The sequence below is a fragment of the Tabrizicola oligotrophica genome (assembly GCF_011008935.1).
GTDB lineage: Bacteria > Pseudomonadota > Alphaproteobacteria > Rhodobacterales > Rhodobacteraceae > Tabrizicola_A > Tabrizicola_A oligotrophica.
Genome location: NZ_JAAIVJ010000001.1, coordinates 666,069 through 721,935 on the forward strand (window position 1 = coordinate 666,069; position 55,867 = coordinate 721,935).

General features: G+C 65.7%; 55 protein-coding genes and 1 pseudogene (2 of these 56 only partly in view). 27 read left to right on the top strand and 29 right to left on the bottom strand.

Features of this window, described 5'->3' with window-relative positions; translation table 11 throughout:
- The 17 genes from G4Z14_RS03210 to fabF all read right to left on the bottom strand — a co-directional run.
- Nucleotides 1-17, bottom strand: partial view of a DUF2163 domain-containing protein gene (locus G4Z14_RS03210; RefSeq protein ID WP_164623294.1) — the 5' portion only. It extends 871 nt beyond the left edge of the window; only the first 17 of its 888 coding nucleotides appear in the window; its start codon is at nt 15-17; the stop codon falls past the left edge of the window.
- The gene (locus tag G4Z14_RS03215) at nt 14-646 is read right to left on the bottom strand and encodes a DUF2460 domain-containing protein (RefSeq protein WP_164623295.1); all 633 of its coding nucleotides are present in this window, start codon (nt 644-646) and stop codon (nt 14-16) included. Before G4Z14_RS03215 ends, G4Z14_RS03210 begins: the two co-directional genes overlap by 4 nt.
- Nucleotides 647-658: 12 nt before the next feature.
- Complete coding sequence (locus G4Z14_RS03220) at nt 659-1,312, bottom strand: phage tail tape measure protein (protein WP_164623296.1); 654 nt, start codon at nt 1,310-1,312, stop codon at nt 659-661.
- Complete coding sequence (locus tag G4Z14_RS03225) at nt 1,299-1,508, bottom strand: rcc01693 family protein (protein ID WP_164623297.1); 210 nt, start codon at nt 1,506-1,508, stop codon at nt 1,299-1,301. Before G4Z14_RS03225 ends, G4Z14_RS03220 begins: the two co-directional genes overlap by 14 nt.
- Nucleotides 1,505-1,825, bottom strand: a complete 321-nt coding sequence (locus tag G4Z14_RS03230; protein WP_164623298.1) for a gene transfer agent family protein — start codon at nt 1,823-1,825, stop codon at nt 1,505-1,507. Before G4Z14_RS03230 ends, G4Z14_RS03225 begins: the two co-directional genes overlap by 4 nt.
- 11 nt (nt 1,826-1,836) lie before the next feature.
- Nucleotides 1,837-2,250: a phage major tail protein, TP901-1 family gene (locus G4Z14_RS03235; RefSeq protein WP_164623299.1), complete on the bottom strand. Its 414-nt coding sequence runs from the start codon at nt 2,248-2,250 to the stop codon at nt 1,837-1,839.
- 48 nt (nt 2,251-2,298) lie between these two features.
- Nucleotides 2,299-2,697 carry a DUF3168 domain-containing protein gene (locus tag G4Z14_RS03240; protein WP_164623300.1) on the bottom strand — a complete coding sequence of 133 codons (399 nt, stop codon included), beginning with the start codon at nt 2,695-2,697 and terminating at the stop codon, nt 2,299-2,301.
- Nucleotides 2,694-3,044, bottom strand: coding sequence for a head-tail adaptor protein (locus G4Z14_RS03245; RefSeq protein WP_164623301.1), 351 nt, complete (start codon nt 3,042-3,044; stop codon nt 2,694-2,696). Before G4Z14_RS03245 ends, G4Z14_RS03240 begins: the two co-directional genes overlap by 4 nt.
- Nucleotides 3,041-3,637: a head-tail connector protein gene (locus G4Z14_RS03250; protein ID WP_164623302.1), complete on the bottom strand. Its 597-nt coding sequence runs from the start codon at nt 3,635-3,637 to the stop codon at nt 3,041-3,043. Before G4Z14_RS03250 ends, G4Z14_RS03245 begins: the two co-directional genes overlap by 4 nt.
- A 143-nt stretch (nt 3,638-3,780) precedes the next feature.
- The gene (locus G4Z14_RS03255) at nt 3,781-5,001 is read right to left on the bottom strand and encodes a phage major capsid protein (RefSeq protein WP_164623303.1); all 1,221 of its coding nucleotides are present in this window, start codon (nt 4,999-5,001) and stop codon (nt 3,781-3,783) included.
- A 35-nt stretch (nt 5,002-5,036) separates the two neighbouring features.
- Nucleotides 5,037-5,591 (bottom strand): HK97 family phage prohead protease, encoded by a 555-nt coding sequence (locus G4Z14_RS03260; protein WP_164623304.1) that lies wholly within the window; start codon nt 5,589-5,591, stop codon nt 5,037-5,039.
- A 16-nt stretch (nt 5,592-5,607) separates the two neighbouring features.
- Nucleotides 5,608-5,850 carry a GTA head formation protein, RCAP_rcc01685 family gene (locus G4Z14_RS03265; protein ID WP_164623305.1) on the bottom strand — a complete coding sequence of 81 codons (243 nt, stop codon included), beginning with the start codon at nt 5,848-5,850 and terminating at the stop codon, nt 5,608-5,610.
- Nucleotides 5,847-7,070 (bottom strand): phage portal protein, encoded by a 1,224-nt coding sequence (locus G4Z14_RS03270; protein WP_164623306.1) that lies wholly within the window; start codon nt 7,068-7,070, stop codon nt 5,847-5,849. Before G4Z14_RS03270 ends, G4Z14_RS03265 begins: the two co-directional genes overlap by 4 nt.
- A 115-nt stretch (nt 7,071-7,185) precedes the next feature.
- Nucleotides 7,186-8,532, bottom strand: a complete 1,347-nt coding sequence (locus G4Z14_RS03275) for a DNA-packaging protein (RefSeq protein WP_164623307.1) — start codon at nt 8,530-8,532, stop codon at nt 7,186-7,188.
- Entirely contained in the window at nt 8,483-8,806 is a 324-nt protein-coding gene (locus G4Z14_RS03280) for a hypothetical protein (protein ID WP_164623308.1), read from the bottom strand. The genes G4Z14_RS03275 and G4Z14_RS03280 overlap by 50 nt, the downstream gene beginning before the upstream one ends.
- Before the next feature lie 195 nt (nt 8,807-9,001).
- Nucleotides 9,002-10,177, bottom strand: a complete 1,176-nt coding sequence (mltG, locus tag G4Z14_RS03285) for an endolytic transglycosylase MltG (RefSeq protein ID WP_164623309.1) — start codon at nt 10,175-10,177, stop codon at nt 9,002-9,004.
- A gap of 3 nt (nt 10,178-10,180) precedes the next feature.
- A complete protein-coding gene (fabF, locus tag G4Z14_RS03290; protein ID WP_164623310.1) occupies nt 10,181-11,440 on the bottom strand; it encodes a beta-ketoacyl-ACP synthase II in 1,260 nt (419 codons plus the stop codon).
- A 280-nt stretch (nt 11,441-11,720) separates the two neighbouring features.
- Between fabF and G4Z14_RS03295 the strand changes: the two genes are divergently transcribed.
- From G4Z14_RS03295 to G4Z14_RS03345, 11 genes are all read left to right on the top strand, one after another.
- A complete protein-coding gene (locus G4Z14_RS03295) occupies nt 11,721-12,332 on the top strand; it encodes a TetR/AcrR family transcriptional regulator (protein WP_164623311.1) in 612 nt (203 codons plus the stop codon).
- 6 nt (nt 12,333-12,338) lie between these two features.
- Entirely contained in the window at nt 12,339-13,451 is a 1,113-nt protein-coding gene (locus G4Z14_RS03300) for an efflux RND transporter periplasmic adaptor subunit (protein WP_164623312.1), read from the top strand.
- A 4-nt stretch (nt 13,452-13,455) separates the two neighbouring features.
- Nucleotides 13,456-16,752: an efflux RND transporter permease subunit gene (locus tag G4Z14_RS03305; protein ID WP_164623313.1), complete on the top strand. Its 3,297-nt coding sequence runs from the start codon at nt 13,456-13,458 to the stop codon at nt 16,750-16,752.
- A gap of 211 nt (nt 16,753-16,963) precedes the next feature.
- A complete protein-coding gene (locus G4Z14_RS03310; RefSeq protein WP_164623314.1) occupies nt 16,964-18,049 on the top strand; it encodes a LacI family DNA-binding transcriptional regulator in 1,086 nt (361 codons plus the stop codon).
- Nucleotides 18,046-19,296 carry an extracellular solute-binding protein gene (locus tag G4Z14_RS03315; RefSeq protein WP_164623315.1) on the top strand — a complete coding sequence of 417 codons (1,251 nt, stop codon included), beginning with the start codon at nt 18,046-18,048 and terminating at the stop codon, nt 19,294-19,296. The genes G4Z14_RS03310 and G4Z14_RS03315 overlap by 4 nt, the downstream gene beginning before the upstream one ends.
- Before the next feature lie 71 nt (nt 19,297-19,367).
- Nucleotides 19,368-20,441 carry a carbohydrate ABC transporter permease gene (locus G4Z14_RS03320; RefSeq protein ID WP_164623316.1) on the top strand — a complete coding sequence of 358 codons (1,074 nt, stop codon included), beginning with the start codon at nt 19,368-19,370 and terminating at the stop codon, nt 20,439-20,441.
- Nucleotides 20,441-21,319, top strand: coding sequence for a carbohydrate ABC transporter permease (locus G4Z14_RS03325; RefSeq protein WP_164623317.1), 879 nt, complete (start codon nt 20,441-20,443; stop codon nt 21,317-21,319). The genes G4Z14_RS03320 and G4Z14_RS03325 overlap by 1 nt, the downstream gene beginning before the upstream one ends.
- 11 nt (nt 21,320-21,330) lie before the next feature.
- Nucleotides 21,331-22,326, top strand: coding sequence for a glycoside hydrolase family protein (locus G4Z14_RS03330; protein ID WP_164623318.1), 996 nt, complete (start codon nt 21,331-21,333; stop codon nt 22,324-22,326).
- A gap of 3 nt (nt 22,327-22,329) precedes the next feature.
- On the top strand, nt 22,330-23,394 hold the full coding sequence (locus tag G4Z14_RS03335) for an ABC transporter ATP-binding protein (protein ID WP_164623319.1): 1,065 nt from the start codon (nt 22,330-22,332) through the stop codon (nt 23,392-23,394).
- A gap of 606 nt (nt 23,395-24,000) precedes the next feature.
- Nucleotides 24,001-24,888: a DMT family transporter gene (locus tag G4Z14_RS03340; RefSeq protein WP_164623320.1), complete on the top strand. Its 888-nt coding sequence runs from the start codon at nt 24,001-24,003 to the stop codon at nt 24,886-24,888.
- Nucleotides 24,881-25,768 carry a lysophospholipid acyltransferase family protein gene (locus G4Z14_RS03345; RefSeq protein WP_164623321.1) on the top strand — a complete coding sequence of 296 codons (888 nt, stop codon included), beginning with the start codon at nt 24,881-24,883 and terminating at the stop codon, nt 25,766-25,768. Before G4Z14_RS03340 ends, G4Z14_RS03345 begins: the two co-directional genes overlap by 8 nt.
- 16 nt (nt 25,769-25,784) lie before the next feature.
- Here G4Z14_RS03345 and G4Z14_RS03350 read toward each other — a convergent pair whose 3' ends face one another.
- Nucleotides 25,785-26,489, bottom strand: coding sequence for a DUF1223 domain-containing protein (locus G4Z14_RS03350; RefSeq protein WP_164623513.1), 705 nt, complete (start codon nt 26,487-26,489; stop codon nt 25,785-25,787).
- A 266-nt stretch (nt 26,490-26,755) separates the two neighbouring features.
- Here G4Z14_RS03350 and acnA point away from each other — a divergent pair, with 266 nt between their 5' ends.
- Together acnA and G4Z14_RS03360 are read left to right on the top strand one after the other, a co-directional pair.
- Nucleotides 26,756-29,521 (top strand): aconitate hydratase AcnA, encoded by a 2,766-nt coding sequence (gene acnA, locus G4Z14_RS03355; RefSeq protein WP_164623322.1) that lies wholly within the window; start codon nt 26,756-26,758, stop codon nt 29,519-29,521.
- A 117-nt stretch (nt 29,522-29,638) separates the two neighbouring features.
- Nucleotides 29,639-29,800: a hypothetical protein gene (locus G4Z14_RS03360; protein ID WP_164623323.1), complete on the top strand. Its 162-nt coding sequence runs from the start codon at nt 29,639-29,641 to the stop codon at nt 29,798-29,800.
- A 566-nt stretch (nt 29,801-30,366) separates the two neighbouring features.
- On the opposite strand, the gene G4Z14_RS03365 is transcribed toward G4Z14_RS03360, so the two are convergent.
- Nucleotides 30,367-30,894 carry a helix-turn-helix domain-containing protein gene (locus G4Z14_RS03365; RefSeq protein ID WP_164623324.1) on the bottom strand — a complete coding sequence of 176 codons (528 nt, stop codon included), beginning with the start codon at nt 30,892-30,894 and terminating at the stop codon, nt 30,367-30,369.
- Nucleotides 30,895-31,174: 280 nt separating this feature from the next.
- Between G4Z14_RS03365 and G4Z14_RS03370 the strand changes: the two genes are divergently transcribed.
- From G4Z14_RS03370 to G4Z14_RS03405, 7 genes and pseudogenes are all read left to right on the top strand, one after another.
- A complete protein-coding gene (locus G4Z14_RS03370; RefSeq protein ID WP_164623325.1) occupies nt 31,175-32,284 on the top strand; it encodes a transposase domain-containing protein in 1,110 nt (369 codons plus the stop codon).
- Nucleotides 32,285-32,318: 34 nt separating this feature from the next.
- A complete protein-coding gene (locus G4Z14_RS03375) occupies nt 32,319-32,897 on the top strand; it encodes a Mu-like prophage major head subunit gpT family protein (RefSeq protein WP_164623326.1) in 579 nt (192 codons plus the stop codon).
- 11 nt (nt 32,898-32,908) lie between these two features.
- The gene (locus G4Z14_RS03380) at nt 32,909-33,340 is read left to right on the top strand and encodes a hypothetical protein (RefSeq protein ID WP_164623327.1); all 432 of its coding nucleotides are present in this window, start codon (nt 32,909-32,911) and stop codon (nt 33,338-33,340) included.
- Nucleotides 33,340-34,308: pseudogene (locus G4Z14_RS03390) on the top strand (phage protease). Before G4Z14_RS03380 ends, G4Z14_RS03390 begins: the two are co-directional and overlap by 1 nt.
- Nucleotides 34,309-34,532: 224 nt before the next feature.
- The gene (locus G4Z14_RS03395) at nt 34,533-34,850 is read left to right on the top strand and encodes a helix-turn-helix domain-containing protein (RefSeq protein ID WP_164623329.1); all 318 of its coding nucleotides are present in this window, start codon (nt 34,533-34,535) and stop codon (nt 34,848-34,850) included.
- A gap of 6 nt (nt 34,851-34,856) precedes the next feature.
- A complete protein-coding gene (locus G4Z14_RS03400; protein ID WP_164623330.1) occupies nt 34,857-35,384 on the top strand; it encodes a phage virion morphogenesis protein in 528 nt (175 codons plus the stop codon).
- The gene (locus G4Z14_RS03405; RefSeq protein ID WP_164623331.1) at nt 35,381-35,791 is read left to right on the top strand and encodes a hypothetical protein; all 411 of its coding nucleotides are present in this window, start codon (nt 35,381-35,383) and stop codon (nt 35,789-35,791) included. The genes G4Z14_RS03400 and G4Z14_RS03405 overlap by 4 nt, the downstream gene beginning before the upstream one ends.
- 69 nt (nt 35,792-35,860) lie before the next feature.
- On the opposite strand, the gene G4Z14_RS03410 is transcribed toward G4Z14_RS03405, so the two are convergent.
- Nucleotides 35,861-36,307 (bottom strand): hypothetical protein, encoded by a 447-nt coding sequence (locus G4Z14_RS03410; protein ID WP_164623332.1) that lies wholly within the window; start codon nt 36,305-36,307, stop codon nt 35,861-35,863.
- An 89-nt stretch (nt 36,308-36,396) separates the two neighbouring features.
- On the opposite strand from G4Z14_RS03410, the gene moaA reads away from it, so the two are divergent.
- Complete coding sequence (gene moaA, locus G4Z14_RS03415; RefSeq protein WP_164623333.1) at nt 36,397-37,407, top strand: GTP 3',8-cyclase MoaA; 1,011 nt, start codon at nt 36,397-36,399, stop codon at nt 37,405-37,407.
- Nucleotides 37,408-37,434: 27 nt separating this feature from the next.
- Here moaA and G4Z14_RS03420 read toward each other — a convergent pair whose 3' ends face one another.
- The 5 genes from G4Z14_RS03420 to argE form a co-directional block, all read right to left on the bottom strand.
- Complete coding sequence (locus tag G4Z14_RS03420; RefSeq protein WP_164623334.1) at nt 37,435-38,601, bottom strand: M20 aminoacylase family protein; 1,167 nt, start codon at nt 38,599-38,601, stop codon at nt 37,435-37,437.
- 12 nt (nt 38,602-38,613) lie between these two features.
- Nucleotides 38,614-39,783 carry a M20 aminoacylase family protein gene (locus G4Z14_RS03425; RefSeq protein WP_164623335.1) on the bottom strand — a complete coding sequence of 390 codons (1,170 nt, stop codon included), beginning with the start codon at nt 39,781-39,783 and terminating at the stop codon, nt 38,614-38,616.
- Nucleotides 39,784-39,864: 81 nt separating this feature from the next.
- Nucleotides 39,865-41,106, bottom strand: a complete 1,242-nt coding sequence (locus G4Z14_RS03430) for an Hsp70 family protein (RefSeq protein WP_164623336.1) — start codon at nt 41,104-41,106, stop codon at nt 39,865-39,867.
- Nucleotides 41,107-41,162: 56 nt separating this feature from the next.
- Nucleotides 41,163-42,506: an NAD(P)/FAD-dependent oxidoreductase gene (locus tag G4Z14_RS03435; RefSeq protein WP_164623337.1), complete on the bottom strand. Its 1,344-nt coding sequence runs from the start codon at nt 42,504-42,506 to the stop codon at nt 41,163-41,165.
- A complete protein-coding gene (gene argE, locus G4Z14_RS03440) occupies nt 42,503-43,660 on the bottom strand; it encodes an acetylornithine deacetylase (RefSeq protein WP_164623338.1) in 1,158 nt (385 codons plus the stop codon). Before argE ends, G4Z14_RS03435 begins: the two co-directional genes overlap by 4 nt.
- A gap of 242 nt (nt 43,661-43,902) precedes the next feature.
- Here argE and G4Z14_RS03445 point away from each other — a divergent pair, with 242 nt between their 5' ends.
- The 5 genes from G4Z14_RS03445 (at nt 43,903) to G4Z14_RS03465 (ending at nt 49,654) form a co-directional block, all read left to right on the top strand.
- Nucleotides 43,903-44,925 (top strand): ABC transporter ATP-binding protein, encoded by a 1,023-nt coding sequence (locus G4Z14_RS03445; protein ID WP_164623339.1) that lies wholly within the window; start codon nt 43,903-43,905, stop codon nt 44,923-44,925.
- Nucleotides 44,918-45,964 (top strand): ABC transporter ATP-binding protein, encoded by a 1,047-nt coding sequence (locus tag G4Z14_RS03450; protein WP_321572994.1) that lies wholly within the window; start codon nt 44,918-44,920, stop codon nt 45,962-45,964. Before G4Z14_RS03445 ends, G4Z14_RS03450 begins: the two co-directional genes overlap by 8 nt.
- Nucleotides 45,961-47,664 carry a peptide ABC transporter substrate-binding protein gene (locus tag G4Z14_RS03455; RefSeq protein WP_164623340.1) on the top strand — a complete coding sequence of 568 codons (1,704 nt, stop codon included), beginning with the start codon at nt 45,961-45,963 and terminating at the stop codon, nt 47,662-47,664. Before G4Z14_RS03450 ends, G4Z14_RS03455 begins: the two co-directional genes overlap by 4 nt.
- Nucleotides 47,665-47,745: 81 nt before the next feature.
- A complete protein-coding gene (locus G4Z14_RS03460; protein ID WP_164623341.1) occupies nt 47,746-48,753 on the top strand; it encodes an ABC transporter permease in 1,008 nt (335 codons plus the stop codon).
- Nucleotides 48,746-49,654: an ABC transporter permease gene (locus G4Z14_RS03465; RefSeq protein ID WP_164623342.1), complete on the top strand. Its 909-nt coding sequence runs from the start codon at nt 48,746-48,748 to the stop codon at nt 49,652-49,654. Before G4Z14_RS03460 ends, G4Z14_RS03465 begins: the two co-directional genes overlap by 8 nt.
- Before the next feature lie 69 nt (nt 49,655-49,723).
- On the opposite strand, the gene G4Z14_RS03470 is transcribed toward G4Z14_RS03465, so the two are convergent.
- The 4 genes from G4Z14_RS03470 to G4Z14_RS03485 all read right to left on the bottom strand — a co-directional run bounded on the left by G4Z14_RS03470 (nt 49,724) and on the right by G4Z14_RS03485 (nt 54,721).
- A complete protein-coding gene (locus G4Z14_RS03470; RefSeq protein WP_164623343.1) occupies nt 49,724-51,007 on the bottom strand; it encodes a DUF3422 family protein in 1,284 nt (427 codons plus the stop codon).
- 164 nt (nt 51,008-51,171) lie between these two features.
- The gene (locus G4Z14_RS03475) at nt 51,172-52,617 is read right to left on the bottom strand and encodes an NAD(P)(+) transhydrogenase (Re/Si-specific) subunit beta (RefSeq protein ID WP_164623344.1); all 1,446 of its coding nucleotides are present in this window, start codon (nt 52,615-52,617) and stop codon (nt 51,172-51,174) included.
- A gap of 12 nt (nt 52,618-52,629) precedes the next feature.
- Nucleotides 52,630-54,204 (bottom strand): Re/Si-specific NAD(P)(+) transhydrogenase subunit alpha, encoded by a 1,575-nt coding sequence (locus tag G4Z14_RS03480; protein WP_164623345.1) that lies wholly within the window; start codon nt 54,202-54,204, stop codon nt 52,630-52,632.
- A 58-nt stretch (nt 54,205-54,262) separates the two neighbouring features.
- On the bottom strand, nt 54,263-54,721 hold the full coding sequence (locus tag G4Z14_RS03485) for a methyltransferase family protein (RefSeq protein WP_321572995.1): 459 nt from the start codon (nt 54,719-54,721) through the stop codon (nt 54,263-54,265).
- Nucleotides 54,722-54,924: 203 nt separating this feature from the next.
- Between G4Z14_RS03485 and kynU the strand changes: the two genes are divergently transcribed.
- Nucleotides 54,925-55,867: the 5' portion of a kynureninase gene (kynU, locus tag G4Z14_RS03490; protein ID WP_164623347.1), read on the top strand. The gene runs 251 nt beyond the window's last position; 943 of the gene's 1,194 nt are visible here — the first part of the coding sequence; the start codon lies at nt 54,925-54,927; its stop codon lies beyond the right edge, outside the window.

The window sequence follows — 55,867 nt, forward strand, 5'->3', positions numbered from 1 at the left end:
TCATCGCGCGCCGTCATGTGCGCACCTCGATCACCGGCACATCCGGCACTTCGCCCGCGTTGTAGGACGCAAGCGAGACCGCGATCCGGTCGGTATCGAACCGCACCGGCACGTCGAATTCGAACCCCGCCGTCACCAGCGCGCCAATGTCGGGCGGGGTGACGAAGCTGACGATCCCCGTCGCCGCATCCACCGCAAAATCCACGCCTTCGACCTTCGGATCATCGGCAATCGCCACCGTCACCGTGCCGAACACCGGCTTCACCACCGGCCGCCAATAGTCCTGCACGCCAGAGCGATAGCGCTTTTGCAGCTGAAACGCGGTATTCACCCCGTCGCCAAAGCCCAGGCGTTGATCGGTCGGCGCCGTCGGCTGCGACGGGATCGAAGATTTCCAGTCCGCCCAATCCTTCCAGCGAAACGCATGCAAGGGGCCCCGCCGCGCCTCGAAGAACGCGATCAACGTCTCCAGATCATCCAGCGACCGCAACCCCATGCCCGCATCATAACGCCGGCGGGAATGCTCCCAGGGTGTGTTGCGCTCCTCATGGCCATTGGCCAGCGTGACGATCTCGGTGCGCCGCTCCGGTCCGCCCAGCGCACCAAAGGACAGGTTCGCCGGAAACCTGATGTCGTGAAATGCCATGCTCCCGCTCCCTCAGCGATTTTTCTGCCCGCGCGCCAGCATCCGCTGCGCCTGGGCCGCGATCTGGCTCTGGCTGCGCTGGAACCCCTGCACATCCGGGGTGGAGATGTTCATCACCACCGTCACCAGCCTTGCGCCGCCACTGGCCTGTACTCCAAGCCGGCCATCCGCGCCGCGGCTCAGCGGCATGATCGCCTCTGGCCCCGCCTCGCCCATCAACCCCGTCGCGCCGCGCATCGGAAAGGTCGTGGCCTGCGCCACCACGCCACCCCTGGCAAAGGGCATCACCCGGCCCTGCACGAAACTGCCACCCTTCTCGAACGGCATCACGCCGCCCAGAAGCCCGCTCAACCCCTGCGCCAGAACGCCGCCGATGGCGTTCTGCACCGGCTTCATCGCCACGCCATAGACCGTGTCGGCCATAGTGCGGGCCACGCCGCGCAGCGCGTCCGACAGTTTCATGCCGTCAAACACCAGCCCGTCGAAGGCCCGTCGAAGGCCGCCACCGATCCCGCTCGACAGGCTGTTCACCTCGCGCCCGGTGTAGACCAGGCTTTCCCGCATCCGCGAAAGCTCGCCGTCAAAGGCCGCCACCATCCCGGCACTGCCCGCAAGCGTTGCCTCGAGGGCCGCGATCTGGTCCTGCATGTCTTCAATCTCTGCCATGATCCTTGCCCTTTCCCTGATCCGGATAAGCCGCCCGCAGCTCGTCCAGCCTGGCCCGGGTCAAAGGTGGCGCCGCCGCCTCCGCCCCAAGCATGATCCGCAACTCCACCGGGCTCAGGCGCCAGAACTGCTCTGGCGTCAGCCGCAACTGGCCAAGCCCCGCCCGCATCAGGCCCGGCCAGTCGATGCCCTTCATCCCTCCCCCGGCAGCGCAAAGGCCCGCGCCAGCAGTTCCGCCGCCACCCGCGCCGCCTCCACCAACCCGCCGCCGATCTCCACCGTCCGCAGGTCAGATGCCGTTCCCTGCCACCCCCCGCCGCGCAAACCGGCCACCAGCAGCGCCAGCACGTCGCGCGTGGTGAATCGCCGGGCCTCAAACCGCTCGACCAGATCCATCAGCGAACCCGCCTCCAGCGCCACCTCCAGCTCGGCCAGCGCGCCAAGCGTCAACTTGGCCGTGTGGCACTGGCCATCCAGCCAGATCGCCACTTCGCCCGCATAGGGGTTTGCCATCGCCCCCCCCCTTACAGCGCCACGAAGGTCAAGGCGCCGGCCGAGGCCATGGCGATCTCATAGGTCGCCTCGCCATTGTGGCTGCCCGCATATTCGATCGAGGTGATCTGGAACGGCCCTTCAATGGTGCCGAAATCCGGCACGATCACCTGAAAATCGGGCATGCCGGCATCAAAGAAGATCTGCCGGGCGCGCGCGTCCGTCGCCGCATCGCGGAACACACCCGACCCCGAGATCGACGCCGATTTCACCCCCGCCCCCGCCAGAAGCTCGCGCCAGCCGCCAGTGCTTTCCAGACTGGTGACATCGACCTGTTCTGCATTCAGGCTGAGCCGCTGCGCCCGCAGCCCCGCCAGCGTCTCGAAAGAGCCGTCGCCAATCATGTCGACCTTGATCAACAGATCCTTGCCGTTCTGAACTGCCATCCTTCATCTCCTTGAATGCCGGCGGGCCATGCCCCGGCCTAAGTTGCTTCAGAGTTCCACCCGCGCCCGGAAAGTCAGGTCGATCCGCCGCGTGCCGCCCTCATCCAGCCGCCGCGCCACCGCGCGCTGGAACGTGACCGACACCAGATGCCCGGTGCCCAACACCATCCCGCCAGCCAGAACCGCCGCCGAGACCGCCGACGCAACGGTTTTGGCGGTCATGAACCCAGCCGCATCACTGATGACGCTGACCGAAAAGCGATGTTCGGCCCCCGCGCCCGAACCATCCGACTGGTCCACCGCCACCTCCGGCCCGATCAGCACGAAAGTTCCCGGCGTCGTGCCGGGCGGCATGGCATCGACCACGCTGACCCCGGCCAGTGCCGGCGCCGCCGTCAGGGCGCCAAAGACCGCCGTCTGCAAAGCTGCCGCTGCCTGATAGCTCATGCCGGCACCTCCTCTCGCGCGAAACAGGTCAGGTATTGGCCGCGCGGGTCGGCCTCGGTGACGGCCAGAATGGTGAACACCCGCGCCCCGTCCCGCAGCCTGTCCTCGGGCCTTGGCCGCGCGCCCGCCCCCACCGGAGCGCCCCGCACCGTGATGCGGTAAGGCGTCTCGGCAACCCGCACCTCCTCGCCCGCCGCTTCTCGGCCCGAGCCGGGCTTCAGCGCGGCCCAGACCACGCCCCGCACTGCCCAGCTCAGGTCAAACCCGCCGGCGCCATCGGCCACCTGCACCGGGCCCTCCAGCACCATGCGGCGATCCAGACGCGGGGAAATCTGGGGCGCGCTCATGCCTTGCCCCCCAGCACCCGCACTGTGCGCCAACGCTCGATCAGCGCCTGCACCGCAAAGGGCAGACCGGCCTGCCCGGCATCGCCCACCTGCCGCACCTCGTAATATTCTGCCGCCAGCAGCATCACCGCCTGCGCCAGATCTGCCGGCACCGCGTCCCAGCTGGCGCCAAAGCCCGCGTCGAACACCACCTCGGCCCGACCGTCCATCGGCACGCCAGGCAACAAGACCCCCACCGCCGCCAGCTTCGGCCGGTGCAGGTCCGGCACCAGCCGGTAGCGGCCCGCGTCAACCGCCGTTGCCGCCTCTGCTGCATCCACCACCGTCACCGAGACGATGCCGCTGACCGGCGCCACCGGCAAAGGCTGCTCCCCCGCCGCCCGCCAATCCTCCAGCACCAGCCTGAAGCGGCGCGCCAGTAGCACCTTGCCGATCCGCCCCTCCACCGCCGCCATCGCAGCCCGCAGATAGGCCTCGATCAGCCCGTCCTGCATCCCGTCTTCGGCAAACCCGGTGCCCAGCCGCAGATGGTCCTTCAACGCCTGAACCGGCAGGCTCGCCCCCGGCACTGTGGTTATTTCCGTCAGCATCATGCCCTTGATCCTCTCCTTCAGCCCCACCATGGACGCGCACCCCGCACCGCTCGGACGGAGGGGAGCAGCTAGGCGGCGCGGTCAATGCCGGCGCGCGCCCATGGGTTCCGCCCCGGTCAGGGGGCGGAACCCGGTGCAATCCCTTACGAGACGGCAACCTTCAGCAGCTTGATCGCCGCATAGTCGGTGATGTCGCCGCCGACGCGCTTGCTGGCGTAGAACAGCACGTTCGGCTTGGCCGAGAACGGGTCGCGCAGGATGCGCAGGTCGGGGCGTTCGGCCACGGTGTAGCCGGCGGCGAAATCGCCAAAGGCGATCGGATAGGTGTTCGCGCCCACATCCGGCATGTCCTCGCAGATCAGCACCGGATAGCCCATCAGCCGGGCCGGCTCGCCCGCCTGCAGGCTGTCGCCCCACATGAAGCGGCCATCGGCATCCTTCATCTTCCGCACCGCACCGGCGGTTTTCGAATTCATGATGAAGGCCCCGTTGGCGCGGTAATCGGCCCCCAGCGCATAGACGAGGTTCACGATGCAATCGGAGGCATTGGTGGTGGCGAAATCCGCCGTGGCCCCGGTCGGGATGTAACCGAGATTGCCCCAGGTCCAGGACGCATTGGCCACCTTGGCCGGCAGCAGGATGCCCTTGGGCTTGTCCACCCCGTCACCATTGATGAAGGCCGCCGCCTCGGCGCGGATGAAGCGCGTGGCGATCTTGCCCGCCAGCCAGCCTTCCACGTCAAAGGCGCTGTCGTCCAGAAGCCGCTGGCTGGCTTTCGGCATCGCCGACAGCTCATGCAGCTTGATCGAGATGCGCTCGATCGTCGGCGTCCCGGTTTCCGCCGTGGCGCCGGTTTCCGTCGCCCAGCCCGAGCCCACTTCCGAACGGTCGATCAGCACGTCGAACGAGGTGGCCTCCACCTGCACCACATTGGCCAAGGCCCTGAGCGACGAAGTCGAGCTCAGCATCGAGCGGATGGTGTCCGCCGTCTGCGGGTCAACCAGATAGCCGCCATCGGCCGCCACCGCCGTCGACATCGCCTTGCCCTCCAGGCTCAGCCCGCGCAGCCCGTCGTCATCACCCGACCGCAAATAGGCGGCAAAGGCCTTCTTGTGCGGCACTTCCACCTCGGCACTGGTGGCCAGTGCGGGGCGGCCAAAGGTCATCTGTTTGCGATCCAGCATGGTCAAACGCTCTTTCTGATGTTGCAGTTCCTGTTTCACTTCACCCTGAAAGCCCTTGAAGGCGTTCAGAAAACCCTCCAGCGCGGTTTTCACTTCCGCACCCGGAGTGAGGGCAGGTTGAAGGGCCGTGATCTCATGGGGCGGCAAAGCCCCACCGGCCCGAGCCTTCGTCTCGGTCATTGATCCATCCTTGAGTTTGGTCGTGAAAGCCGGGCCTAGCGCCCGGAGATTGCCTGCGCCGCCTCGGTCAAGACCTGCGCCAGACTGCGCCAGACATCGGCGTCGGGCCCGTCGCCCTTGGCCGCCACCCGCGCCTCGGGAAGCATCGGGAAGGTGACGAGAGACACCTCCCAAAGCTCCAGCTCCTGCAAAAGGCGCTGCCCCTTGCCGTCGCGTTCCGCCCTGACGGCGCGGTAGCCGATCGACAGCCCGTCAATCGCCCCCGCCGCCAGAAGGGCCGCCGCCTCGCGGCCCTTTTCCACATCGCGCAACAGCCGCCCCTTGACCCAGAGGCCCGTGGCATCCTCGCGCACCTCGTCCCAGATGCCGATCGGCTGGGCCGGGTCATGCTGCCACAGCATCTTCACCGCCCGCCCCCCCGCCGCCAGCCGCTTCAGGCTGGCCGCATAGGCCCCTTTCAGCACCACATCGCCGCCCTGATCGCGCTTGCCGAACAGGCTCGCATAGCCCTCGATCCCGTGGCCATCGACCACCCGCAAGCCCAGTTCCGCCTGCATGTCCTTGCGCTCCAGCATGCCTTGCACCGTCATGTCTCACCTCGCCGATCTATTTCGTGGCCGCCTGAATGACCGCCTCCGCCATCTGCGCCAGCAGAAAGGCCGCGACCCCGTAAACCCCCAGCCAGATGCGCTTTTCCAGCCGCTCCAGCACCGCATCAATCTGGCCCAGACGCCATTCCAACGCGCTCCAACGCTCCTCAGCCACCCGCTCGTTCGCCTCGATCCGAGCCGCCGCTGCGTCAAAACTGTCGTAAAGAAAGCGCGAGCCGCCCTCGCCCGGCTTCCTCACGCCCCCGCGTCCTCCGCCAGCCGCGGCAGACCCAGCAACACCCGCTTTTCCGCCGATGTCAGGAAATCCGCCGCGCCCACCCGCGCCCATTGCTGATCGCGCTCCACCGCCAGCGCCGGGATCTGGTCAAGGTCGGGGCGCAGCTCCACCGCCTCGCCGGTAAAGCCCGACAGCCAATGCGACACCGAGGCCGTGACCCGGCTCACCAGGGGCAGCACCGTCAGCCGGTAGAACGCCCGGTTCGCCTCCTGGTAATTGGCATAGGTCGCATCGCCCGGAATCCCCATCAGCATCGGCGGCACCCCGAAAGCGATGGCAATCTCGCGTGCCGCCGCTTCCTTGGTCTTCTGGAACTCCATGTCCGACGGCGAAAATCCCATCGGCTTCCAATCCAGCCCGCCTTCCAGCAGCATCGGCCGCCCGGCATTGCGCGCGCCCTGATGGTGGCTCTCCATCTCGCTCAACAGCCGGTCATACTGGTCATTGGTCAACTGGCTCTGGCCATCTGCACCCTTGTACACAATCGCCCCCGACGGCCGGGCGGCGTTGTCCAGCAAGGCCTTCGACCAGGCCGAGGCGCTGGTATGCACATCCAGCGCCACCGCTGCCGCCTGCAAGGGGCTAAAGCCGTAGTGGTCGTCCTGCGGATGGAAGGTCTTGATATGGCAGATCGGCTGCACGTCGGGCGAGACCGCAAAGCGGTGCGTCCGCCCACCCACCGTATAGTCATAGGCCACTGGCCAGCCATCCGCCCCCGGCACCAGCGCCATCCGGTCCGAGCGCAGCACATGCAATTCGCCCGGCAGCGCCCCCGCCCCCGGCACTGCCTCCAGATAGGCGTTGCCCGACAGCAGGAGATGGCCATAGACCGCCTCGAACAGCTCCGCCCGCCCCTGCGCCCCGTTCGGACGGCGGATCAGCTCCAGCACCGGATGGCTCTCATAGCGCCGCTCGGCATCCTGCAAGACCAGCGGCAAGGCCGCCGCCGCCTCGGCAATCAGCTTGACCGCGCGAAAGCCGATCGGGTTGCCCTGAAACCCGGTCCGCGCCAGGCTGACCGCATCGCGCGGGCTCCAGGCCACCCGGCCCGACGAGCCGAAGGCGACAACCCGACCCGTGGCCGAGGCCTTGGCCTCGGTCACAAATCCGCCACCCGTGGCCGAGGCCTTCTTCTCGACCGCCACCACCTCCGGCGCGCGCTTCAGGAAATCGAACACCATGTTGCAAAGCTCCTTTGTCGCGCGCCCGTCAAAGGCCCGCCGTTCCCGGCCCCGTCGCCGGGGCGCTTGTCTCGTGATCTGGAAACCACCCTAGCCGGGCAATCCTTAAGGGCGGTTAACCCAGCGTGCGCACCTGCGGGCGGCGATGCCGCAACGCCGGCTCCACCATCAGCTCGGTCAAGGCCCAGACCAGCGCATCCAGCCGGTCGGGGCTTCCCTTGCCCAGATAGCCCTGCGCCGTCATCTGGCACATCTGGTCCTCCAGCGCCGCCAGCCCGCGCACATGCGCCACCCGCCCTTGTTCGTACAGCGCCGAGACCGGCTCCGCCCGCGTCCCCTTGCCCTTGCTGGCGTGCACCGCCTTGATCGGCACCAGCGCATCAATGCTGCGGATGACCTGCGTCACCAATTCGCCGCCCTGATTGACCTCCACCACCAGCCGGTCGGCCCGGTGCCGGTCCATCGCCGCAATCGCCGCCCGCGCCCATGTGTCGGGTGAGGCGCCCCGGACCGAGGCATCCTCCAGCACCACCGCCCGCCAGTCCTGCGGCGGACCCTCCGTCACCGCGCCCACCACGACAATGCCGCATTCATCGCTCGCCCCGCCTGATGTGACCGACGGATCGACCGCCACCACGATGCGGTTGAACGCCGGCAAGACCTCGGCCCGCCGTGCGTCAAGATCGGACGCCTTCCACAAGGCGCCGTCCACTTCCTCGACCAAGAGCCCCTGCAACTCCTGCAAGCCCAGCCGCTGCCCGCCATAGCGCGCCTGCACTTCGGCAAGGAAACTCGCCGCCAGATGGGCGCGGTTGGCCTCGGTGGGCGCATGGGTCGTCACGGTCGAGGGGTTCTTCAGGATCGCCTTCAGTACCTCGACATTCTGCGGCGTCGTCGTCACCACCTGCCGCGGGTTCTCCCCCAGCCGCAGACCGAACTGCAACTGGTCCCAAGCCTCCTGCCCCTTCGGCCATTTCGCCAGCTCATCCGCCCAGGCCGCATCGAACTGCGGCCCGCGCAGGCTGTCGGGGTCATGGGCCGAAAACACCTGCGCCACCGCACCGTTCGGCCATTCCAGCCGCCGCCGCGTTGCCTGCCAGACCGGGCGGCGGTCGGGGGGCGAGCAGGCGAGTATCCCGCTCTCGCCCATCACCATCACCTCGCGCACCTGATCCACCGTCTCGCCGACCAGCGCCACCCGCCGCGCCCGTCCCGGCGCCAGGGGCGTCGCGCCCTCCACCTCGGCCCGCACCCATTCGGCCCCGGCGCGGGTCTTGCCCGCCCCGCGCCCGCCCATGATGACCCAGGTTTTCCACACGCCCTCGGGCGGTACCTGATGCGGCAAGGCCCAGAACTCGAACAGCCACGGCAACGCCATCAGCGCATTGTCGCTGAGCCCGCCCAGAAACGCCTCAACCTGTTCCGGCGTCGCGCAGGCGAGCCAGGCGGCGCCCGATTTCATCCCGCGCGGCGTCCAGGTCGAACTCTCCGGTTCCCTGAGCCCCGGCAACTTGTTTGCGGAGTTTTTCAACGCGGTTCCCTTCCTCGATTGCCAAAGCCACCGCCACCTTCAGCCCCTTGATGCAATCGGTGCTGTCCTTGATCCGGCCGAACTCCCCGGCCTTGATCGCCTGAACGGTGATGGCGAGTGTCTCTGCGGCTTCCCTGAGCCAATCCTCGGTGATCGCCAGCATGTCTGCCGGCGGCTTGCCCCCAGTGGAGAAGTTGATCGTCATGTCAGCTGGCTGCCCTCCCATGCCCCCTGCACGAGCGAAATGAAAAAGCGGCCCAAGGGTTGCCCCCGGCCGCTTGCCCACCTCTCCTAGCATGACAGGGACACTACATCAGAGCGCCCGCAGAGTCAAAGTAAATCCGTTCTATAACAAAGGCTTGGCGCGCGCGCCGTTAACCTTCCCTCAACCCGGAGCACCTCAGTTGCCCTCGACCGCCGGCTCGGCCGCCTTCTGCTGCGCCTCGATCTCGCGCCATTTGGCGACGTTTTCGTTATGCGCCTCCAGCGTGGCGGCAAAGGCATGGCCACCCGTGCCATCGGCCACGAAGTAAAGAAAATCCGTGGTTTCCGGGTTCAGCGCCGCTTCGATCGCCGCACGCCCCGGATTGGCAATCGGTCCCGGCGGCAGGCCGTCGATGACATAGGTGTTATAGGGCGTCTCGCGCCGCAACTCGCTCTGCCGCAACCCCCGCCCCAGCACGCCCTCGCCCTTGGTGATGCCGTAGATCACCGTCGGGTCGGTCTGCAGCTTCATCCCCTGCCGCAGGCGGTTGACAAAGACGCTGGCCACCCGGCCCCGCTCCTCGGCCACCCCGGTTTCCTTCTCCACGATCGAGGCCATGACCATCGCCGCCTCCGGCGTGTCATAGGGCAGATCGGCGGCCCGGCTGGCCCACAAATCGGCGACGATGCGGGCCTGCCGCTCGGTCATTTCGGCAATCAGCGCCGCCCTGTCCGCACCGCGATCCACCTCATAGCTGTCGGGCGCCAAAGCCCCTTCCGGCGGGACGCCCTCGATCTTGCCGTCCAGAAAATCGGCCCGCTTCAGCCCCTCGACCACTTGCCAGCTGGTCACACCCTCGGCTACCGTGATGCGCCAGCGCATGTCATCAGCGGTCGAGGCCTCGACATATTCCGCAGGCACCGCCTCGGCCGCCGGATCGAACTTCACCACCTCGACATAGCGGTTCGTCGTCGCGTCCAGCTCGCGCAGCACCACATCGGTGGTCGCCACGCTGATGCGGAAGTTCACTTCGCGCCCGCAGGTCGATTGCCCGCCCGCCGTCAGCTGGTCGATCACCTCGGCCATCGACGATCCGGGCTGGATCAGATAGCTGCCGAATTTCAAAAGCCCGCCCTTGTCGGAATACTCCGCCCCGATGCGGAAGATGCGGGCATCGCTGACCGCGCCCTGATCCTCCAGCGCCCGGCTGACCTGGCTCAGCGAGGCCCCGCGCTCCACCTTGAAGCAGACCGCCTGCACCAGCGGCCCCGGCCCGGTATAGGCTTGCCGCCCCCAGGCCAGAAGCCCCGCCGCCACGATCAAGAGCAGGATGAAGAACGTCAGCGCGTTCGAGGCGACCGCCCGCCACATGGCTTATTTCACCCGGCCCAGCACAAGGCTGGCATTGGTGCCGCCAAAGCCGAACGAATTCGACAGCGCCACGTCGATCTTGCGCTTCACCGCCTTCAACGGCGCAAGGTCAAGCTTCGGCTGCACTGCCGGAGTGTCAAGGTTGATCGTCGGCGGCGCCACCTGATCGCGGATCGCCAGCACGCAGAAGATCGCTTCCACCGCGCCTGCCGCCCCCAGAAGGTGCCCGATCGACGACTTGGTCGACGACATCGTCGCCTTGCCCGCCGCATCGCCCAAAAGCCGCTCCACCGCACCCAGCTCGATCGTGTCGGCCATGGTCGAAGTGCCATGGGCGTTGATGTAATCCACATCCGCCGGCGCAATCCCGGCCCGCTTCAGCGCCATCGTCATGCTGCGGAACCCGCCGTCGCCATCTTCCGACGGCGCGGTGATGTGATAGGCATCGCCCGACATGCCATAGCCCAGCACCTCGGCATAGATCTTCGCGCCGCGCGCGCGGGCGTGCTCGTATTCCTCCAGCACCACCACGCCCGCGCCCTCGCCCATCACGAACCCGTCGCGGTCGGCGTCATAGGGCCGGCTGGCCTTCTGCGGCTCGTCCGGGCGCTTGGTCGACAGCGCCTTGCAGGCGTTGAACCCGGCAATCCCGATCTCCGAAATCGGCGCCTCGGCACCGCCCGCCACCATCACATCGGCATCGCCAAAGGCGATCATCCGCGCCGCATCGCCAATGGCATGCGCGCCGGTCGAGCAGGCCGTCACCACCGCGTGGTTCGGCCCCTTGAAGCCAAAGCGGATGGAAACCTGCCCCGACACCAGATTGATAAGACTGCCCGGAATGAAGAAGGGCGAGACCCGCTTCGGCCCCTTTTCCTTGATCAGCACCGCGGTATCGGCAATCGTCGACAGCCCGCCGATGCCCGAGCCGATCATCACCCCGGTCCGGTGCCGGTCTTCCTCGGTCGCCGGCTCCCAGCCGGAATCCTTCACCGCCTGCGTCGCGGCGGCCATGCCGTACAGGATGAAGTCATCCACCTTGCGGCGGTCCTTCGGCTCCATCCAGTCATCGGGATTGAACGTGCCGTCCGAGCCATCGCCAAAGGGGATCTCGCAGGCATATTGCGTCACCACGTTCGCGGCATCGAACCGCGTGATCGGCCCCGCGCCGGATTGCCCCGCAATCAGGCGGCTCCAGGTTTCTTCCACTCCGCAAGCCAGCGGCGTGACCATCCCCAGACCCGTGACCACCACTCGACGCATTCTGCCCCTCCTGCCTTCAAGGCGTTTCTGATTTTCCGTGTTACACGCAGCCCCCCCACTTCGCAACCGTGGCCGGGGGCCGGGCGGCACCATTGCGCCGCGGTGGCAAGGGGCGCGGTCGCGGCGATTTGCGACGACGTTTCCCCGGCTTGCGCCGGTTCACGCGATGCCGCCCTCCGCTGCCCCGGCCCTCCGTGACCGCAGTTTCGCTTGCAAAGTCGCCGCCGGCGCGCTAAATGAATGAACGTTCATTCCCGGAAAGCCAGACTCAGCCATCGCCATGACCACCGCCATCGCCGCCAAAAGTGACCACCGTCCCGCCGAGATCCTGTCCCGCGTCCGCAGCGCCTTTGCTGAAAAGGGCTTTGACGGGGCTTCGATGCAAGACCTCGCCCGCGCCGCCGGGATGAGCGTCGGCAACTTCTACCGCTACTTCCCCTCCAAGGCTGCCATCGTCGAGGCCCTCATCGCCCTTGACCTCGCCGACATGGAGGCCGACTTCCTGACGGTGCTGCAATCACCCACCCCGATGGTTGCCCTGCGCGAGCTGATGCGGCAACGCCTGCTGGAAAAGCAATGCCGGGCCGACGGCCAGCTCTGGGCCGAAATCACCGCCGCGGCGCTGCGCAAGCCCGACATCTGCCAGGCCGCCTGCGCCATGGAAACCCAGATTGCCAGCTACCTCAACCGCGTCTTCGCCGCCGAAACCGGCCTGACCGAGGCTGAAATCGCGGCCCGCTTCCCGGCCCACGCGGCCTTTGCGATCACCATGTTCAAATCCGCCGCCATGCTGCCGCCGCAGGCCGCACCGATCCGCGACGACCTGACCGCGCTCATCCAGCGTTCCATCGACATTGCCATGGGCGAGATCCTCGCCGCCAAGAAAGCCTGATCCGCCATGCGCCGTTCCCTCGCCCTCCTGCTGACCCTTGCCGCCCAGCCGCTCTGGGCCGAAGCGGCCACACCCGACGCCGCGCAAACCATCCCTGCTCCGCATATCACTGTGGCCACCGTGGAAACCCGCCCGCTGCGCGATGTCATCATCGCCTCCGGCCTGATCGGCGCCGTCGAGCAGGTGCAGGTCGCCCCCCTTGTCGAAGGCCAGCCGATCGAGGAACTTCTCGCCGATGTCGGCGATCAGGTGCAGGCCGGTCAGGTGCTGGCGCGGCTCTCCACCTCGACGCTGACCTTGCAAAAGGCCCAGCTCAACGCCTCGCTTGCCGCTGCCCGCGCCGCGGTGCCGCAGGCCGAGGCGCAGGCCGACGAGGCGGTGCGCGTCGCCACCCGCACCGAAACGCTGCTGAAACAGGGCACCGCATCGCAGGCCAATGCCGACAAGGCCAACGCCACTGCGATCAGCGCCACGCAGGCGCTGGAAGCCGCCCGCGCCAACCTCGCGCTGGTCGAGGCCCAGCTGGCCAACGTCGACCTCATGCTGGCGCGGACCGAGGTGAAGGCCCCGGTCGCCGGCGAAATCACCGCCCGCACCGCGCAGGTCGGCACCATCGCCTCCGCCGCGCAGCCGATGTTTGCCATGATCCGCGACAACGCGCTGGAACTGCGCGCCGATGTGGCCGAAGGCGACGTGTTGCGCCTTGCCCCCGGCCAGCCCGTCACCCTGCAGCTCGCCGGCGACCGCACCACCCGCAAGGGCACGGTCCGCCTTGTCGAACCCGCCATCGACACGGCCACCCGCATGGGCCGCGTCCGCATCACCATCGACGAGGCAGAGGGCGTCCGCCCCGGCATGTATGCCATGGCCGAAATCCTTGTCGCCGAACTCACCGCCACCGCCGCCCCGATCACCGCGCTCGGCATCTCGCCCGAAGGTCCGATCGTCCTGAAAGTCTCCGGCGACACCGCCCGGCAGATCACCGTGCAGACCGGCATCCGTGATGCGGGCTGGGTCGAGATTTCCGCAGGCCTGCAACCGGGCGACCGCATTGTCGCCAAGGCCGGCGCCTTCGTCCGCGACGGCGACCGCATCACCCCGGTCGCGGCAAAGGAGTAGCGCCATGAACTTCTCGGCCTGGGCCATCAAGAACCCCGTCGCGCCGCTTCTGGCGTTCTTCATGCTGATGCTGCTCGGCTGGCAATCCTTCACCAGCCTGCCCGTCACCCGTTTTCCGAACATCGACATCCCCGTCGTCGCCGTCACCGTCGCCCAGCCCGGCGCCGCCCCGGCCGAGATGGAAACCCAGATCACCAAGAAGATCGAAGACGCCGTCGCCGGCCTCACAGGGGCCAAGAACATCACCTCCACCATCTCGGACGGGGTTTCCACCACCGCCATCGAATTCCGCATGGAGGTTGCCACCGACAAGGCCGTGCAGGACACCAAGGACGCCATCGACCGCATCCGCGGCGATCTGCCCGCCTCGATCGAAGCCCCCATCGTGACCCGCGTCGATGTCGAAGGCCAGGCGATCATGACCTTCGCCGTCACCGCCCCCGACATGACGCTCGAGGAAGTCAGCTGGTTTGTCGATGACACCATCATCCGCGCCCTGCAGGGCCGCCCCGGCGTCGGCAAGGTCGAACGCTATGGCGGTGCCGACCGCGAGGTGCGCGTGGCACTCGATCCGGTCAAGCTGGAAAGCTTCGGCATCACCGCCACCACGGTTTCGAACCAGCTCAAGCTGACCAACACCAATGTCGGCGGCGGCAAGGCCGAAATCGGCACGGCCGAGCAGGCAATCCGCACTTTGGGCGATGCGCAAACCGTCGAGGCTCTGGCCGACACCCCCATCGCCCTGCCCGGCGGCCGCCATGTGCGCCTTGCCGATCTGGGCGAGGTGGTGGACGGCTATCAGGACCTCAAATCCTTCTCGCGCCTCAACGGCGATCAGGTGGTGACCTTCGCGGTGTTCCGCGCCAAGGGCGCCTCCGAAGTGTCGGTGGCCGAGACCGTCACTGAAACCCTCGACACCCTGCGCGCCGAGCATCCCTCGGTCGGCATCACCGTGGTCGACGAGACGGTGTTCTACACCTATGGCAACTACGAAAGCGCCATTCACACCCTGATCGAAGGCTCGATCCTTGCGGTTCTGGTGGTCTTCGCCTTCCTCCGGAACTGGCGCGCCACGCTCATCACTGCCGTCGCCCTGCCGCTTTCGGCGGTGCCGACTTTCCTCATCATGGACCTCTTGGGCTTTTCGCTGAACCTTGTCAGCTTCCTTGCCATCACGCTGGCGACCGGCATCCTAGTCGACGATGCCATTGTCGAGATCGAGAACATCGCCCGCCACATCCGCATGGGCAAGACCCCCTACCGCGCCGCGATCGACGCCGCCGACGAGATCGGTCTTGCCGTCATCGCCACCACCTTCACCATCATCGCGGTCTTCGTGCCGGTCAGCTTCATGGCCGGCATTCCGGGGCAGTATTTCCGCCAGTTCGGCCTGACCGTCGCGATTGCCGTCGGCTTTTCGCTTCTGGTTGCGCGCCTCATCACCCCGATGATGGCCGCCTATCTGATGTCAGCCAAGGACGCCAATGCCGGCCACCACGAGGGCGAAACCGACGGCCCGGTGATGAGCCGCTATCTGGCCTTCGTGAACCGCTCGATCCGCGGCGGGATCAGACTGCCGCGCACCAACTGGAAGCTGCCCAGCTACTTTGTCACCCTGATTTCGGCCATCGGCGTGCTGATCGTCTCGGTCTATTTCATGCTGCAGGTCCCTCCTTCCTTCCTGCCGCCCGAGGACGTCAGCCGCATTTCGGTTTCGGTCGAACTGCCCCCCGGCTCCAGCCTTGAAAGCACCGACCGCACCACGCAGGACATCACCGCCGCCATCAAGGACATCGAAGGCGTGCGCGATGTGTTCGTGCTGGGCGGCTCCTCGCCGCGCGGCGAGCTGGACATCCGCCGCGCCTCGGTTGCCGTCGTGCTGGACCGGCTCGACCACTCGCTCTTGCGCCGGGTCTCGGAAATCGGCAACCGCATTCCGGTCCTGTCGCTGCTGGTGCCTACGGTGGAAAACCACGGCCGCATCCGCAGCCAGAAGGAAATCGAGGTCGAGATCTTCGACCGCCTCGCCACCATCCCCGATATCCGGGCGCTGAAGCTGAATGACCGGGGCGAGCGCGACATTTCCTATTCGGTCTTGGCCGCCAATGACGCCGACCTGACCGCCGCCGTCACTGCGCTGGAAACCGCGCTGCGCGGCGAGCCGACGCTGACCGGCCTCACCTCCGAAGGCGCCCTGCCGCGCCCCGAAGTGCAGGTGACGCCCCGCCCTGACGAGGCCGCCCGCCTTGGCGTTTCCGCCGCCGCCATCGCCCAGACCCTGCGCATCGCCACCATCGGCGATCTGGATGCGGCGCTGGCGCAACTCGCCATCGACGACCGGCTGATCCCGGTCCGGGTGCAACTTGCCAACGTCAGCCGCGAAGACCTGCACCGCATTGCGGCCTTGAAGGTCCAGACTACAACCGGCGCGCTGGTGCCGCTTTCGGCCGTGGCCGACGTGACCATCGGCGAAGGCCCGGCCACAGTGAAACGGCTGAACCGCGAACGGCAGGCCATCATCGGCGCCTCGCTGCCAATGGGCGTGGCGCTTGGCACCGCCAAGGAGCGCTTCAACGAGATCGTTGCCGCCACCCCGCTGCCAAAGGGCGTCACGGTCAAGGAATCCGGCGATGCCGAGGTGCAGGCCGAGCTGATGACCTCCTTCGGGCAGGCGATGATCATGGGCCTGATGCTGGTGCTGACCGTGCTGATCCTGCTCTTTGGCTCGGTCATCCAGCCCTTCACCATCCTTCTGTCACTGCCCCTCGCCATCGGCGGTGTCGCCGCGGCGCTGATCCTCACCGGATCGGCCCTGTCGATGCCGGTCCTCATCGGCATCCTGATGCTGATGGGCATCGTGACCAAGAACGCCATCCTGCTGATCGACTTCATCATCGAGATGCGCGCCCGTGGCTTCGACCGCTTTCAGGCGGTGATCGAGGCCGGCCACAAGCGCGCCCAGCCCATCGTGATGACCTCCATCGCCATGTCGGCGGGCATGCTGCCTTCGGCGCTTGGCGTCGGTGAAGGCGGTGCCTTCCGCGCCCCCATGGCGACGGCGGTGATCGGCGGCATCATCGTCTCGACTGTGCTGTCGCTCGTGGTGGTGCCGTCCTTCTATCTCATCATGGACGACCTCTCGCGGCTGGTGAGCAAGCTGTTTTCCCGCGTCATCGCCGAGAAAGAGGACGAATCCGCCCCCCCCACCCCCGAAGCGCTCGCCGCCCAGATCGCCGCGCTGGAGGCCGGTCAGGCCGAGCTGCGCTCCCGAATGGGCGTGACTCTGCGGGCGGCAGAATAAGCGGGATCGGCAAGGCAGGCCGAGGTTCGCCGGTTCAGGGCTGAACCTCCGCCTGCCGTCCCGTCGCCCTCCCCGCCGGAAATTCCCTTCCTCTCCCCCAAATTCGCGCCGGCTGCGGCCATTCGGGCCCGCACAGGGCTTGACAGGGCACGCCGCAATATGACACCGATGTCATGACACCGATGTCACCGACTCGAACAGGGAGGGTTCGATGGCGACGATCTATGACGTTGCGCGTTTGGCCGGGGTTTCGCCAAAGACGGTCAGCCGCGTGCTGAACGCCGATGGCCCCGTGGGCGAAAAGACCCGCGAGGCGGTTGAAAAGGCCATGCGCGAGCTGGGCTATGTCCGTTCGAATGCCGCGCGGATGATGCGCGCCCAGAAGTCGGGCATCATCGGGCTGATTACCGGGGCAATCTCGACCCGAAACCAGCCCTCCATCCAGCAGGGCCTTCCCGACCTCTTCATCGTGCAGGGCATCCAGCGGGCGCTGGAAAGCTCGGGGACGACGCTGATGATCGCCGATACCGCAGGTCGCAATGAACGCGTCCCCCACCTGATCGACACCTTCCTGTCGCACCGCGTCGAAGGCCTGATCTATGTCGCGGAATACCATCAGGAAGTCAGCCTTCCCGCCCTGCCCGACGACACGCCGCTTGTGCTGGCCAACTGCTTCGACAGCCGCGGCACGCCCGCGGTGCTGCCTGACGACCGCCGGCTTCAGGCCGATCTGGTGCGCCGGCTGATTGCGGCGGGCCATCGCCGCATCGCCTTTCTGGCCCTGCGCCCCGACATGGTGGCCGGCCGCCTGCGCCCCTTTGGCTACCGCGACGCGCTGGCCGAGGCCGGGCTGCCCTTCGACCCCCTGCTTCTGGCACACGTCGATTTCGACCAGGCCGAGATCGGCCCGCAGGTTCTGTGGGACACGATTGACCGGATGCTGCGGCTGGACAGCCCGCCCACGGTGCTGTGTTGCGGCAACGACCAGATGGCGATGATGGTCTACGGCATCCTGCGCTCGATGGGCCGCAAGGTGCCGGACGAGATCGGGGTCGCGGGCTTCGACAATTACCGCGTGATCGCGGAAACGCTCTACCCGCCGCTGACGACGGTCGAGCTGCCCTACACCGCGATAGGCGCGCGCACTGGCGAGCGGCTCTTGCAGCTGATCGCCGGCGAAAGCCGCGAAGCTGGCCCGACCCTTGTGGCCGGTCCCGTCTACTGGCGCGCCTCGGTCAACGAGCGGCGCCCCGAAAATGTCTTGGCTTTCAGGAACCTGAGGGAGGAAAACGAATGAAGGTCTTCAAACTGGCGGCATCCGCCGCAATCCTTGCATGGGCTTCGGCCGCCCAGGCGCAGACCCCGCTGACCATGTGGTATCACGGGGCCGGAAACGAGGTCGAAAGCAAGATCATCACCCAGATCATCACCGATTTCAACGCCAGCCAGTCCGACTGGAAGGTGGAGCTGCAAAGCTTCCCGCAAGCGGCCTACAATGACTCGGTCGTCGCCGGCGCCCTGGCGGGCAACCTGCCCGACATCCTCGATGTCGACGGACCGAACATGCCGAACTGGGCCTGGGCGGGCTATCTGCAGCCCTTGCAGATCGACGACAGCCGGATCGCCACCTTCCTGCCGGGCACCAAGGGCATGTGGAACGGACAGCTCTATTCCATCGGGCTTTGGGATGCCGCCGTGGCGCTGGTCACGCGCCAGTCCACGCTGGACGAGCTGGGCCTGCGCGCGCCCACGCTCGACCAGCCCTGGACCGGTGACGAGTTCATGGCGGCCCTCGATGCGGCCAAGGCGGCCGGCAAGTGGGACTATCCGCTTGACCTCGGCATGGCCTGGACCGGGGAATGGTATCCCTATGCCTTCTCGCCCTTCCTGCAATCCTTCGGTGGCGACATCATCGACCGCTCGACCTACCAGACGGCAGAAGGCGCGCTGAACGGCGATGCGGCGCTGGCGTTCGGCGACTGGTGGCAGGGGCTGTTCCAGAACGGCTATGCCCAGGCGACCCAGGACCCGGCCGACCGGGATGGCGGTTTTGCGGCAGGCAAATACGCCTTCTCGTGGAACGGCAACTGGGCGGCCCTTGGCGCGCTTTCGGCCTTTGACGACACCGTGTTCCTGCCCGCGCCCGATTTCGGCACCGGCGCGAAAATCGGGGCGGCAAGCTGGCAGTTCGGGGTTTCGGCCAGTTCGAAACATCCCGAAGGCGCGGCCGCCTTCATCGAATTTGCCTTGCAGGACAAGTATCTTGCCGACTTTTCGAATGGCATCGGCCTGATCCCCGCCAGCCCGACCGCCGCAGAAATGGTCGACACCTACAAGGCGGGCGGCCCGCTGTCGGTCTTTGTGGCCTATTCGGCCAGCCAGGGCCTCGTGCGTCCGGTGACGCCGGGCTACGTCGTGCAGGCCAAGGTCTTTGAAAAGGCGCTGGCCGATATCGCCAATGGCGCCGACGTGGCGGCGACGCTCGATGCGGCGGTGGACGAGATCAACGCCGACATCGGCAAGAACAACGGCTACGGCCACTGAGGCCGCCCCGGCCCCGGGACATGCCGGGGCCGGCATTCCTCCTGCCACATCCCACATCACGCGAGGCGACGATGGCGTCGAAGTTCACTCAGTCCAACCGGACGGGCTGGCTCATGGCGGGGCCGGCGATCCTGCTGATCGCGGGGTTCGTGATCCTGCCGTTCTTTCTGGCCATTGGCCTCTCCTTCACCAATCAGCGGCTGGTGTCGCCCAACCCGACCGAATTCATCGGGCTGTCGAACTACCGCCAGCTGCTCGATGTGGCCACCCTTACGCTGGAGCCGGTCCGCGACGCGGCAGGCGAGCTGGTGCTGAAGGACGGCGCGCCGGACTATCCCTCGATCCGCAGCCTGACGCGCAACAACCCCGACCGCCCCGATCTTGCGGGGATGCGCGAGTGGTTCAGCTTTTCCACAGGTGGCGCGGCGCGGACGGTCGTGCTGGCGCGCGACGTGGTGTTCATGACGGCCATCGTCAACACCTTCGTCTTCGTGCTCGTCGTGGCTCCGGTGCAGGCGGGGCTCGCCCTCGGTCTGGCGCTGCTGATCAACCAGCGTCTGCGCGGCATCAACATCTTCCGCGCCCTCTATTTCATGCCCGTGGTCGTGTCGATCGTGGTCGTGTCGCTCTTGTGGCGGCTGATCTATGACGGGCAATCGGGCCTGCTGAACAACCTGCTGGGCACGCTCAGCTTCGGCACTCTGCCGGCCGTCGACTGGCTGGGCAATCCCTCGACAGCGCTTGGCGCAATCATCGCCATGTCGATCTGGCAGGCGGTGGGCTTCCACATGGTGATCTGGCTTGCCGGGCTACAAACCATTTCGCCGACGCTTTACGAGGCGGCGGCCATCGAGGGTGCCTCGAAATGGCAGGTGTTTCGCTACATCACCTGGCCGGGCCTGCGCAACACCGCGATCCTGATCCTGATCGTGATCACCATGCAGGCCTTCGGTCTGTTCGCCCAGATCGACGTGATGACCAACGGCGGCCCGCTCGACAGCACCCAGACGATCGTCTTTCAGGCCATCGAACGCGGCTACGGCAAGCAGGACATTTCCGGCGGCTCGGCGATCTCGGTGATCCTGTTCGTCATCGTCCTGACGATTTCCCTGATCCAACGCTGGCTGACGCGGGAAAGGAGCTGATGACCATGATTTCCGCCGACACCCAAGGCCTGCGCCTTGCCACCCGCTATGCGGTTCTGGTGCTGATCGCGCTGATCTTCGTCTTCCCGCTGGTGTTCATGGTGATGTCCAGCCTGAAGCCCGACCAGCAATTGCTGCAGGATTCCGGCTCGCTCCGCGCTTTCCTGCCGGTGGGCGACATCAGCCTGGACAACTATGCCGCCGCCTTCCAGCGCGCGCCGGTCTGGACCTTCGTCTTCAACTCCGTCCTCATCACCGGCGTGACGGTGGTGCTGTCGCTCGTGGTCTGTTCCGCGGCCGGCTTCGCCTTTGTCTTCGTGCGCTGGAAGGGGCGCGAAACCCTGCTCGCCATCCTTCTGGCCACGCTGATCCTGCCTTTCGAGACGATCGCCATTCCGCTGCTGCTGATGGCCGCCAACCTGCCCTGGCTCGGGCTGGACGGCATCAGCTGGGGCTGGATGAACAGCTACCGCATCCAGATCGTCCCCTTCATCGCCGATGGCCTGACGGTCTTTCTCTTCGTGCAGTATTTCAAGGACTTGCCGGGCGAACTGATCGAGGCCGCCCGGGTGGAAGGCGCCAGCTGGGCGCAGATCTACCGCAAGGTGGTGATGCCGCTGTCCGGGCCGATCCTTGCCACGGCGGCGATCCTGAAATTCCTTGTGATGTACAACCAGTATCTCTGGCCGCTGATGGTCACGCAGGAAGAAGGCTACCGCCCGGTGATGGTGGGCCTGCAATACTTCTTCCAGCTCAACGTCGCATGGGGCGAGGTCATGGCCTATCTGAGCCTGATCACCGTGCCCGTGCTTGCCTTCTACCTTTACCTGCAAAAATCCTTCATCGCGTCGATTGCCTCGACCGGCGTGAAGGGCTGAGGAGATGACACATGGCTCATAAGATCGCCGACCGATGGATGTGGGACAGCTGGTATGCCAAGGATGGCGACACCTTCCACGGCTATTTCCTGCAAGCGCCGAAATCGCTGATCGACCCCGATCTGCGCCACATGAACGCAACTCAGCGCCACGCCGTGTCCAAGGACCTGGTGAACTGGACCGATCTCGGCACCTCGTTCGAACCGCAGCGCAACGGCCCGGCCTGGGACGACAGCACGACCTGGACCGGGTCGGTCGTGCAGGATGACGCCGGGCTTTGGCACCTGTTCTACACCGGCACGCGGAAATCCGAACGCTCGCTCTATCAGCGGATCGGCCACGCCACGTCGAGCGATCTGCACAACTGGACGCGGGTCGGCACCGGTCTCTGCCTCGACCTGACCGGCCCGAATGCCGGCTGCTACGAGATCGACCACAAGGACAGCGGCTGGCACGATCGCGCCCTGCGCGACCCCTGGGTGATGAAAGACCCCGAGGGCCACGGCTGGCTGATGTATTTCACCGCCCGCGTGCCGGGCGTGCCCGAACTCAACGCCGGCGGGGCGGTCGGTTTTGCCACCTCGCCCGACCTGATGACCTGGACGCTGCAGCCCCCGGTGTTTCACGGCGGCTTCGGCCAGCTTGAAGTGCCGCAGGTCTTTCAGCTCGGCCAGCGCTGGTACTGCCTGTTCTGCACCGCCGCGGGCCACTGGTCCGAGCAATATCGCCGCGACAATCCCGAAACGCCGCTGACCGGCTCGCATTACCTGATTTCCGATCATCCCCGCGGCCCGTGGCGCATCGCCCCCGGCCCCTTCCTTGACGGGGCCGAACCCTGCCGGCGCTACGCGGCCCGGATCGTCGAGGGGCCGCAGGGTCTGGTCATCCTCGGCTTTGCCGACGGCGGCAAGGATCATTTCGGCGGCTATGTGATGGACCCCGAAGCCATCACGGTAAATCCGGCGGGCCTCTTGCATGTGGCCCCCCTTCTGCAAGCGGCGGAGTAGGACATGGCACGGATTCAGCTGAAAGACCTGCGGAAAAGCTACGGCAATGCCCATGTGATCAAGGGCGTCGACATCGACATCGAGGATGGCGAGTTCTGCGTTTTCGTCGGCCCGTCCGGTTGCGGCAAATCCACCCTGCTGCGGATGATCGCCGGGCTTGAGGACATCACCTCGGGCAGCCTGACCATCGCCGAGCGCCGCGTCAACGACCTGCCGCCCGCCCAGCGCGGCGTGGCCATGGTGTTCCAGTCCTATGCCATCTTCCCGCACATGACCGTGCGGGAAAACGTGGCCTTCGGCCTGACCATCGCGGGGGCGTCCAAGGCGGAAAAAGCGGCCAAGGTCGCGGAAGCCGCCCGCATCCTGCAAATGGAGCATCTGCTCGACCGCCGCCCCAGCCAGCTTTCGGGCGGCCAGCGCCAGCGGGTCGCCATCGGCCGCGCCATCGTGCGCCAGCCCAAGGTCTTCCTGTTCGACGAACCGCTCTCGAACCTTGATGCCGCGCTCAGGATGGACATGCGGATGGAGATCGGCAAGCTGCACAAGGCGCTTGGCGCGACCATGATCTATGTCACCCACGATCAGGTCGAGGCGATGACGCTCGCCGACAAGATCGTGGTGCTGAAGGACGGGCAGGTCATGCAGATCGGCACGCCGATGGAACTGTATCAGAACCCGGCCAACCTGTTCGTCGCGGGCTTCCTTGGGGCGCCCTCGATGAATTTCCTTAAGGTCACGGTACAGGCCGTCAACGGCAACACCGCGCTGGTGTCGAACGCCGCCCTGGACCCGGTCGAAGTCTCGACCCGTTCGGCCAGCTTCAAGGCCGGAGATGCGGCAATCCTTGGCCTGCGCCCGCAATATCTCTCGATCGCTGAAGCGCCGGGGCGCCTGCAGGGCACCGTGGCCCTGACCGAACGGCTGGGCGCGGAAACGATGGTCGAGGTAAAGCTGAAGGACGACAGCTCGCTGATCGCAGCCCTGCCGCAGGATGTGGTCTTTCCAGTCGGGGCGCAGGTGGCCTTCGATTTCGCCGCCGACAAGGCGCATCTCTTCGCCGCGCCCTGATCTTTTCGGGGGCGCTCCGGCCAGACCGACCACCAGCCCAGGGCCGGGGCGCGCAGGACAGATCTGCCGGCCGCGCCTGCGCCGCTCTGTGCCCGCAGCGCGCCGGGCACAAGGCCAGAGGACAAACCTGACCACCGCTCGCCTGGCCGCACCCGCGCCCGGCTCCAGGCATCGCAAGGTTTTGCACGCGGCCCCATCGGCGGGCACGCTTGCGGAACGCCCCCGCCATGCTGCGCGCGCCCCTGCGACGACACGCGGGACGGGCACCGCAGCCAAGGACGGAGTGTCCCACGCCAAAACCTGTGGGGCCTGCCGCAGACGTCTCTCCCCTCGTGGCAGCCGCGACAAGTCCGGCCAGCCCGGCACCCGCCCACTCAGGAATGCCCCGTCCGCGCAAGCCTACATCCGCAAGTGGCGGCTCTGCCGGTGCTGCCGGGTTGCGGCCACTGGCGGCAAGATCCCGGTTTGGCCGGGCAGGAGAGCCGCAATTCGCCCCTCCCGGAGCTGCGGCGCGGGATCTCTGCAAGCCCTGCCCGTCCCCCCTTTCCCCCGCCGCCAATCTCCGCCATTGTGCCGCGCGAACGCTCCCAGCCGGACCCATCCCCCATGACTGCCGACACCACCCGCAAGGGCATCCTGTTGATGATCCTTGCGGTTTTCCTCTTTACCGTCATGGATGCCGTCGCCAAGGGGCTCATCGCCCGTTACCCCGCGCCGCAGGTGGTCTGGGCGCGGTTTGCCGGGCAGGCGGTGATCGTGGCGGCGCTGCTCGGCCCGCGCATGGGGCCGATGCTGCGCACGGCGCACCCTTGGCTGCATCTCTGGCGCTCGGCCTTCCAGCTTTGCGCGACGGGCTTCTTCTTCCTGTCGCTGGCCTATATCGGCCTGCCCGAGGCGACTGCGCTGGCCGACACCAGCCCTGTCCTCATCACCCTTGGCGCGGCGCTGTTTCTGGGCGAAAAGCTCGGCCCGCGCCGCCTGTTCGGCGTCTTTGCCGCGCTGGCCGGGGCGCTCATCATCATCCGGCCGGGGGCCGAGGTGTTCCAGCTTGCCGCCCTCCTGCCGCTTGCCAACGCGGTCGCCTATGCCGGCAACGCGCTGCTCACCCGCCATATCGGCGCGCGCGAGCCGTTCTGGACCTCGCTGATGTATGGCGCGCTTTTCGGCGCGCTCGTCACCGGCGCCTGGCTGCCGCAGGTCTGGATCACGCCAAGCCTGCCCGACCTCGGGCTGTTCTTCCTAGTCGGATGCCTTGGCACCGCGGCGCAGCTTTGCATCATCCGCTCGTTTTCCAGCGTCGAAGCCTCGGTCGTCGCGCCCTTCACCTATCTTGGCATCGTGTTCTCGACGCTCTGGTCGGTGCTGTTCTTCGACGACTGGCCCGATGGCTGGACGCTGATCGGCGCGCTTGTGATCGTCGTCGCGGGGCTTTATGTCTGGCACCGCGAAACTCTGGCCGCGCGCAAGGCGCAGGCGCTGGCTCTGGATGACTGACAAGCCTCCCTTTCAACCCGCCTACTGGCTGTCCGACCGCGTGATCCGCGGCCTGATCGCGGCGATGCTGGCCTTGCCCTATGGCCTGCGCGTGCCGTTCATGGGCTGGCTGATGCGGCAGGTGATCGGTCCGCTGGCGGGCTACGGCCGCCGGGCGCGGGAAAATCTGGCGCTGATCTGGCCCGACATGCCCGAGACCCGCCGCCGCAAGATCGCCGCGGGCGCGCTCGACAATGCCGGTCGCAGCCTGATCGAGAACTACTCCACCGCCGAGTTCACCGCGCGCGCCGCCGGCTTTCCGATCTCCGGCCCCGGTCTTGCCGCGCTGGAGGCCGCCAGTGCCGAAGGCCGCCCGGTCATCCTCGTCTCCGGCCATTTCGGCAATTACGAAGCGGCGCGGGCGGCGCTGGTTGCGCGCGGCTTCGTCATCGGCGGGCTTTATCGGCCGATGCGCAATCCCTATTTCAACGCCCATTACATCCGCACGATGGAGGCCTTCGGCGGCCCGGTCTTTCCGCAGGGCCGCACCGGGACGACGGGCTTTGTGCGGCACCTGAAGGCCGGCGGGCTGCTGGTGCTGCTGTTTGACCAGAACGCCCGCGGCCCACGGATCGACTTTCTCGGCCACCCCGCCCAGACCGCGCTGTCCGCCGCCGAACTGGCGCTGCGCTATGGGGCGGATCTGATCGCGTTCTACGGCACAAGGCAGCCTGACGGGCTGGGCTTCACCGTCGCGCTGGAAGCACCGATCCCGCACAGCGACGCGCTTGAGATGACCAAGGCCCTGACCCGCAGCCTCGAGGCCCGCGTACAGCACAACCCCGAGCAATGGTTCTGGATCCACCGGCGCTGGAAGACCACCCGCAGACCGTCGGAATAGACCTTGGGGCAGCGCCTCAGTCGATCCGCGCCGCCGCCAGAATCTCTGCCGGACCCTGCCGCTGCACGATCACCACGCCCGGCCCGTCGCCGGGCGCCGGCGCCGCCAGTTCCAGCGGTTCCTGCCCCGACCAGTCGCCCAGACGTTCCCATGAGGTGACGATGTTGCGATATTCCACCGCCAGCCCGGCGTTCTCGCCATGGCTGATCTCGACTGTGGCCCCCGGCCGATACCCCACCAGCTGCACCATCGCCGGCGCGTCCAGGGGCGGAATGGCGACAGCACGGATCACCAGTTGCCGGCCGACCCGCGTGACCGTCAGCCGCACCGGGCTGCGCACCTGCGCCGCGCGGGCAATCGCCTCGGCCACGGCCTCGGGCTCATGGCCGACCACCCGGTCCACCCCGCCGACGATCATCTGCGGCGTGTAGATCATCCGCTCTCCGACTGCCTTGGCATAGGCTTTCTGCCGCTTGGTGAATCCCGGCTGGGCGAACTGGTCGGCCCAGCCGATGTAATCCCAATAGTCCACATGCAACGCAAGCGGGATCACCCCCGGCTGGTCGGCAAGCTCGGCCAGCAGCGCATCCGCCGGCGGGCAGGACGAGCAGCCCTGCGAGGTGTAAAGCTCCACCACCACCGGCCCCGCCGCCTCTTGTGCCAGCGCGCCTTGGGCGGCACAAAGCCACAGGCCGCATGCGGCGCTGACAATCTGTCGCATCATGGTGGTTCCGATCCCCGGTTGCCCCTTCCTTCTACAAAACCGCAGGCCCCGCTGCCAATCAAGGTTTTGCGAGCCGGACCCGCCCCGCGCCTCACGATCGGTCGACCGTGCCGCCCTTGAAATTGCCCGAAGATTGTCGCTTCCTATTCGGCATACAATTGCATACAATGCAGGCCAAGCCCGAATGATTCCCTTGCGCGGGTCGCGTCCTTGCGGCAAAGACCCTGCCAACCACAGCCATCGTCCAGCCATTGGAGGCCCCCATGACCGTGACCGTCGGACACGACAGCGCCAAGACCCGCCAGACCCTGACCGCAGGCGGCAAGACCATCGCCTATTACTCGATCCCCGCCGCCGAAAAGGCGGGCCTGGGCGAGTTCTCCCGGCTTCCGGCCTCGCTGAAGGTGGTTCTGGAGAACATGCTGCGCTTCGAGGACGGCAAGACGGTTTCGGTGGATGACATCAAGGCCTTCTCCGACTGGGGCAAGAAGGGCGGCAAGAACCCGATCGAAATCGCCTACCGCCCGGCCCGCGTCCTGATGCAGGATTTCACCGGCGTTCCGGCCGTGGTCGACCTTGCCGCCATGCGTGACGGCATCAAGGGCCTTGGCGGCGATGCGCAGCGCATCAATCCGCTCGCCCCGGTTGATCTTGTCATCGACCACTCGGTGATGATCGACGAATTCGGCACGCCGCGCGCGTTCCAAGCCAACGTCGACCGCGAATACGAGCGCAACATGGAGCGCTATGTCTTCCTGAAATGGGGCCAGAACGCCTTCAACAACTTCCGCGTCGTGCCCCCGGGCACCGGCATTTGCCATCAGGTGAACCTTGAATACCTCGCCCAGACTGTCTGGACCGACACCGACCAGACCGGCGTTGAGGTTGCCTATCCCGACACGCTGGTCGGCACCGACAGCCATACCACCATGGTCAACGGCATGGCCGTCCTCGGCTGGGGCGTCGGCGGCATCGAGGCCGAAGCGGCGATGCTGGGCCAGCCGGTCTCCATGCTGATCCCCGAAGTCGTCGGCTTCAAGCTGACCGGCGCCATGATCGAAGGCACCACCGCCACCGACCTCGTGCTGAAGGTCGTGCAGATGCTGCGCAAGCATGGCGTGGTGAACAAGTTCGTCGAATTCTACGGCGAGGGTCTTGACCACCTGCCGCTCGCCGACCGCGCCACCATCGCCAACATGGCCCCGGAATACGGCGCCACCTGCGGCTTCTTCCCGATCGACGCCGAGACCATCCGCTACCTGCGCAACACCGGGCGCGACGAGGCCCGCATTGCGCTGGTCGAAGCTTACGCCCGCGCCAACGGCATGTGGCGCGACGAAGGCTATGACCCGATCTACACCTCCACCCTGCACCTCGACATGGGCAGCATCGTTCCGGCCATCTCCGGCCCGAAGCGCCCGCAGGACTACCTGCCCTTGACCGAAGCGGCGCAAACCTTTGGCGAATACATCCGCTGCGAGCGGAAACTGCCGGTTGCCAGCGCCGAACAGACCATCGAATGGAATGCCGAGGGCGGCGCCGATTTCCCGGCAGAGCTGTCCGGCCATTGCGGTTTTTCCTTCGCCAAGGTCGCCGGCAAGAACTATGCGCTGCGCGACGGCTCGGTGGTGATCGCCTCGATCACCTCCTGCACCAACACCTCGAACCCCTATGTGATGATCGGCGCCGGTCTGGTCGCCCGCAAGGCCCGCGCCCTTGGCCTGAAGTCCAAGCCCTGGGTGAAAACCTCGCTTGCGCCCGGAAGCCAGGTCGTCAGTGAATACCTGAACGCCGCCGGGTTGCAGGAAGACCTTGATGCCGTCGGCTTCAACCTTGTGGGCTATGGCTGCACCACCTGCATCGGCAACTCCGGCCCGCTTGACCCGGCGATCTCGGCGGCGATTGCCGAAGGCGATCTGGTGGCCACCTCGGTCTTGTCGGGCAACCGCAACTTCGAAGGCCGCATCTCGCCCGACGTCCGCGCCAACTACCTCGCCTCGCCGCCGCTGGTCGTCGCCTATGCGCTGGCCGGCGACATGAACATCGACCTGAGCTGCGAGGCCCTCGGCACCTGCAAGGACGGCAAGCCGGTCTATCTGAAGGACATCTGGCCGACCAACAAGGAAGTCGCCGATCTCGTCCACAGCACCGTGACGCGCGAAGCCTTCCGCAAGAAATACGCCGATGTCTTCAAGGGCGACGCCAAATGGCAGGGCGTCAAGGTGACCGACAGCGAAACCTACGACTGGCCGGCCTCGTCGACCTATATCCAGAACCCGCCCTATTTCCAGGGCATGGCCAAGACCAAGGGCGCGATCCACAACATCTCCGGCGCCCGCGTTCTGGCACTTCTGGGTGACATGATCACCACCGACCACATCTCGCCCGCGGGCAGCTTCAAGGCCGGCACCCCGGCCGGTAAATACCTGACCGAACGTCAGGTTCCGGTATCCGAGTTCAACTCCTACGGCGCGCGTCGCGGCAACCATGAAGTGATGATGCGCGGCACCTTCGCCAACATCCGCATCAAGAACGAGATGCTGGACGGCGTTGAAGGCGGCTTCACCAAAGGCCCCGATGGCGCGCAGACCACCATCTTCGACGCCTCGATGGCCTATCAGGCCGCCGGCACGCCGCTGGTGATCTTCGGCGGCATCGAATACGGCGCTGGCTCCTCGCGCGACTGGGCGGCCAAGGGCACCGCGCTTCTGGGCGTCAAGGCGGTGATCGCGGAATCCTTCGAGCGCATCCACCGCTCGAACCTCGTCGGCATGGGCGTCATCCCCTTCGAGTTCACCGGCGGCGACACCCGCAAGACCCTTGGCCTCAAGGGCGACGAGGTGGTGGCCATCGAGGGGCTGGAAGGCGATCTGAAGCCGCTCTCCACTGTGCCTTGCCACATCACCTATGGCGACGGGTCGACGAAGACCATCCAGATCAAGTGCCGGATCGATACCGCGATCGAGATCGAATACATCGAACACGGCGGCGTCCTGCACTACGTGCTGCGCGATCTGGCGTCGCGCTGACCGAAACAGACTGTTTCCAAGACGAAGGCCCGGAGCGATCCGGGCCTTCGGTCTTGTTAAGCCCGCAGAAAGCCCTGCGCCGCTAGCTTTGGGGACACCCCTTCACAGGCTGCCCCGATGACCGTTACCACCGCACCCCGCTTCCCTGCCCTCGCCGCCCCCGACCCCGCGCCGCCCGCCCGCAGGCGTGTCCTCGGCCTGTTGCTCGGCCTTCTGCCGATCCCGATTGCCGAAATCGCCATCCTCCTGACCGCCTGGCTCCTGATCCTGCCGGTCTGACCCCATCGGAGCCGGATAACACCTCCCCTCCCCCTCCGTGGGCAGGGGCCGAGGGTGGGGGGCAGCGCTTCCCGGCAAAGACCACGAGTCAGACAGATTGGCCATCACCAGCCCCAGCGCCCGACCGGCGGCCAAAAGCATCCCCCCAACCGCAATGTCCCCTCCCCTCCCCCTCGCGGGGAGGGGCCGGGGTGGGGGGCGGCGCATCCCGGCAAAGACCGTGAGTCAGACAGATTGGCCATCACCAGCCCCAGCGCCCGACCGGCGGCCCAACGCGCATCCCCCCGACCACAAAGTCCCCTCCCCTCCCCCTCGTGGGGAGGGGCCGGGGGTGGGGGGGCACTGAGCGGCGACACTTGGTTTGATATTTGGGGGTTTGGCGGATTGTTTAAAATCAAGGGGTTATGGGGAAGCGGTGTCACTTGGTTTTACACGTTTCAGGCGGAATTGGTGGGGTTTGCGGGGTCTGCAAACTCTGGTGTCAGAAAAATATTCAATAAAATCAATGGTGCAGAATTTGCAAAGGGAACCGATTGGTTCCCGTTTCCCTTCTAGTTGGCAACCATTTAGTTGCCGGTTGCCGATCCGATTCCGGAACCGAAACGATCTTTCAGGACGCCTTCCAATTCAGACTTCATCGCTCGCTCAGCAACTGCAAGGGTAGCCCTCGAAGTTCCCGCTTCCGTAATTGCTTTGGCCTTCTCGCCCGCTCGCCAGCCAATGTCTGCCGCCCATTCTTGGGGTGTCAAGCCGAGCAACGTTCCGTCTGATCTCAGGACCGCTTCACCTTGTTGCAGCTTGTTCAAGAGCAACTCGAAACAAGGTAGCGCGCCTGACATGGCAGAAAGCCGGACTATTTGGGCAACCTCATCCCCGACCGGTTGAGCGCCAAAGACCAACCAATCCAACGATACTTCAAGTCCTAGAGCAATTTTCTTCAGGGCATCAAGGCCGGGCAAAGGCCCTGCTTTCAAGGACATATAGCTTTCAAGGGTCTGTTTCGGGATGCCTGTTTTTTCAGACATGATCCGAGCATTCCAGTTGTTCCGCTCACGCAAACCGCGAAGGCGCGCGGAAAATGTGTCCTCAGCCATAACAAGCCTCTTGTAAGTTATGATGATCATCATATGTCGTATGAAGATCACCATGCGTCGAAACCATGAATACCAAGATAGTCGAAAACGCAGCCGAAGACCACATGCTCTTGCGTGTCCGGTCAGCATTCATTCAGCAGCGAACGACGCTGCACGCTTGGTGCAACTCCAATGGGATTGACCCTGCCGGGGCACATCGTGCCCTTACCGGGAAATGGGCTGGACCTAAGGCGACGGCACTGGTGGCCAAGATCAAGTGCGCAGCAGGGGTATCAGTAGAATGATGCTGGCTGTTTCAGACCTCGTTGGATTGCCCGGCCTTCCCACATCCGAAAGAGGGTTGCGCGACTGGCTCAAGCGTCTTGCGGTGCCAGTTCAGCAAGACGGCAAGCGCTTTATCTACTCGCTTATGGACCTTCCCGAAGACGTTCAGCTTGCCTATAGGCTCAAGCTTGCCGAAGAGGCGGGGCTTGCCTTTGGGGAACAGGATGACGCGGCGCACCTTGCTTTGATGGCAAAACCGGTAGGGGTGCAGGCCACGGCACATGCGCGGGCCAAGGTGCTAGGGATTGTGCATAAGGGCCGCGCGGCGGGCCTGAAATTGCATCAGATCGCACCGCAGATCAAGGCGGCAAGCCTTGGTGAAGTGCCCTGTGAACAGACCGTTAACAGGTGGTTTAAACGGGTTGAAGGGATTGACCCGGCGAACTGGGCACCTGCGCTTGCGCCTGACTTCAAGGGGCGCACCGCCCGCGCGCCAATGTCAGAAGCGGCATGGGATGAGTTCTGCGCTTTGGTCGCGGCATGGGGCCGGAACGGCACCGGGGCGAACCTCAAGAAGGCTTGGGCAAAGGTGGCGGAAAAGAAGGCCAAGGAAGGTTGGGTTTGGCCCCCTTACCGGACGGTTCTTCGCACCTTCTACCGCCTGCCAGTCGAAGAACAGCGCACCTTGACCAAAGGTGAAGAGGACGCGGCAAAGTCGCTGACCTTGCGGTTGCATCGGTCGGTTGACGGCATGAAGGCGATGGAACAGGTCGAACTGGACGGCCGCGAGTTCAAGGTGAAGGTCCGGTTTGAGAACGGCACGGTCGGTTGTCCTTGGATTATCGTCTATGCAGACCGGGCGTCTTCAAAGATTGTCAGTTGGGCTATCTCGGACTCGGAAAACGAAGAGGTTACGGCAGAGGCGACGCGCCTCATGTGCGAAACCCACGGGATTCCCCGCCGTGTAGTTACAGACAACGGCGGGGCTTTCAACGGGCGGCGCATGGCTGGTGGCCTGACACCCTTGATCCGGCGCAAGGACACTAAGACACCTGATTGGGACGTGCCGGGCCTGTTCAAGATTTACGGCATCGATCTGGTGAACTGCGCCCCGCGCAAAGGGTGATCGGCTTGGCATCTTCAAGCCTGCCCTGTCGGAAATGGGACAAGCGGCCAAGCGTCACCCGGACGAACTGATTTTCGATCTTCTGGCGCGCGGCTTTGCCTCGCCCTGCTATGACGGGCAAAACTTCTTCGACACCGATCACCCGGTGAAAGACGCCGAAGGCAACGATACCACGGTTGCCAATACCGACGGCGGTACGGGCGATGCGTGGTTCCTTCTGGACACCTCGCGCGGGGTGCGCCCGATGATCTGGCAAGAGCGGGACGGCTATGAGTTCCAGCAGCTCACCCGCCCCGAAGACGAACACGTCTTCATTCACGACAAGTACCTCTATGGGCTGCGCGCCCGCGTCAATGCGGGCTTTGGCCTGTGGCAGTTGGCTTGGGGGTCCAAGCAGGCGCTGAACTCCACCAACTACGCGACGGCGCGCGCGGCGATGATGGGCTTCACCGCCGATGGCGGGCGCAAGCTTGGCATCGTGCCGAATGTCCTGGTCGTGCCGCCCTCGCTTGAAGAGGCGGCACTTCACCTGGTCAACACCGAAACCAAAGACGGCGGCGGTTCGAACCCTTGGAAGGGCACGGCCAAGGTCATCGTCACGCCGTATCTGTAAAGGGGGCTTCAATGACTGCGTTGAACAGCGGGCGTAACACCACCATGCGGCTTGGCGACCATCGCATTGAACCGATGGCGGCAGCCGTGAAGGTCTTCATGGGCGCAATCGTCATGCGCAACGCGGCCGGGCATGTGACCAAAGGGGCTACGGCGACCGGCTGCATCGGTGTTGGCCGCGCCTCTGACACTTTCGACAACACCACGGGCGCGGCGGGTGATCTGCGCTGCGAATACCGGACGGGCATCTTTGGCTTTGCCAACCTTGCCGCCGATCTGGTGACACAGGCGGACGTTGGCAAGCTGTGCTACATCGCCGACGATCAGACCGTCGCCAAGACCGATGGCACCGGAACCCGCTCGCCTGCGGGCTATGTGGATGGCATCGAGGGCGGCACGGTCTGGGTTCGCCTTGACGAAGCCGTGACGCGCGGCGGCATCTGATGACCGGGCTTGTTCTTGCCACCTGTGACCGGGCCTTGGGGCCAAGCGGCGCGGCCCCGGAATGGGTCCACCTTCTGCCCGATGGCAAGATGACCGGCCGCGACGGCCGCACATTCGAACTGGCCGACGCGGCGGGCCTTGTGCTGGCCTTCCAGTCCAGCAGCATCGATCTGCCAATTGACTATGAACACCAGAACGACAAGCCCGAAGCCAAGCTTTCCGGGCCGGTGCCTGCGGCCGGTTGGATCAAGGAACTCAAGGCAGACGAAAGCGGCCTTTGGGGCCGGGTAGAATGGACGGCAACCGCGCGCGAGATGATCGGGCGCTAGGAATACCGCTATCTCAGCCCCTCCTTTCTCTTCCACCCCAAGACACGGCAAATCGTGCGCCTCAAGGGCGCGGGGCTTGTCCACAATCCGAACCTTCACCTTACGGCCCTTGCCAGTCAGGAAACCGTCATGCCGCCCGAACCCGCCACCCCCAAGACGCCTGCCGCCGATCTCAGCTTTGCCGAGTTTGGGACAGAGCTGGCCAAACTGCTTGGCCTGTCTGCCGGTGCCTCGCCCAAAGAGCTGATGGCCAAACTTGCCGCCCAGCTGACCAAGGAGCCCGACCCGGCCAAATACATGCCGGTTGCAGCGGTGCAGGAAATGCTTTCGGTGCGCCGCGCCGAGAATGCCGAAGTGGCTGAAGGCCGCGCACAGGAAAAGGTGCGCGCGGCAGTCAACGCGGGTTACATCACGCGCGGCATGCAGACTTGGGCCTTGGCCCTGTGCCGGTCGGATGAAGCGTCCTTTGATGACTTCCTGTCAGGTGTCGGCCCGGTCTTCGCGCATTTCGGCAAGCCAGCGCCGGTATCCGGTCCGGCCCCTGACCGGATCAGCGGGACGGCGCAAGCCGAGTCGGAAACCGAAGCCTCTATCTGTGCCCAGCTCGGGCTTAAGCCCGGCACGCTGGCCAGCTCATAAGCGCCTGAGAGCGCCAAGGATGCCTCTGGCCGGTTGTATTGCGAAGCCGACCGGCCAGAGGTCAAGAAGCCGCGCCGAACCTTCTCCGGGGTCAAGCGCGGTTCCTGTTGCCGGGTGGCACGAGACGCCCGGCAACACCCCTTCTTTGCGGTGCCGGTCGCGCGCTGCTTCCCCCGTCTGGAATGTTCCCCATGCCCACAGACAGCACCGCCCTTCACCGCCCCATGCCGCGCCCCACGGCACAGGTTGAACCCTATGTTGAAGCCTTGGGCGCGGATACGGCCGTCGCCTTCCTTGTGGCCTTTGGCGGGGCAGAGCTCACCATCGCGGAAGAGCCGACAGAGCGCGCGGCATATGTCCGGTTGATCGGGCAGGAAAAGGCCAAGTCCCTCGCGGCCGTCGCACACCGCCTGCCCTTGCGTGTCCCTCTGGCATCGAAGTGGCTTGCCGCCATGCTGCATTGGCAAGGCCACTCAACTGCCCACATCGCCCGAACCTTGCGCGTGTCCGAGGTATCGGTTCGGCGCTGGCGCAAGGGATAGGAAGCCATGTTCACGGTTGAGCTTGAGGAAGACGAAATCACGGCGGGACTTGTCCGGCTGGCCTCGTCTATGGACAACCTAATTCCGGTCATGGATCAAATCGGGCAATACATGGTCGCAAGCACGCGCCAGCGTATTGCAGATGGGGCCACGCCCGAGGGTCAACGCTTTGCGCCGAAGTCGCCCGCCACAATCCAAAGCTATCTTACGGGCGGGTTTCAAAAAGGCGCTTCGGCGGGGCCTTTGATCCGAACGGGCGACATGATGGGTATGTCCCTGCACCATGAGGCAGGCCCCGACTTCATGGAGCTGTCATCTTCCGCCCTCTACGCCGCTGTGATGCACTTCGGCGCGCCGAAGGGGTCACTTGGGGCCTATTCCGGCACGGACAAGAACGGTCGCGCATTTAACGGGGTTGCCCCTTGGGGCGACATTCCGGCCCGGCCGTTTATGGGCTTCTCGGAACAGGACCGCACGAATGTCACGGACCTTATTGCCGACGCTATGACGCAAGCTTGGGGCAGGCCCGGATGACACGAAAACCCTACGATAACCCAGTGCGAATCGTCGGACAGTTGCGCGGCAAGCTGGCCGATCTGGACCGCGATTTGACCGGCCTTGAAGGTGCCTTTAAAGGGGGCGTTAAAGGGGCGTTTAACGGCGATGCAAAGGCCGCGCACCGCGCCGCCCACAAGCGCGGCGGATTGCCCAAAGTCGAAGCAGACCCCGAGGTCAAAGCCTTCATCATCGCCCGCCTTGACCGCCTGACCTTTAGCGATATCGTGGCAGAGCTGAAGCAAGCCTTCCCGCCAGACCGCCACATTTCCCGGTCAAGCGTCCACCGCTGGTGGCTCAAAACAGGCCGCTTCCTGCCGCTTGAAACAGCCCAAAGCGATGGCGCTCAATCGACAAATATCAGCTCCAATCGGGTAATCCCGTAATTCGCCATCTTTTGTCAGACCTTATGACACTGCACCGCAGAGCATGTGGCAACACACAGGGCACCCCCATCACTCCGCGAAAACCGTGACTTCCGGCAGATCGGTCAGCGCCAGCCCGAGCGCGCGATAGGCGGCCAGCGACAGAAGCGCCCCGCCCGACCCCGGCAGCAGATCCACCGCGACCGAAGCCCCGCTTGCCGTCACCACCTTGCCCTTGCCCGGCGCCGAGACGAGGGGCGATTTCAGCCAGAACCCCTGCTCTGCCGGACTGCCCAAGGCCACGCTGGTCTTGCCGAGCTCCCGTGCGCCTGCCACTGGCGCCGCCAGCGCCGCGGCCTTCTCGGCGTCGGTCGTCTGGTCCAAGGCCGCAGCCGACTGCGCGCCCGGTTGCAACATGACCTGCGCTGCGTCCAGCGGCGCCACATCGGCCGCAGGCCTACCGCCCCCCTGCCGGCCCAAGCCGGCGCAGGACGTCAGGGCCGCGATGCAGAGGGCAGGAACCAGCGCGTGTTTCATCATGCCTAAGACGATAGTCTGCCGCCCAGCGTCACGCAACCGCCGCTTTCCTCCTTGTCGGCGGCGGTCCGCGCGCCTACCTTTACGGCATGGAAAACCTCGCCCCCCTGGTCGATCCCTTCGCCCGCGCGATCAGCTATCTGCGCGTCTCGGTCACCGACCGCTGCGATTTCCGCTGCACCTATTGCATGACCGAACACATGACCTTCCTGCCGAAGGCCGACCTCCTGACGCTGGAGGAACTCGACCGGCTGTGCAGCGCTTTCGTCGCCTCGGGCGTGCAGAAGCTGCGGATCACCGGCGGCGAGCCTCTGGTGCGCAAGGGCATCATGACCCTCTTCCGCGCCATGTCGCGCCACCTGCAGACCGGCGCGCTGAAGGAACTGACGCTGACCACCAACGGCAGCCAGCTGGCGAAATACGCCGCGGAACTCGCCGAGTGCGGGGTGAAGCGCGTCAACGTCTCGCTCGACACGCTCGACACGGCGAAATTCGCCGAAATCACCCGCTGGGGCCGGTTGCCGCAGGTGCTGGACGGCATCCGCGCCGCGCAAGAGGCCGGGCTACGGGTCAAGATCAACGCGGTGGCGCTGAAAGGCTTCAACGAAGACGAGCTGTTCCCCCTCATCGACTGGTGCGGCGAGCAGGGCCATGACCTGACCTTCATCGAAGTCATGCCGATGGGCGAGATGGGCGATGTCCACCGTCTCGACCAGTACTGGAGCCTGAAAGACCTGCGCGCCCGGCTGGAAAGCCGCTTCACGCTCACCGATCTGGCCGAGCGCACCGGCGGGCCGGCCCGCTATGTCCGGCTGAACCAGACCGGGCAGAAGGTGGGCTTCATCACCCCCCTGACCCATAACTTCTGCGAAAGCTGCAACCGGGTGCGGCTGACCTGCACCGGAGAGCTTTACATGTGTCTCGGGCAGGAGGACATGGCCGACCTGCGCGCGCCCTTGCGCGCCAGCCCCGACGATGCGCTGTTGCACGAGGCGATCCGCGCCGCCATCAGCCGCAAGCCCAAGGGGCATGACTTCGACTATTCGCGGCAAAAGGTTGCGGGCCAGACCACCCGCCACATGAGCCACACCGGCGGCTGAGCGCCGCCGGCGGGGCCGCACCGGCCGTCAGGCCGCCGGCATCCGGGTTTCGACCATGCCGGCATACCAGCTTGAGCCGAAGGGAATCGCATTGTCGTCAAAGTTGTAGGCGGGGTGATGCACCATCGCGGTATCGCCGTTGCCCATGAAGATATAGGCGCCGGGCCGCTCCAGAAGCATGAAGCTGAAATCCTCGGCCCCCATCAGCGGCGGGGTGTCGGCATCGACCTTGCCCGAAACCGCGCGGGCCACCGCGACTGCGAATTCGGTGTTTTCCGGCGTGTTCACCGTCACCGGATAGCCGCGCATGTAGTTCACCTCGGCCTTGGCGCCCAAGGCCAGCGCCGTGCCCTCGCAGATCTCGCGGATCCGGCGCTCGACGAAATCCTGCACCGCGAAATCCATGGTCCGCACCGTGCCCTTCATCTTCACCACCTGCGGGATGACGTTATGCGCCGGGCTGTCGGTTTCCACCGTGCAGACCGAGACGACGACCTGTTTCATCGGATCGACCCCGCGCGAGGCGATGGTCTGCAAGGCCACCACGATATGCGCCGCCACCACGGTCGAATCGATGCAGTCATGCGGCTTGGCGGCATGGCCGCCCTTCCCCGTCACCGTGATCTCGATCTGGTCGGCCGAAGCCATGATCGCGCCGGGGCGAATGGCGAAGGTGCCAACCGGAATCCCCGGCATGTTGTGCATGCCGTAAACCTCCTGAATGCCCCAGCGGTCCATCATGCCCTCGGCGCACATCTCGCGCCCGCCGCCGCCGCCCTCTTCGGCGGGCTGGAAGATCATCACCGCGGAGCCGTCGAAATTGCGGGTCTCGGCCAGATACTTGGCCGCGCCCATCAGCATGGTCGTATGGCCGTCATGGCCGCAGGCATGCATCTTTCCCGGGGTTTTCGAGGCATAGTCTACCCCGGTCTGCTCGATGATCGGCAGCGCATCCATGTCGGCGCGCAGCCCGATCACCCGGCCCGACGTATCGGTTTTGCCTTTGATGACCGCGACAACGCCAGTGCGGCCAATACCCTCCACCACCTCGTCACAGCCGATCTCGCGGCAGAAGGCAGCGACCTTGGCGGCGGTGCGATGCACGTCGAACAGCAGTTCGGGGTTTTCATGGATGTCGCGGCGGATCGCAGTCAGCTCCGGCAACATCTCGGCAAAGCGGTTCTTAACGGGCATGGACAAGTCCTTTCAGGCTGAGAGCGGCAGGCGCTGCTCGACAAGGGTGACGAAATAGCTGCATCCGGCCGGGATGGCCTCGTCGTTGAAGTCATAGGCGGGGTGGTGGCACATGGCGCTGTCGCCATTGCCCATGAAGATATAGGCGCCGGGGCGGACCTGAAGCATATAGGAGAAATCCTCGGCCGGCATGATCGGCTTGACGTCACGCGCCACCTTTCCGACCACGGTTTCGGCGGCACGGGCGGCAAATTCGGTCTCGGCGGGGCTGTTCACCGTTACCGGATAGCCGCGCTCATACCGCACCTCGGCCACGGCGCCAAAGGCCTCGGCGGTGCTTTTCACCAGCGCGGTGATCCGCGCCTCGGCAAGATCGCGCCCGGCATCATCCAGCGCCCGCACTGTGCCTTCCATGACGACCTGATGCGCAATCACGTTCAGCGCATCGGAGTCGGTCTTGAAGGTGCCGACCGTCACCACCAGACTGGACAAGGGATCAGCGTTGCGCGCCACCACCGATTGCAGCGCCACGACGATGTGACAGCCAACCAGCGTGGTATCCACCGCGCGATGCGGCTCGGCGGCATGACCGCCCTTCCCCGTCACCGTGATGTAGAAACGATCGGATGCGGCCATCAGCGGACCGGGGCGCAAGCCAAACTGACCAACCGGCGTACCCGGCTCGTTGTGCAGGCCATAAACCTCGTCAATGGCAAAACGCTCCATCAGCCCGTCATCGACCATGGCCTTGGCCCCCGCCCCGCCTTCCTCGGCGGGTTGGAAGATCAGCGCGACGGTGCCATCGAAGGCCCTTGTTTCGCTCAGGTATTTTGCCACCCCCAACAGCATGGCGGTATGCCCGTCATGGCCGCAGGCATGCATCTTGCCCGCCACGGTCGAGGCATGGGCCGCCCCGGTCGCCTCATGGATCGGCAGCGCGTCCATATCGGCGCGCAGGCCCACCACCCGGCCCGATGCGGTCTTGCGGCCATGGATCAGCGCCACCACGCCGCTCTGCCCGATGCCTGTCACCACCTCGTCACAGCCAAAGCTGCGGCACAGCTCCGCCACCCGGCCAGAGGTTCGGGGCAGATCGTAAAGCAGTTCGGGATGGCGGTGGAAGTCCTGCCGCCAGCCGGCGATCTCGGCATGCAGTTCGGCAAAGCGGTTACGGATGGCCATGAAAACGCTCCTCTGGCGGTCAGCCTGTGCCAAAGCCCCCGGACCCGCAACCCCCAAGCGACCGGCAAGATGACCGATCGCTCAGGCGAAACGCCGCCGCGCCTCCAAGGCCAGCCCTGCGCCCACCGAGCCCAGCATGTCTCCGGTGGCCAGCTTGACGCCGGGCAACAACTCCGCCACCAGCCCGCGCAGCGCCGGCAGGTCCGACGAGCCGCCGGTCAGGAACACCGTTCCCACCTGTGCTGTCCCGGCCTGCGCCAGCACCTCGGCGATCAGCCCGGCAATGCGGGCCAGACCGGGGGCCAGCACCGCCTCGAACCGGGCGCGCAGCACCATCGGGTTCGGCCCGCCGCAGACCGGCTTCAGCGCCAAGCGCACCGCCTCGGCCCCGGAGAGCGCGATCTTCGCCGCCTCGACCTCCATCGCCAGCGCATGACCCGCGCGGGTTTCCGCCACCCGCACCAGCCGCCCCACCAGATCGGGCCGGTCGGCATCCTGCATCAGCCCCTTGATCTCGGCCATCTTGCGCGGGGCGTAAAGGCTGTTGATCCGGTGCCATGTCGCCAGATCAAGAAAATAATGGTTCGGAATCAGCGTCTTGCCCTGCGACAGGGTCGAGCCATGCCCCAGATGCGGCATGACCTCGGCCAAGGACAGGCTGCGGTCGAAATCCGTGCCGCCAAGCCTGATGCCGCCATTGCCAAGGACATCCGCCGCCCGGTCCGCCGCCCTCGCCCGCTCTGGCGAAACGCGGACAAGGGACACATCCGAGGTGCCGCCGCCGATGTCGACGATCAGCACGATCTCCTCGCCCGCGACGGTTTCCTCATAGCGCAGGGCGGCGGCGATGGGCTCGAACTGAAAGCCCACCTCGGCAAAACCGCAGGCCTTGGCAATCGCCGCCAGTGCCGCCTCGGCCGCAGCATCAGCGGCCGGGTCGCCATCGACGAAATGCACCGGGCGGCCAAGGACGACCTTGCTGACGCCGGGAGATTCAGCATCAAGACAGGCGCGCAAGTGCCTGAAGAAGCGCGTCAAAACCTCACGAAAGGTCACAGCTCGCCCGCCGACCGCAGTGCGCTCGTCAATCAGACCAAGCCCAAGCGTGGATTTCAGCCCGCGCATCAGACGGCCCTCGTCGCCCTCGACATAGGTCGCAATCGCCGCCCGGCCAAAGGACAAGGGGCCATCGTCCGGCCAGAACACCGCCGAGGGCAGCGTGGCCTGCCCGCCCTCCAGCGCGATCAGCCGCGCCGGCCCGTCCTCCGCCAGCGAAACCGTCGAATTCGAGGTGCCGAAATCAATGCCGCAAAACGCTGTCATGAACCTGTCCGATAGGGCGCGCGAAAAGTGCCCGGAACGGGCTCGATGAGCCTTTCTCAGAGCCCCTTGGCAACGTCAAGTTTCGATCCGTCGCCAAACCGGGCGAAGCGGAAGCGGCCGAGGTCATGGCCCACCGGCCGCCCGCGCACCAGATCGGCCATCACTCGGCCAAAGCCGGGGCCGATGCCAAAGCCGTGGCCGGAAAGCCCGGTGGCGATCACCAGCCCCTCCAGCGGCGCGCGGTCAAGGATCGGCACCACATCGGGCAGGGTGTCGATCATGCCCGCCCAGGCGGTCTTGATTCTTGGCCGTCCAAGCTCCGGCAGGGCGGCGGCGAAATGGTCGCAGGTGCGCGCCAGCGTGTTCAGGTTCGGCGCAGGGTTCAGCACGCGCAGCTGTTCAAAGGGCGAAACCTCATCGCCCTGCCAGCGCCGCCGGGTGCGCCAAGCATCCGGGAACCCCTTGGGCGAAGTCGGGCGGAATTTCGTTTTCCTGTAATCATTCCGCAGGGTTGGGATGTATTTCAGAACATGGCGGAAGGCATCCGGCCCGATATGGAAATCATGATGCTGCCCCGGCGCGATGGTATAGCCGCCGTCTTGCCGGCGCCGGAAGGCGAAGTTTTCATCCGCCGCATTGCCGGCAAAGACCTCGGGCATCGCTTCGGTCTGCGCCACCGAGGCGAGGACCGAAAGCTGCGGAATGTTCACCCCTTCGGCGCGCAGGAACAGCGACGACCACGCCCCCCCGGCCACCACCACCTGTTCGCAGGCGATCCGGCCGCGTTCGGTGTACACCCCCGCCACCCGGCCCGCCGCCAGATCCAGCCGCCTGACCGCGCAGTTTTCCACGATCACCGCGCCACGCGCCACCGCGCCTGTCGCCAGCATCGGCACCGCCACCCAAGGCTCGGCCCGCGCGTCCGAGGCGGTGAACATGCCGCCGACCCAGGGCGCGGCATGGCCGGCAATCCGCGCCTTCACCTGTGCGGCCGATTGCAGCACCGTGTCGATCCCGTGCAACACGGCATGCTTGCGCCAGTCCTCGAACCCGGCCATCTCGGCCTCGGTCAGGGCGAGATACTTCACGCCCTCTTGCCGGAACCCCAGCCCGGTGCCGAACTCCTGCGCCAGCCCCTGCCACAGCCGCAGGCTCTCCACCATGATCGGCAGTTCGCCCGGATCCCGGCCCTGCTGGCGGATCCAGCCCCAGTTGCGGCTGGACTGCTCGCCCGCAATGCGGCCTTTTTCGCACAAGACCACCCTGACGCCAGCTTCGGCCAGATACCAGGCGGTCATCACCCCCATGATGCCGCCGCCAAGGACCACAACCTCGCAAGCCTTTGGCAGCGCGGGGGAAAACTGGACGGGCGTCGCTTCGGAAATCGGAAAGCTGCTCATGCACAGATGTCCAGAAGCCGCTGCATGAACGCCTGCCCCGCCACGAACTCGCTCAACTCCAGATATTCGTCCGGCTGGTGGGCCTGCGCGATGTCACCCGGCCCGCAGACCACGGCGGAATAGCCGGCTTCCTGAAACTGCCCGGCCTCGGTGCCATAGCTGACCACCCCCACCGCATTGTCGCCAGTCAGGCGGCGAGCCAGCGCCTCGGCCTCGCCGCGCTCCTCGGGCACCAGCCCCGGCACTCCGAAGAAGCGGTCCAGTTCTACCCCCGCCTCGGGCCGCACCGCCTTCATCGCCAGATCCAGCCGCTGCGCCTCGGCCACGAAAGCGGCCTCATGCGCGGCGATGTCCTCGCCCGGCACCACCCGCATCTCCACGGCAAAGCAACAATCGGCGGCGGTGATGTTGTGGGCGGTGCCGCCGGAAATCATGCCGACATGCAGCGTGGTAAAGGGCGGCCGGAAAGTTGCCGCCACCGGCCCCGGCGGGCGGGCCTGAATCGCGGCGTTGCGGTCATTGATCCAACTGATCAGCCGCGCGCCTTCCATGATCGCCGAAACACCCTCGGGCAAGAGCGAGGAATGCACTTCGAAGCCCTTCACATGTACATGATAGCCGGTGCCGCCCTTGTGGCCGGTGATGATCTTCATCCGGCTCGGCTCGCCGATCAGTGCGGCCGAGCCTTTGGGCAAGACCTGCCCCAGCGTCTCGATCATCGGCGGGGCGCCGGTGCAGCCAAGTTCCTCGTCATAAGAGAGCGCCAGTTGCAAAGGCCGCTGCACCCCCGTCTTCTGCGCCCGCACCAAGGCCCAGACCGCCAGCGCGACATAGCCCTTCATGTCGCAGGTGCCGCGCCCGTAAAGCCGGCCGTCGCGCTCTTCGACCACCCAGGGATCGGACGACCACGCCTGCCCGTCCACCGGCACGACATCGGAATGCCCCGACAGCACCACCGCCCCGGCAACGCGCGGCCCGGCATGGGCCATCAGCGCCGCCTTCTGGCGATCCTCGTTCCAATGGCGGTGACATTCGATGCCATGGCCGGTCAGATAGGTTTCCAGCCAGTCCACCAGCGCCAGATTGCTCTCCCGGCTGACGGTCGGAAAGGCGACCAGCCGCTCCAGCAGTTGACGCGACGTCAGTTCTTCCATCCCGGCTCTCCCAAATCTGGGCCGCAAGGTGGCCCTGCCCATGATCGCTGTCAAGGACCGGCAAATTGTATCTGGTACACTACAATTTGACCGGCCATTTCGCCATATCGTCGCCGAATTTCAGGGTTGCTAGGTGAGACAAAATCGGAAAGACTTGCCCAAATCGACCGGGCGGTCAAAAACGACCTGGCGACAAAAACAACATAAAAATAAAATAAAAACAAGATCCTGGGGAGTCACATATGCCCGATGGGGCCGCGCCCGTCCTTGATGTCAGGGGGCTGAAGACCGTTTTCCGCACCCGCGGAGGCGAGATTCATGCCGTCAACTCGGTCAGCTTTCACCTGAAACGGGGGGAAGTGCTGGGCGTTGTCGGGGAAAGCGGCTCCGGCAAGTCGGTGACGATGATGAGCCTGATCGGCCTCTTGCCCTCGCCCCCCGCCGAAATCCGCGGCGGCGAGGTGATGCTGGGTGACCGCGACCTTCTGAAGATCGACGCCGAAGAGCTGCGGCAGGTGCGCGGCGCCAAGGTGGGTTTCGTGTTTCAGGACCCGATGACCAGCCTGAACCCGGTCTTCACCGTCGGCATGCAGATCATGGAGCCGCTGCGCGAACATATGGGGCTGGACAAGCAGCAGGCCGAAGCCCGCGCTGTGGAGCTCTTGCAACTGGTCGGCATTCCCGATGCGGCAAAGCGGCTGAAATCCTATCCGCACCAGTTTTCCGGCGGCATGCGACAGCGGGTGATGATCGCCATTGCACTGGCCTGCAACCCCGATGTGCTGATTGCCGACGAACCCACCACGGCGCTGGATGTCACCATTCAGGCCCAGATCCTCGAACTGGTGAAGGAGCTGCGTCAGAAGCTCGGGATGGCGATCATCTGGATCACCCATGACCTTGGTGTCATCGCCACTGTCGCCGACCGGGTGATGGTGATGTATGGCGGTCAGGTTGTGGAACATGGTCCGGTGAAAGAGCTGTTCGCCTTTCCGCGCCACCCCTATACCCGCGCGCTGCTCAAGACGATCCCGTCGATCACCGGCCATCGCGAGGCACGTCTGCAGGTGATCGAAGGCCAGCCGCCGATCCTGAACGCCACGCCCACCGCCTGCCCGTTCCGCGCCCGCTGCCCGCACGCGATGGAGATTTGCAGCCGCGAGAACCCCGCCCGCCGCGCGGTGGACGCAGCCCCGCTTGGCCACGGCCATGACGTGGCCTGCCACTGGTCGCCGCCCGCCCTGCACGAGGCCGCCCATGCGTGACACGATGACCGAACCTCTGGTGCGCGTGGACGATCTGAAGATGCATTTCCCGATCTACACCGGGGTCTTTCGCCGCCACACCGGCGATGTAAAGGCGGTGGACGGGGTGTCCTTCTCCATCCAGCCGGGCGAGACGCTGGGCCTGGTCGGCGAAAGCGGCTGCGGCAAGTCCACCGTCGGCCGGGCACTCCTGCGGCTTTATGAACCCACCGCCGGCCGCGTCGTGATCGAGGGCGAGGATATCGCCACCCTTGACCCCGAGGCGCTGCGCCGCAAGCGCCCCACCATGCAGATGGTGTTTCAGGACCCGCAGGCCAGCCTTAACCCCCGCATGACGCTGTCGGCCATCATTGCCGAACCGATGGTGGAACACACCAGCCTGACCGCCGAGGAGCGGCAGGCGCGCGTGTTTGAGCTGATGGATGCCGTCGGCCTGAACCGCCGCTTCGCCAACCGCTACCCGCACGAGTTTTCCGGCGGCCAGCGCCAGCGCATCGGCATTGCCCGCGCGCTGGCGCTGAACCCGAAATTCATCATCTGCGACGAACCCATTGCCGCGCTGGACGTGTCCATTCAGGCGCAGGTGGTGAACCTGCTGGAGGATTTGCAGGACAAGCTGGGCCTGACCTATCTGTTCATCAGCCATGACCTTTCGATGGTGCGCCATATCGCCGACCGGGTGGCGGTGATGTATCTGGGCCGGATCGCCGAACTTTCCCCGCGCGATGCGCTTTATGCCCAACCACTGCACCCCTATGCCGAAGCGCTTCTGTCGGCGGTCAACGAACCCGACCCGAACCGCGCCCGGCGCGAGCGGATCATCCTGAAAGGCGATGTGCCCTCGCCCGCCAACCCGCCCAAGGGCTGCAGCTTCTGCACCCGCTGCCCCAAGGTCTTTGCCCGCTGCCGCGTCGAACGCCCGGAACTGGCCGAAGTCCAGCCCGGCCGTTTCGTCGCCTGCCATCTTTACACACCAGACGCCGGCCAAACCGGCGCATCCGGGGTTCCCGAGCACAACCAACAAGGAGCAAGCTCATGAAACTGAAGACCGCCCTTCTGGGCGCCGCCTGTGCGTTCGCTTTCGCGCCCGCGGCCTTTGCCGAGCGCGGCGCCGATGGCCATGTCAACGTGCTGTACTGGCAGGCCCCCTCGACGCTGAACCCCTACCTGTCGTCCGGCACCAAGGATGTGGAAACGTCCTCGCTGGTGCTCGAAGGCCTCGCCGGCTTCAACGAAAAGGGCGAAGTGATTGCCCGCCTGGCCGAGTCGGTCCCGACTGTGGAAAATGGCGGTGTCGCGGCTGACCTGACCTCGATCACCTGGAAGCTGCAGCCGGGCCTTCTGTGGTCCGACGGCACCCCCGTCACCTCGGCCGACGCCAAGTTCACCTGGGAATATTGCACCCACCCCGAGGGCGGCTGCGCCCAGGCCGCGCGCTATGAAGGCGTGACCGCGGTGGAAACCCCGGACGAGCTGACCATCGTGGTCAAGTTCGCCGCGCCGAAGCCCAACCCCTACATGGCCTTCGTCGGCGGCACCTCGCCGCTTCTGCAGGCTGCCCAGTTCGCCAACTGCCTTGGCGCGGCGGCCTCGACCTGCACCGACCAGAACTTCATGCCGATCGGCACCGGCCCCTTCGTGGTCAAAGAGTTCAAGACCAATGACACCGTGTCGCTGGAAGCGAACCCGAACTACCGCGATCCGGCCAAGCCCGCCTTTGCCACGATGACCGTCAAGGGCGGCGGCGACGCCGAAGCGGCGGCGCGCGCCGTGATGGAAACCGGTGAGTTCGACTATGCCTGGAACACCCAGATCAACCCGGAACTGCAGGCGGCGATGGCTGGCGGCGGCAAGGGCGTGTTCCTCAACGGCTTCGGCACGCTGGTCGAGCGCATCGAGATGAACATGACCGACCCCTCGGCTGACCTTGCCGAAGGCGAGCGGTCGACCACCAAGCACCCGCACCCGATCCTGTCGGACATCAAGGTGCGCACCGCGCTGTCGATGGCAATCGACCGTCAGGTGCTGGTGGATGTCGGCTATGGCGCCGCCGGCCGGCCGACCTGCAACCTGGTGCCGGCGCCGGAGATGTTCGCCGATACGACCAACACCGGCTGCCTGACGCAGGACATCGAAGGCGCCAAGGCGCTGTTGGAAGAAGCCGGCTGGGTCGCGGGCGCCGATGGCATCCGCGAGAAGGACGGCAAGAAGCTGCACCTGCTCTATCAGACCTCCACGAACCCGGTCCGTCAGGACTTCCAGGCGCTGGTCAAGGGCTGGTGGGAAGAAATCGGCGTTTCGGTCGAGCTGAAGAACATCGACGCCTCGGTGTTCTTCGGTGGCGATGCCGGCTCGCCCGACACCTTCCAGAAGTTCTATGCCGACGTCGAAATGTATGCCAACAACTTCGACGGTACTGACCCCGAGCCCTATCTGGCGCAATACATGTGCGACAAGATCCCCGGCCCGGAAAACCAGTGGCAGGGCGAGAACATCAACCGCTTCTGCGACCCGGCCTATGACGCCCTGGTCAAGGAAATGTCGGCGACCGCCGATCTGGCCAAGCGCTCGGAACTGGCCAAGACGATGAACGGCATGCTGACCCGCGACACCATGACCGTGGTGCCGCTGGTCGACCGTGGTCGTCTGTCGGCCGCCTCTGTCACGCTGGGCGGCGTGGTGCTGAACACCTGGGACACCGAGCTGTGGAACGCCCAGGACTGGTTCCGCGTCAAGTGATCTGACACTCCCCGGGGGGCAGGCCTTTGCCGGCCTGTCCCCTTTCTTCCCGAAAGACTGCTGACCAAAGGCACGCATCCGATGCTCACCTACACGCTGAGACGGCTACTTCTGGCCATCCCGACGCTTTTGCTGATCAGTCTTGTCATCTTCCTGCTGGTCGATCTGGCCCCCGGCTCGCCCGCCTCCGAGATCCCGCTGACCGTGCCGCCCGAAGTGCGCGAGAAGATCCTTGAGGCGCTTGGCGTCAACGAACCGCTGCATGTGCGCTATCTTCTATGGCTGAAGCAGTTCTTCTGGATCGAACCGCTGAACGGCATTGATGCGCTGTTCGGCACCGGTTTTGCCGAAGGCATGCAGCGCATCATCAGCTACCAGACCCGCAGCCCGGTGTTCCCGCTGATCGCCGAGCGCCTGCCGCAGACCCTGACCGTGATCGGCACCGCCTATCTGGTCGGCGTCATGATCGCCCTGCCGATCGGCATCTATTCGGCCTACCGGCAATATTCGCTGTTCGACCAGTTCGGCACGATGTTCGCCATGATCGGCTTTTCGGTACCGACCTTCTTCACCGGCACGGTGTTCATCATCGTCTTTGGCGTCTGGCTGGGCTGGTTTCCGACCAAATACGACACCACGCTGGAGGTGACGGACTGGGCAAGCTTCCTCAGGCAACTGCGGCAGATGGCCATGCCGGTCATGGTGCTGGGTCTGGCCAATGCCGCCGCCATCAGCCGCTACATGCGCTCTTCGATGCTGGAGAACATGAAACAGGACTACGTCCGCACCGCCCGCGCCAAGGGCATGAGCGAACGCACCGTGGTGCTGAAACATGTGCTGCGCAACTCGCTCATTCCGGTCGTCACCATCATCGCGCTTGGCATCCCCTCGATCTTCGGCGGCGCCATCATCACCGAGAACCTCTTCGGCGTGAACGGCATCGGGGCGGCGCTGATCGGCGCCATCCGCGGCAATGACCTGCCGATGGTGCAGACGCTGGCCTTCATCTTCGCGATCCTGATCGTGAGCTTCAACCTGATCGCCGACGTGCTTTACGGCCTTCTCGATCCGAGGATCCGCTATGACTGACACTGCCGCGCTCGACAAACCCGAAAGCCAGCTTGCCGCCGTCTGGCGCCAGTTCCGCCAGCACAAGGGCGCGGTCTTTGGCCTTTGCGTGCTGGGGCTTCTGGTGGCCTTCGTGCTTTTGGGCCCCTATCTGTGGCAGGCCGAGGAGCTGAAGGTCTCCGAGGCGCTGAAGGTCAAGAACAAGCCGCCCAGCCTGCGCTTTCCGCTTGGCACCGACCAGCTTGGCCGCGACATGCTGGACCGGATGATGTCGGCCGGGCAGGTCTCGCTGGCAGTGGGCTTTGTCGCCATGCTGATCGCAATCTTCTTCGGCACCTTCATCGGCGTGATGGCCGGCTATTTCAAGCGGCTGGACGGGCCCTTGATGCGGCTGACCGACATGTTCCTTGCCCTGCCGCTGATCCCGCTCCTGCTGGTCATGGTGATGCTGTTCCGCGACCGGCTGGCCAAGGTGGTGGGCCCCGAGATGGGGGCCTTCCTGCTCATCGTCTTTGCCATCGGCGCCACCAGCTGGATGCACGCCGCCCGCATCGTGCGCGGCGAGGTGCTGGCGCTGAAAGAGCGCGAGTATGTGCTCGCCGCCCGCTCGATCGGCGCGCCGCCGCGCCGGATCATCCTGCGCCACATCCTGCCGAACGTGGTCTCGCCCGTCATGGTGGCCGCCACGCTGGGCATTGCCGAAGCGATCATCACCGAAAGCGTGCTGTCGTTCCTCGGCCTCGGCTTCCCGCCCGACTTCCCGACCTGGGGCCGGCTGCTGCATGACGGGCTGTCCTACATGCAGCTTTACCCCGAGCGGGTAATCTGGCCCGGCCTTGCCATCTCGCTGACGGTGCTGTCGGTGAATTACATCGGCGACGGGTTGCGCGACGCGCTGGACCCCAAGGCGCGCGGGCGGTAGGGCACCCGCATTTATCAAATCGAGTGGGGCCCCAAGGCGCCCGCGCGCGGAGTTTTGCAAGACGTCGCGTCAGTGCATCGCCTTGCGAATGCGCCGGACCATCAGCCAGACCGCCGCCATGACCGGCAGCACCAGCACCGCCGTCAGCATCTCCTTGCTGAAGCCCGCCGCCTTGGCCAGCGGATAGGCCAGATACCCCGCCAGACTGACCGCGTAATAGCTGATCGCCACCACCGACAGGCCTTCGACCGTGTGTTGCAGCCTGAGCGCCAGATCGGCCCTGCGGTCCATGCTTTCCAAGAGCTTCTGGTTCTGCGCCGAGCGCTCGACATCCACCCGCGTTCTAAGCAGTTCCGCCGCGCGTTCCGCCCGGTCGGCCATCTCGCCCAGACGCTTCTCCGCCGATTTCACCGTGCGCATCGCCGGATCATAGCGCCGCATCATGAACTCGCCGAAGGTCTGCCGCCCGGCCACCCGCTCCTCGCGCAGGACCTGCACCCGCTGGTTCAGGATCGCCTCATAGGCCGCCGTCGCCCCGAAGCGGAACGAGAACTTGACGGCAAGGCTTTCCAGCTCGGCCGAAATGGCCAGAAGGTTGTGCAGCGCGGTTTCCGGCGAGGGCTCGCTGGCGTCCATGGCGCCAACCAACCCCGCAAGCCTGGGGTCCAGCGCGTTGAGCTGCCCCGTCAACTGCCGCGAGCGCATCAGCCCCAGCATCGACATCGCCCGATAGGTCTCGATCTCGCACAGCCGCTGCACGATGCGACCCACCCGGCGCGCGCCTGTGTCGGGGCGGACAAAGACCGCAAAGCGCATGTGCCCGGCCGGATCAATCCGGAAATCGCCCGCCACCACCGCCGCGCCGTCCACCACCCGGGCGACGGCAAGGCTTTCGGCGACGAACCAGTCATCCAGCTGCGCCAGCATCACCGCTTCGTCCTCGGGCAGATGCTCCACCCGGATCAAGACCGAGGTCAGCCGCTTGCCCGGCGCCTGTTCCAGCCAGTCGGCCGGAAAGACATCGGCCTCCATCGGGTCGAAGGGCCGGGCCGAGAGGCCGGGAGTGAAAGCCGAATAGGTGACGAACTCGGTATGGCTTTCCCATTTCAGGCTCGACCGCCCGATCTCACCGGCGAAATGCGTGGCCTCGGGCTGCGGATGCGCCGCGCCGTGGCGGTCCAGGAGCGCCAGCAGATGCGCCCGATCCGCCCCCCGGTCACGGTTCGCAGCCTCGACCGGCTCCTTGATCGCCACATAGGCCGCCATGCAGGGCGCCTGCAGCAGCGGGAAAGGCCGGGCGTGCAGCTCGTTCACTGTGGCGTAACGCAGGGGATGGTCGGGGATCATGGGCACGGGCCTTCGGCGTTTGCGGCGATTTGCCCCTGCCCCGGCCGCGATTTCCAGCGAAACTGCCGCATACCGGGGTATTCCCCCCGCCTGTTGCCGAAATGCAAAAGGCCCCGGAGCCAATCCGGGGCCTTGCCTGACCTGTAGGGTGGGTTTTCAACCCACCAAACTTAATCGATCATCGGCAGGAGCGCATCGAGCGATTTCTTGGCGTCGCCATAGAACATCCTTGTGTTGTCCTTGTAGAACAACGGGTTCTCGATCCCGGAATAGCCGGTGCCCTGCCCGCGCTTCGACACGAACACCTGTTTCGCCTTCCAGCATTCCAGAACCGGCATGCCGGCGATGGGGCTGTTGGGGTCTTCCTGCGCCGCCGGGTTCACGATGTCATTCGAGCCGATGACGATGGCCACATCGGTCGAGGGGAAGTCCTCGTTGATCTCGTCCATCTCCATCACGATGTCATAGGGCACCTTGGCCTCGGCCAGAAGCACGTTCATGTGCCCCGGCAGTCGGCCCGCGACCGGGTGGATGGCAAAGCGCACTTCCTTGCCCTTGGCCCGCAGCTTGCGGGTCAGTTCGGACACGCTTTGCTGCGCCTGTGCCACCGCCATGCCGTAACCCGGAATGATGATGATCGATTCCGCATCGTTCAGCGCCGCCGCCACGCCTTCGGTATCGATGGCAATCTGCTCGCCGGTGACTTCCATCGCCGGGCCGGTGGTGCCACCAAAGCCGCCGAGGATCACCGAGATGAACGAGCGGTTCATCGCCTTGCACATGATGTAGCTCAGGATCGCACCCGAAGAACCCACCAGCGCGCCGACCACGATCAGAAGGTCATTCGACAGCGAAAAGCCGATCGCCGCCGCCGCCCAGCCCGAATAGCTGTTCAGCATGGAAACCACGACCGGCATGTCCGCCCCGCCAATCCCCATGATGAGGTGATAGCCGATGAAGAAGGCCGCCAGCGTCATCACCACCAGCGCCCAGGTGCCGGCGCCGTTGAAATACATCACCAGCAGAACCAGCGAGATCAGCGCCGCAGAGGCGTTCAGCACATGGCCGCCCGGCAGCTTCTTCGCCTTGCCGTCGACCTTGCCGGCAAGCTTGCCATAGGCGATCACCGAGCCGGTGAAGGTCACGGCCCCGATGAAGACGCCAAGGAAGGTTTCCACCTTCAGCACGGCGATCTCGCTGGCGGATTTCGCCGCGATCTTGTGGGCAAAGCCCGACAGGGCCTCCAGCGCGTCGGCGTCGCCCGCCGCCTGCAAGGCCGCAATCCCGGCCATTTCAATCTCGGTGTTGTAACCGATGAACACCGCCGCCAGACCAACCAGCGAGTGCATCGCGGCCACCAGTTGCGGCATCTCGGTCATCTGCACGCGCTTGGCCACAACCCAGCCAATCGCGCCACCGGCGGCGATCATCGCCAGCGAAATCAGCCAGTTGCCCGCGCCGGGGCCGTAAAGCGTGGCCAGAATGGCCAGCGCCATGCCGGCAATGCCATACCAGACCGCGCGCTTGGCGCTCTCCTGTCCCGAAAGCCCGCCCAAGGACAGGATGAACAGCACCGCTGCAACGACATAGGCCGCCGTGGTAAATCCGTATTCCATCTCCGGCCCTCCTTACGACTTCTGGAACATGGCAAGCATGCGCCGGGTGACCATGAATCCCCCGAAAATGTTGATCCCCGCCATGAAGACCGACAGCGCCCCAAGGATGACCACCAGCCAGTTGCCCGAGCCGATCTGCATCAGCGCGCCCAAGATGATGATCGAGGAAATCGCGTTCGTCACCGCCATGAGCGGCGTGTGCAGGCTGTGGCTGACGTTCCAGATCACCTGGAAGCCGACGAAACAGGCCAGAACGAAGACGATGAAATGCGACATGAAGCTCGCCGGCGCGAACAGGCCCGCCAGGAGGATCAGCGCCCCCCCGACAGCCAGCATGGTCACCTGATTGCGGGTCTCGGCCTTGAAGGCGGCGGTCTCGGCCGCCCGGCGCTCCTCGGGCGTCGGCTCCTTCACCTTCTCCTTCGGCTTTTGCGCCGCAATCGCCGCGATCTTCGGCGGCGGCGGCGGGAAGGTGATCGCCCCCTGATGCGCCACGGTCGCGCCGCGGATCACGTCATCTTCCATGTTGTGCACGATCACGCCGTCCTTCTTCGGCGTGAGGTCGGTCAGCATGTGGCGGATGTTGGTGGAATAGAGCGTCGAGGCCTGCGCCGCCATCCGGCTCGGGAAGTCGGTATAGCCGACGATGGTCACACCGTTTTCGGTGATGCGCTTTTCATCCGGGATCGTCAGGTCGCAGTTGCCGCCCCGCTCGGCGGCAAGGTCGACAATGACCGAACCCGGCTTCATCATCCGGACCATGTCCTCGGTCCAGAGCTTCGGCGCCGGGCGGCCGGGGATCAGCGCGGTGGTGATGACGATATCGACCGAGGGTGCCAGCTCGCGGAACTTCTTCAGCTGCGCTTCGCGGAATTCCGGCGAGGACGGGGCCGCATAGCCCCCCGTCGCCGCGCCATCGGTCTGGGCTTCGGAGAAGTCGAGATAGACGAACTCCGCCCCCATCGATTCGATCTGCTCGGCCACTTCGGGGCGCACGTCAAAGGCCAGCGTGATGGCGCCCAGCGAAGTCGAGGTGCCGATGGCCGCAAGCCCTGCCACCCCGGCGCCGACGATCAGTACCTTGGCAGGGGGCACCTTGCCCGCCGCCGTCACCTGACCGGTGAAGAAGCGGCCAAAGTTGTTGCCGGCCTCGATCACCGCGCGGTAGCCGGCGATATTGGCCATCGAGGAAAGCGCGTCCATCTTCTGCGCGCGGGAAATCCGCGGCACCATGTCCATCGCCACCGCAGTCGCGCCGCGCTCCTTGACGATCTCCAGGAGCTCGGCATTCTGCGCCGGCCAGAAGAAGGAAATCAGCGTCTGGCCCTCGCGCAGCGCCTTGGCCTCCTTCACCTCGGGTCCGCGCACCTTGACCAGCACATCGGCGGCCTTGACCACGGCGGCGGCGGTTTTCAGCACCTCCACCCCGGCGGCCTCATAGGTGGCATCCGAGAACCCGGCCTTCAGGCCAGCCCCCGCCTCGATGCAGCAGACATGCCCCAGCTTTTGCAGTTGAAGCGCCGAGTCGGGGGTCATCGCCACCCGGTTCTCGCCTTCGAAGATTTCCTTCAAAGCCCCGATTTTCACAGACTTTCCCCCTTTTCCGGGCGCGTTTTCCGCCCCCGCTCCTGTTTTCGATCCTGCGTCAGAGCCAGCGTCTGACGCGCACAAACCATTCCGCCGCCTGATCGCCGAAGATGTCGGCCAGCCGGTCCTCCTCCGCGGTGATGAACCGATCGGTCACCACCCAGACAAACCCCGCCACCACAAAAAGGCCAAGCACCGTGTTGCCCCAGAACGTCGCCGCCAGCAGCACCAGCGCGTCGCCCAGATAGATCGGGTTGCGCGAGATCGCGAAAACGCTGTCGGTCACCAGCACCTGCGGCAGGCCGCGCGGGTTGACCGTGGTCGACAGGCTGCGCATCCGCAGGAAGGCCTTGACCATCAGCCAGAGCCCCAGCGCCAGCGAGGCCAGCGCCAGACCGGGGCCGACCGCCCCGAAGCCCAAAGGCAAGGGGATAAGCGCCAAGAGCCAGATCGCCGCTAGGCCGGCCAAAGTCCAGACCGGCGGCCAGTCGAGCCATTTCGTCAGAAGTGCCTGCACCTCTGCCCTCCCCTCATTCTGCGGATGCATAATGCCGAAGGCCCCGGCACTTGCAACCGCTTTTGGCCCGCTTGCAACCGAATCCGACACAACTCTGATCGTATGCGACGGAACACAAATTTTAAACTTGAAATTTAATCCGACTGTCCTATTGCTCCAGACTTGGAAGCCTGCCACCCTTTGCGCCACAGACGGAGCCCAAGATGACCGATTTCGCCCAGACCCGCGCCCTGTTCCACCTGCCCGAAGGCATGGTCTATCTGGACGGCAATTCGCTTGGTCCGCTGCCGAAAGCGGCGGTGGAGCGGGTGGCGCGCACCGTCAGGGACGAATGGGGCGACATGCTCATCACCGGCTGGAACAAGGCGGGCTGGATGGACAAGCCGATGAATGTCGGCAACCGCATCGCCCGGCTGATCGGCGCCGAAAAGGACAGCGTGGCGATGGGCGACACGCTGTCGATCAAGGTCTATCAGGCGCTCGCGTCGGCGCTGGAGATGAACAGGCCGCGCAAGGTCGTGCTGTCGGACAGCGGCAACTTCCCCTCCGACCTCTACATGGCGCAGGGCCTGTGCAAGACGCTGGGCGAGGGCTATGAGCTGCGCGTGGTGGCCCCCGAAGAAGTGCTGGACGCCATCGACGATACCGTGGCGGTGACGATGATCACCGAAGTCGACTACCGCACCGGGCGCAAGCACGACATGGCGGCAATCACCGCCCGCGCCCATGCGAAAGGCGCGCTGACGATCTGGGATCTGGCGCATTCCGCCGGCGCCCTGCCGGTGGAACTGGCCAAGGCGGGCGCCGATTTCGCCTGTGGCTGCAGCTACAAATACCTGAACTCCGGCCCCGGCGGTCCGGCCTTCATCTATGTCGCCCCCCGCCATCAGGAGCGCGCCCGCCCGGCGCTGTCGGGCTGGCAGGGCCATGACGCCCCCTTCGCCTTCGACCTCGACTACCGCCCGGCGCGCGGCGCCGAACGCATGCGCGTCGGCACCCCGCCGATCCTGCAACTGGCCGCCCTTGAGGCCTCGCTCGACATCTGGGATCAGGTGGACATGGCGGCGCTGCGCACCCGGTCGCTCCAGCTGACCGACCTCTTCATCACGGGCGTCGAGGCGACCTGCCCCAGCCTCACCCTTGCCA

Bases quoted from the DNA above. Each gene is read 5' to 3' on its own strand.
- argE (WP_164623338.1), bottom strand. From the start codon at position 43,660: ATGGAAGAACTGACGTCGCGTCAACTGCTGGAGCGGCTGGTCGCCTTT.
- G4Z14_RS03410 (WP_164623332.1), bottom strand. From the start codon at position 36,307: ATGAAACACGCGCTGGTTCCTGCCCTCTGCATCGCGGCCCTGACGTCC.
- G4Z14_RS03305 (WP_164623313.1), top strand. From the start codon at position 13,456: ATGAACTTCTCGGCCTGGGCCATCAAGAACCCCGTCGCGCCGCTTCTG.
- G4Z14_RS03335 (WP_164623319.1), top strand. From the start codon at position 22,330: ATGGCACGGATTCAGCTGAAAGACCTGCGGAAAAGCTACGGCAATGCC.
- G4Z14_RS03465 (WP_164623342.1), top strand. From the start codon at position 48,746: ATGACTGACACTGCCGCGCTCGACAAACCCGAAAGCCAGCTTGCCGCC.
- G4Z14_RS03360 (WP_164623323.1), top strand. From the start codon at position 29,639: ATGACCGTTACCACCGCACCCCGCTTCCCTGCCCTCGCCGCCCCCGAC.
- G4Z14_RS03255 (WP_164623303.1), bottom strand. From the start codon at position 5,001: ATGACCGAGACGAAGGCTCGGGCCGGTGGGGCTTTGCCGCCCCATGAG.
- G4Z14_RS03240 (WP_164623300.1), bottom strand. From the start codon at position 2,697: ATGAGCTATCAGGCAGCGGCAGCTTTGCAGACGGCGGTCTTTGGCGCC.
- G4Z14_RS03460 (WP_164623341.1), top strand. From the start codon at position 47,746: ATGCTCACCTACACGCTGAGACGGCTACTTCTGGCCATCCCGACGCTT.
- G4Z14_RS03235 (WP_164623299.1), bottom strand. From the start codon at position 2,250: ATGGCAGTTCAGAACGGCAAGGATCTGTTGATCAAGGTCGACATGATT.
- G4Z14_RS03315 (WP_164623315.1), top strand. From the start codon at position 18,046: ATGAAGGTCTTCAAACTGGCGGCATCCGCCGCAATCCTTGCATGGGCT.
- G4Z14_RS03370 (WP_164623325.1), top strand. From the start codon at position 31,175: ATGATGCTGGCTGTTTCAGACCTCGTTGGATTGCCCGGCCTTCCCACA.
- G4Z14_RS03350 (WP_164623513.1), bottom strand. From the start codon at position 26,489: ATGCGACAGATTGTCAGCGCCGCATGCGGCCTGTGGCTTTGTGCCGCC.
- G4Z14_RS03395 (WP_164623329.1), top strand. From the start codon at position 34,533: ATGCCGCGCCCCACGGCACAGGTTGAACCCTATGTTGAAGCCTTGGGC.
- G4Z14_RS03215 (WP_164623295.1), bottom strand. From the start codon at position 646: ATGGCATTTCACGACATCAGGTTTCCGGCGAACCTGTCCTTTGGTGCG.
- moaA (WP_164623333.1), top strand. From the start codon at position 36,397: ATGGAAAACCTCGCCCCCCTGGTCGATCCCTTCGCCCGCGCGATCAGC.
- G4Z14_RS03475 (WP_164623344.1), bottom strand. From the start codon at position 52,617: ATGGAATACGGATTTACCACGGCGGCCTATGTCGTTGCAGCGGTGCTG.
- G4Z14_RS03225 (WP_164623297.1), bottom strand. From the start codon at position 1,508: ATGAAGGGCATCGACTGGCCGGGCCTGATGCGGGCGGGGCTTGGCCAG.
- G4Z14_RS03455 (WP_164623340.1), top strand. From the start codon at position 45,961: ATGAAACTGAAGACCGCCCTTCTGGGCGCCGCCTGTGCGTTCGCTTTC.
- G4Z14_RS03425 (WP_164623335.1), bottom strand. From the start codon at position 39,783: ATGGCCATCCGTAACCGCTTTGCCGAACTGCATGCCGAGATCGCCGGC.
- G4Z14_RS03250 (WP_164623302.1), bottom strand. From the start codon at position 3,637: ATGATGCTGACGGAAATAACCACAGTGCCGGGGGCGAGCCTGCCGGTT.
- G4Z14_RS03345 (WP_164623321.1), top strand. From the start codon at position 24,881: ATGACTGACAAGCCTCCCTTTCAACCCGCCTACTGGCTGTCCGACCGC.
- G4Z14_RS03220 (WP_164623296.1), bottom strand. From the start codon at position 1,312: ATGGCAGAGATTGAAGACATGCAGGACCAGATCGCGGCCCTCGAGGCA.
- G4Z14_RS03400 (WP_164623330.1), top strand. From the start codon at position 34,857: ATGTTCACGGTTGAGCTTGAGGAAGACGAAATCACGGCGGGACTTGTC.
- G4Z14_RS03365 (WP_164623324.1), bottom strand. From the start codon at position 30,894: ATGGCTGAGGACACATTTTCCGCGCGCCTTCGCGGTTTGCGTGAGCGG.
- G4Z14_RS03405 (WP_164623331.1), top strand. From the start codon at position 35,381: ATGACACGAAAACCCTACGATAACCCAGTGCGAATCGTCGGACAGTTG.
- G4Z14_RS03245 (WP_164623301.1), bottom strand. From the start codon at position 3,044: ATGAGCGCGCCCCAGATTTCCCCGCGTCTGGATCGCCGCATGGTGCTG.
- G4Z14_RS03300 (WP_164623312.1), top strand. From the start codon at position 12,339: ATGCGCCGTTCCCTCGCCCTCCTGCTGACCCTTGCCGCCCAGCCGCTC.
- G4Z14_RS03420 (WP_164623334.1), bottom strand. From the start codon at position 38,601: ATGCCCGTTAAGAACCGCTTTGCCGAGATGTTGCCGGAGCTGACTGCG.
- G4Z14_RS03275 (WP_164623307.1), bottom strand. From the start codon at position 8,532: ATGAAATCGGGCGCCGCCTGGCTCGCCTGCGCGACGCCGGAACAGGTT.
- G4Z14_RS03340 (WP_164623320.1), top strand. From the start codon at position 24,001: ATGACTGCCGACACCACCCGCAAGGGCATCCTGTTGATGATCCTTGCG.
- G4Z14_RS03280 (WP_164623308.1), bottom strand. From the start codon at position 8,806: ATGACGATCAACTTCTCCACTGGGGGCAAGCCGCCGGCAGACATGCTG.
- G4Z14_RS03270 (WP_164623306.1), bottom strand. From the start codon at position 7,070: ATGGTGTTCGATTTCCTGAAGCGCGCGCCGGAGGTGGTGGCGGTCGAG.
- G4Z14_RS03260 (WP_164623304.1), bottom strand. From the start codon at position 5,591: ATGACGGTGCAAGGCATGCTGGAGCGCAAGGACATGCAGGCGGAACTG.
- G4Z14_RS03445 (WP_164623339.1), top strand. From the start codon at position 43,903: ATGCCCGATGGGGCCGCGCCCGTCCTTGATGTCAGGGGGCTGAAGACC.
- G4Z14_RS03450 (WP_321572994.1), top strand. From the start codon at position 44,918: ATGCGTGACACGATGACCGAACCTCTGGTGCGCGTGGACGATCTGAAG.
- G4Z14_RS03375 (WP_164623326.1), top strand. From the start codon at position 32,319: ATGGGACAAGCGGCCAAGCGTCACCCGGACGAACTGATTTTCGATCTT.
- G4Z14_RS03320 (WP_164623316.1), top strand. From the start codon at position 19,368: ATGGCGTCGAAGTTCACTCAGTCCAACCGGACGGGCTGGCTCATGGCG.
- G4Z14_RS03230 (WP_164623298.1), bottom strand. From the start codon at position 1,825: ATGGCAAACCCCTATGCGGGCGAAGTGGCGATCTGGCTGGATGGCCAG.
- G4Z14_RS03435 (WP_164623337.1), bottom strand. From the start codon at position 42,506: ATGAGCAGCTTTCCGATTTCCGAAGCGACGCCCGTCCAGTTTTCCCCC.
- G4Z14_RS03430 (WP_164623336.1), bottom strand. From the start codon at position 41,106: ATGACAGCGTTTTGCGGCATTGATTTCGGCACCTCGAATTCGACGGTT.
- G4Z14_RS03295 (WP_164623311.1), top strand. From the start codon at position 11,721: ATGACCACCGCCATCGCCGCCAAAAGTGACCACCGTCCCGCCGAGATC.
- G4Z14_RS03310 (WP_164623314.1), top strand. From the start codon at position 16,964: ATGGCGACGATCTATGACGTTGCGCGTTTGGCCGGGGTTTCGCCAAAG.
- G4Z14_RS03380 (WP_164623327.1), top strand. From the start codon at position 32,909: ATGACTGCGTTGAACAGCGGGCGTAACACCACCATGCGGCTTGGCGAC.
- fabF (WP_164623310.1), bottom strand. From the start codon at position 11,440: ATGCGTCGAGTGGTGGTCACGGGTCTGGGGATGGTCACGCCGCTGGCT.
- G4Z14_RS03325 (WP_164623317.1), top strand. From the start codon at position 20,441: ATGACCATGATTTCCGCCGACACCCAAGGCCTGCGCCTTGCCACCCGC.
- mltG (WP_164623309.1), bottom strand. From the start codon at position 10,177: ATGTGGCGGGCGGTCGCCTCGAACGCGCTGACGTTCTTCATCCTGCTC.
- acnA (WP_164623322.1), top strand. From the start codon at position 26,756: ATGACCGTGACCGTCGGACACGACAGCGCCAAGACCCGCCAGACCCTG.
- G4Z14_RS03330 (WP_164623318.1), top strand. From the start codon at position 21,331: ATGGCTCATAAGATCGCCGACCGATGGATGTGGGACAGCTGGTATGCC.